This window comes from Streptomyces sp. NPDC043746 (assembly GCF_056436485.1).
Map to the genome: position 1 here is coordinate 128,835 of NZ_JBWKCM010000008.1, position 44,850 is coordinate 173,684.

The following is a 44,850-nucleotide window of genomic DNA, read 5'->3' on the forward strand; positions in this document are numbered from 1 at the left end:
TTCCCCTTCCGGGGTCAGCCACAGCCGGTCCTCGGCGTCCTGGGGCAGCCGGCCGCGTTCGAGAAGCGCCTCCGCTTCCGCGGCCAGGTTGTCCTGGGGACGGACGTGGGCGCGGAGCCCGCAGCCGTGTACGTCACGGCTGCGGGCTCCGGCCTCAGGTACCAGACGTCAGGTGCCTGGCGCCCGGTCTCCGTTCTCGTCCGGCGTCAGCGTCAGCGAGATCGAGTTGATGCAGTAGCGCTGGTCCGTGGGGGTCGGGTAGCCCTCGCCCTCGAAGACATGGCCCAGGTGCGAGCCGCAGCGGGCGCAGCGCACCTCCGTGCGGACCATGCCGTGGCTGCGGTCCTCGATCAGCTCGACCGCGTCGGTGTCCTTCGGGTCGTAGAAGGACGGCCAGCCGCAATGGGACTCGAACTTGGTGTCGGAGCGGAACAGCTCCGCCCCGCAGGCCCGGCAGGAGTAGACGCCCGCCGTCCTGGTGTCGGTGTACTCACCCCGGAAGGCGGGCTCGGTGCCGGCCTGGCGCAGCACCGCGTACTCGGCGGGGGTCAGCTCTTCCCGCCACTGCTCGTCGGGCTTCTCGACGTCGTACGGCACGGCTCGCTCCTCAGGCTCGGCTCGGTCGTCGCCTTCGGTGGCCGGCCGGCTACCGGGCGCTCGACAGATGGTCCAGGATGCGCGGGCCGAGGTCGGTGACATCGCCCGCTCCCATGGTGAGAACGAGATCGCCGGGCTTGGCCATTCCCGCGACGGCGGCCGGGACCGCGTCCTGGTCGTGGACGGCGGTGACCTCGGCGCCCGCCGCCTTCGCGGCGTCGATGATCAGGGCGCTGGTGATGCCCGGGATCGGGTCCTCGCGGGCCGGGTAGATGTCCAGGACCACGGAGGCGTCGGCCAGGGCGAGGGCCTGGCCCATCTCGGTGCCCAGCTCCTGGGTGCGGGAGAACAGGTGCGGCTGGAAGACGACCAGGATGCGGGAGTCGGCGGCAGCGCCGCGCATGGCCTCCAGGTCGGCGGTCATCTCGGTGGGGTGGTGCGCGTACGAGTCGATGACCTGCACGCCCGCCGCCTCGCCCTTGAGCTGGAGGCGGCGCTTGACCCCGGTGTACGAGCCGAGGGCCGAGGCCAGGTTGTGCGCGGGGATGCCGAGGGCGACCCCGGCGGCGAGGGCGGCGACGGCGTTGTGGGCGTAGTGGGCGCCGGGGACGGAGACGGTGAAGGTGAGGAACCTGCCGTTGAGCAGGACGGTGACCTCGCTGGACAGGCCGCGCGGGGTGACCTTGTGGACGCGTACGTCGGCGTCCTCGGCGGAGCCGTAGGTGACGACCTTGAGGTCGGAGAGGTCGCGGACCCGGCGGGTCAGTTCGACCGCACCCGGCTGGTCGGCGGAGATGACCAGGGTGCCGCCGGGGACGACCTTGCCGACGAAGGTCTCGAAGGAGTCGTAGATCTCGTCCATCGAGGCGTAGTTCGCGTGGTGGTCCAGCTCGACGTTGAGGACGATCGCGACCTCGGGGTCGTACTTCTGGAAGCTGCGGTCGCTCTCGTCGGCCTCCGCGACGAAGATGTCCCCCTCGCCGTGCGTGGCGTTGGTGCCCGGGCCCTCCAGGTCCCCGCCGATGGCGTACGAGGGGGCCAGGCTCAGCGAGGAGAGGGCGACGGCCAGCATGGAGGTGGTGGTGGTCTTGCCGTGGGTGCCGGCGACCGCGATGGCCCGGAGGCCGTTCATCAGGGAGGCGAGCGCGTCGGAGCGGTGGACCACCGGGATGGACAGCTCGGCGGCGCGGACCAGCTCCGGGTTGTCGGCGCGGATGGCGCTGGAGACGACCACGCAGGAGGCGTCGTCGGCCAGGTGCCGGGCCGCGTGCCCGATGTGCACGGTCACCCCCAGCGCCCGCAGCGACTCGGCGGTGGCGGACTCCTTGGCATCGCTGCCCGCCACCTTCGCGCCCCGCTGGGCGAGGATCTTCGCGATGCCCGACATCCCGGCGCCGCCGATGCCGATGAAGTGCGGTCGTTCCATGGCGGCGGGAATGCCGGGTGCCATCTGTGCCTCCGTCTAGCTGGTGAGAGAGTCCCGCGCGGTGCCGGGTTGCCCTCCGGCCGGCCGCGCGGCCTTCAGCCTATTCGCTGTGCGCGAAGAGCTTGAGCACCGGGACGCCGACCTTGTGCCGGGCGCGGGAGGCCCAGTCCCGGTGGAAGAACTCCTCCACGTAGTGCGGGGCCGTCAGGACGATGACCTCGTCCGCGCCCGCTTCGTCGACGACGGTCTTCAGCTTGTCCAGGGGGTGGTCCTCGACCACCTGTCCGACCGCTTCCGCGCCCGCCTCGCGCAAGGCGCGTAGGGAGTACTCCAGACCGATCTCGGCGGGCTCGCGGGCCTCCTTGCCCTCCGGCTCCTCACCCTCGCGGACGGCCTCCCTCAGCTCCCCCATCGCCACGTCGTCGATCGCGCGCAGCAGGACATCGGCCTGGTCGCCGCGCGGCTGCAACAGAACGACGAACGAGATCCGCTCCTCGCCGTGGAGGGTGGTGACGAAGTCGACGTCCTCCGGCGTGAGCGGCTTCTCGATCATCAAAACGCTTGTGAACACGACAGGCGCCCTTCCGCTTCTGCGTCTCGTCGACCGTCGGCTCGACCGTCGACGGTCGTTTGCTGAAACCATCCTTCCCCGTGCTTCCACGGGGACTGCAGAGGTAAGTGTGCCCAGCCGAAGCTAACCGGAACGGTAAATTCCGCTAAGTGTCCCCGCACTGGTGACCCCGCACCCCCCAACCGACCGACCTGCCCCTTTACCGTCGGTAGCGACCGAAGAGGAAGCCGTCCTCCTCCAGCAGCGAGGCCAAGGCGAAACGTTCCGGCACGGCGACCCCGGGTCCACCGGCGATCCGCTGCGCGTCCCCGGCCGTGAGCATTGGGGAGAGCGTCAGGCACAGCTCGTCCAGCGCCCCCGCCGCCACGAACTGGCCGAGCAGCCGGGGCCCGCCCTCCGTCAGCTGCCGCCGCAGCCCCCGGTCCGCCAGCGCGCGCACCACGCGGGCCGGGTCCACCCGGGCGCCCTCGCCCGCGATCACCACCTCGGCGCCCGCCTTCCGGGCCGCCGCGAGACGGTCGGCGGGCGCCCCCGCACCGGTCACCACGAGGGTCGGGACCAGGGGCTCGGAGAACAGCGGCAGCGAGAAGTCCAGGTCCAGCGAGCCGGACACCACCGCGATCGCGGGCGCGGGCCCCTGCCCGGCCGCCGCCCGCCGCGCCGCGAAGGCATCCCGGGCACGGGCCGGACGGTACCCCTCCTGACGTACGGTCTCGGCGCCCGCGATCACCACGTCGGCCAGGGCCCGCAGGGTGCCGAAGATCCGCATGTCGGCGGCGCAGGAGATGGGCTGCGAGCGGCCCTCGTGCTGGGCGGCCCCGTCGAGCGTGGAGACCATGTTGGCGCGCAGCCAGGCGCTCCCGGAGCCTTCGGCGGGCAGATCGGCGGGGTACGCGTACGCCTCGGCCAGCTCGTCGAGGCTCCACTCGCGGTCCGCGTGGCGGTCGCGGGCCTCGTGGCCCGTGCGGCCTGCGTGACCTGCGCGGTCCGTGCGGCCTCCGGGGCCGGGTCCGCGGTCCGCGCGGTCGGGGGCGGCGGCCGGGTCCTCGTCGCCGGGGGTGCTCGTTGTCAGGTCCGTCACAGGGAACAGGCTTCGCATGGGTTGCAGTCTGGCACGGGCCTTAGGGTGGAGAGTTGTGTCGTCCTCCACCGCGTTTCCGGGGCAGAGCCCCCTTGCCGAAACGGCCCCGCTGTCCCTGTGCGCCCGCGAGCCGCACGTCCCCGCCGACCGTCTGGTGGCGGAGATGGTGCCGCCGCCGCGCTTCGATTCGGTGCGCTTCGACACCTACGTGCCCGACCCGAACCAGCCCAGCCAGAGCGAGGCCGTGACCGTGCTGTCCGGCTTCGCCGCCGGGCTCGGCGGGTCGCACGCGACGGGTGCCGGGCGCCGGAAGTGGTTCGGGGGCAGGAAGCCCGCCGCGCCGACCGGACCGCGCGGGGTGTATCTGGACGGCGGCTACGGCGTCGGCAAGACCCACCTGCTCGCCTCCCTCTGGCACGCCACGCCCGCCGAGCCCTCGCTGAAGGCGTTCGGAACGTTCGTGGAGCTGACGAACCTGGTCGGCGCCCTGGGCTTCCAGCAGACCGTGCGGACCCTGAGCGGGCACCGGCTGCTCTGCATCGACGAGTTCGAGCTGGACGACCCGGGCGACACCGTGCTGGTCTCCTCGCTGCTCAGTCGGCTGGTGGAGAACGGGGTGGCGCTGGCCGCGACCTCGAACACGCTGCCGGGCAAGCTGGGCGAGGGCCGGTTCGCCGCCGCCGACTTCCTGCGCGAGATCCAGGGCCTGTCCGCGCACTTCCGCCCGCTGCGCATCGACGGCGAGGACTACCGGCACCGGGGGCTGCCCGAGGCCCCGGCCCCGTACACGGACGAGCAGGTCACCCGCGCCGCGTACGCCACGCCGGGCGCCTCGCTGGACGACTTCCCGGGGCTGCTGGCGCATCTGGCCAAGGTGCACCCGAGCCGGTACGGGGCGCTGACCGACGACATCGGGGCCGTCTGCCTGACCGGCGTGAGCGCCGTGCCCGACCAGTCGACGGCGCTGCGGCTGGTGGTGCTGGCCGACCGGCTGTACGACCGGGAGGTGCCGGTGCTGGCGTCCGGGCTGCCGTTCGACCGGCTGTTCAGCGACGAGATGCTGAACGGCGGGTACCGGAAGAAATACTTCCGGGCAATCTCGCGGCTGACGGCACTGGCGCGTGACGCGAAGGGCCTGGTGACCCAGTAGGTTCGGGGGGTGACACCGGGTGCCCCTCCGTGGCGCACCCGTGACACCCGTTCCCGTACAACACGCATACAGCTCCGTTCCGTTCGAAGGGATCCAGCATGGCTACCACGCGTCAGGCGCACACGGTCTGGGAAGGCAACCTGATGGAGGGCAAGGGGGTCGTCACCCTCGACTCCTCCGGCATCGGCGAGTACCCGGTCTCCTGGCCCTCCCGCGCCGAGGAGGCGAACGGGAAGACCAGCCCTGAGGAGCTGATCGCGGCCGCGCACTCCAGCTGCTTCTCGATGGCGCTCTCGCACGGTCTGGCCGGGGCCGGCACCCCGCCCACCAAGCTCACCGCCTCGGCGGACGTCACCTTCCAGCCCGGCGAGGGCATCACCGGCATCCACCTCACCGTCGAGGGCGAGGTTCCCGGGATCGACGAGGCCGCCTTCGTGGAGGCGGCCGAGAACGCCAAGGCGAACTGCCCGGTCAGCCAGGCGCTGACGGGCACGAAGATCACGCTGGCGGCCAAGCTGGCCTGACGGGTCCTGGCGGCCACGTCTGAGGCCAGACCCTCGGCCCTGGCGGCCAGGCCTGAGGCCCATCGGTCCTGTCAGGCCGAGCCTGAGGCGCGGCCTGACAGGCCACGGACGGCCCTTCCGCTTCCGGGCCGCCCCGGCAACAACACGAGGCGCGGGGGCGCGCATGGTTCCCCCGCGCCTTGGTGCGTGCTACACACATGCGGGTCATGTCTACCTGTCCGCCAACAGGGAGCTGCCCATGTCATCCGTTTCCCGGAACACCGGGACCGCCGCGACCGCCGCGGCCACCGCCCGGCACACCACGACACGACGACAGGTCCTGGCAGGCGGCGGCGCGGCGGCCGCGATCGCCTTCACCGGGGCGTTCTCCGAACTCTTCGCCGGTACGGCCGCCGCCCGCGGCCACCGTGGCTACGGCCCCCTCGTCCCCGACCCGGACGGCCTGCTCGACCTGCCGAAAGGTTTCCGCTATCGGGTGCTCTCCCGCGAGGGCGACCCGCTGCGCTCCGGCGAGGGCCGGGTGCCCGGCAACCACGACGGGATGGCCGCCTTCGCGGGGCGCCACGGCCGCGTCCACCTGGTCCGCAACCACGAGAACCGGCACACGGCGAAGCTCGGCGTCCCGACCGTCCAGGGGCTGACGTACGACCCGGCGGCCAAGGGCGGCTGTACGGCCCTGGAGCTGGACGGCCGGAACAACGTACTGGACGAGCGGGTCGCCATCGCCGGTACGGCGGTGAACTGCGCGGGCGGGCCCACCCCCTGGCGCACCTGGCTCACGTGCGAGGAGACCGAGGACCGGGCCGGGACCAACGGCTACACCAAGGACCACGGCTTCGTCTTCGAGGTGGACGGCGCCGACCCGCGCCGCACCGGGGCCGTCCCGCTGACGGCGATGGGCCGCTTCCAGCACGAGGCGATCGCGGTCGACCCGGGGAACGGGATCGTGTACGAGACGGAGGACGCGTTCGACCGGCCGTTCGGCCTCTTCTACCGCTTCCTCCCCGCCAGGCCGCTCGGCGGCACCGGCTCGCTGCGGGCAGGCGGGGAGCTGGAGGCGATGCGGGTGCCGGGGGTGCCGGACCTGTCGGCGATCCAGGAGACGGGGGCGAGCTTCGACCGGGTGGAGTGGGTGCCCGTTCCGGATCCGCTGGCGGCCGGAACCCCCGTCCGGCTCCAGGACTTCGGCCCGAAGGGCATCACGCACGCACAGAAGCTGGAGGGCTGCTACTGGGGCGGCTCGTCCGTCTACTTCGTCTCCAGCTTCGCGCGCAGCGCCGAGGGCTCGGCGGCCGACCACTACGGCCAGGTCTGGCGGTACGAGCCGAAGAAGCGACGGCTCACGCTGGTCGTGGTCTTCGGCCCGGACACCGACGTCCAGCTCCCCGGCGAGTCCCCGGACAACATCTGCCTGGCCGCCGACGGCGGGCTGATGGTCTGCGAGGACGGGGGCGGCGCGCAGCACGTGCTGGGGGTGACGCGACGGGGGGAGGTGTACGCGATGGCACGCGGGCGGCAGAACATCGGGACGCCCGAGGAGCCGGAGTGGGGCGAGTTCGCGGGGGTCGGCTTCTCGCCGGACGGCTCGACGATGTACGTGAACTGCTACACGCCGGGGACGACGTTCGCGGTGAGGGGGCCGTGGCGCTGAGACCACGACACCAGAGCCCCACATAAAGAGGTATAGGCCTACTATCGGATATTTTCCGTGAGTGACCACTACTGCACGGAAGACGACGGCTGCCCGGAACACGGCGGCTGCCCGGAAGACGGCGACGCTGACGGTGGCGGCGGTGCTGGGCGGAGCCCTCCTGGCCGGATGTGGGAGCGCCGCCCCGCCGCCGCCCGCGCCCGTACCCACACCGTCCGCCGCCGCTGCCTCCCCCGCTCCTTCGAAGGCGCCGCCCACGATGGCTCCGGGACCGGCGGGACGCACCCCGGTCTTCGAGCGGCGCCCGGCCGCGGGGGGCCCGGTGGGCGCCTCCCCGGAGAAGGTCGTGGCGCTCTCCTTCGACGCGGACATGACCGCCGATCAGGGCCCGCGCGCGCAGGCGGGCGAGCGCTTCGACAATCCGGAGCTGATCGCGCTCCTGCGCCGGCTGAAGGTGCCCTCCACGGTCTTCATGACCGGGCGGTGGGCCAAGGAGTACCCGGCACAGGCGAAGGACATCGGTGCGGACGAGCTGTTCGAGGTCGCCAACCACTCGTACAGCCACTACGCCTTCACCGCCGACTGCTACGGCCTGCCTGTGGTCGCCGAGGAGGCCATGGCGCGCGATGTGGAACGGGCCTTCGCCGCCTTCCGCGAGGCCGGAGTACGCAACGTGGTGCCGTACTTCCGGTTCCCCGGTGGCTGCTACGACGACGCGGCCCTGCGCGCCCTGGCCCCGGTGAACGTGACGGCGGTGCAGTGGGACGTGGTGAGCGGCGACGCGTTCGCGACGGACGCGGGGGCGGTGGCCCGCCAGGTGCTGGACGGGGTGCGGCCCGGGTCGCTGGTGGTGCTGCACTGCACGCGCAGCGCGGCTCCGGTCACCGGGGAGGCGGTGGGCATGATCGTCCCGGAGCTACGGAAGCGGGGCTACCGGTTCGTGAAGGTGTCGGAGCTGATGGAGGGCTGACAGGGGCCGGTCGAGGTTCCGCCGAGCCCTCAGGACAGTCGGCTCGGACCGGGGCTGGGGCTGGGGCTGGGGCTGGGGCTGCGCGGAGGCGGCACGGCCCGCAGGAGTTCCCAGAGGGGCCGGCCGCCTCCGGCCCAGGCGGAGAGCGTGGCCCGGTCGACGAGATGCAGTCGCTGGGACCGTGCGAAGTCCAGGGCGGGCCTGGAGAACCGCCCGTTGGTGACCAGCACGACGACGTCGCCGTGGTGCACGGGCCGGCCGGTGCCGTTGAGGACATGCAGATCCGGAGTGCCGACCGCAGCCCCCGCCGAACCGGCCTTGCGGTGCTTGCACTGGATGACCCAGCGCCGCCCGTACGGGTCCGTGGCCTTGACGTCGGCCCCGTGGTCCCCGGCCCCGCCGACCTGGACGGCGTCGGTACAGCCGTCCCGGAACATCAGGTCCCGTACGGCATGCTCGAACGCGCGGTGGTTCAGCCGGTCCAGTTGCTCCACGGCGTACCGCAGTGCTCGGGCGTTCTCCTGTTCGCGGCGGAGCCGGTCGGCCCGGCGGCGGTACCAGAAGACACCGCCCGCCACCGCAAGGGCGAGGGCCAGAAGGACGACCCACCGGTTCGCGGCGACCCAGTCGATCAGCCTGCCGACCACCCAGAGCAGAAGGAGGACGACGACGGCGAGGACGGCCCACTGCGGCCTCTGCCGCGTGCCACGGCGGCGGGAGACGGAGCGTCGGGCCGGGGTGCGGCGCCGGGCGCTCATCGGCCGAAGCCCGCGAGGCGAACGGCTCCCGCTCGGCGCACCACTCCGCTGCTGGTCAGCATGGCCGACACCTCTCCCCCGGTCCCCCGATCACCGACGTCCGTTTCTAACGCGCGTGGAACGACGGCACGCCGGGCTTACCGGGAGTTGGCGACAATGCGGCGCTGGGCTGGCCGGATATCGTTGCCAAGGGCCTGCCGATCAAGGCCGTCCGGTCAGTTGGCCGTCCGGTCGGGGCGGGCCTCGCTGGGGCGGATGATGACGAAGCCCTCGCCCTGGAGCATCAGCTGGACGGCCTCGCCCGAGCCGCCGCGGACCATCGAGCCGACGCTCTGGGACCGGTGCAGGGTGGTGGTGAGGTGCTGGCTCCAGCCGACGACCGCGTCCGTGTCGACGTACACCGGCTGGGCGGCCGTCACCGGGATCACGATGGGAGTGCCCTCACACATCAGGCCGATCTTGCCGTAGCCGGAGAAGACGCTGTTGAAGAGGCCGCCGCCGACCATCCCCGCGCCCTTCACCGTCCTGATCTCGTACGAGAGGGTGGCGTCGAAGCACAGGACGTTGCGGCCGTTGATGGTCAGCTGGTCCCCCTGGTCCATCTCCACGATGAAGCAGTTGGCGGCCTCGTGCGCGAACCACGCCTCGCCCTGGCCTCGTACGGCCATGAGCGGAAGTCCCTCGCCCGTGACCGCGCGCTTGAGCAGACCGCCGAGCCCCTGGCCCTTGCGCTCGAACTGGAGATTGCCGCGGAAGGCGATCATCGAACCCTGGCGGGCGTGCATCTCCCCGTTGACGGCGTACTTGATCGACTTGGAGTTCTGCAGGGTCATGCCGGGGGCGGTGGCCGGCTGGGCCAGGTGTTCGCTGGAAAACAGATCGCTCTTCATGCCCAGCATCCTCACCCGGACCGGCCCGACAGGCCAAGGAGGTGACACGGATGGCCTGGCAGACTGGGACGGTGAGCAGCGACGACACCGCCCAGAGCCCCTTGGGCCACACCTCTCCGAGCACCCCCCTGGCCCCCTCCCCGGCCCCGTCCGCCGACGGTCCGGCCGACCGGGACGCGGCTCCGCAGTACGTGCTCCCGCTCGTGCTGCACCTGGAGAAGACGGACCCGCCCGCCCGGACGGACGCCCTGCGCACCGCCGCCCGCGCGGTGCTCACGATCCTGGCCGACGAGCGGTCCACCGGCGGGGGCGAGTGGGCGCGGGCGATGCGGGACTGGGAGGACGCCCGGATCCGCAAGGTGGTGCGCCGGGCGCGCGGCGCGGAGTGGCGCAAGGCGGCCGCGCTGCCCGGGATCACGGTCACGGGCGACAGCGCGGAGGTGCGGGTGTACCCGCCGATCCCGCTCGACGGCTGGCCCAAGGAACTGGCCAAGCTCCAGGTGTCGGGCACCGACCTGGACGACCCCGAGCCGCCCGCCGCCCCCGACCCGACCGGTCCGGTGCTCTGGCTCAACCCGGAGCTGACGATGTCGGCGGGCAAGACGATGGCCCAGGTGGGCCATGCCGCCCAGCTCGCCTGGTGGGAGCTGTCCGACATCGACCGCAAGGCCTGGCGCGAGGCGGACTTCCCGCTCTCCGTGGCCACCGCGCCCCCGGACCGCTGGCGCGAACTGACCACGAGCGGCCTGCCGGTCGTCCGCGACGCGGGGTTCACCGAGATCGCGCCGGGGCCGACGGTCGTGGCTCAGGGCGGGGAGCGTTTCTGCCCCCTGCCGGGCGTACGGACCGCCCGCCGGTGAGCGCACGGCCGACGAGCCGCTTGCCGGCCGTCCGCGCCGACCGGGCCGACCGGGCCACCCGGGCCGTCCGGGCCGTCCGGGCCGTCCGGGCCGGAAATCCGTCCGGTCGCGGCTGAGCGTTCCCGTACCCGACTACGTATCTCCCGATACCGCCCCAGCGGCGCTACCACCAAGTAGCTTGCACGGCACACCGGTTGGCGGCCGGTCGCGATCGGCCGGCGGCCGACCCGCGTGACCGGCGCTGTCACGTTCTCGTCCCGGGAGACACCTTGTTTCGACGCATCAACGGAACGGCCCTCATCGTCGCGGCACTGGTCGCCACGCTCGGCGCGCTCGCCTTCCCCGTCTGGTCCTACGCGGACCGTTCGGGGACCGGCGAGGCGAACCTCAACGCCTCCAGCGTCGCCACCCAGTGGGGCCCGCTCTCCGCGACCGACCGGGACTTCCTGGTCAAGGTGCGGCTCGCCGGGCTGTGGGAACTGCCCGCCGGGCAGCAGGCGATCGAGCGGGCGCCCAGCGAGGCGACGAAGGCCGCGGGGGACCATCTGGTCGTCGGCCACGCGGACCTGGACCGGCGGGCCCGGGACGTGGCCGCCAAGCTCGGGGTGGAGCTGCCCAACCAGCCGACCGAGCAGCAGCAGGCGTGGCTGCGGGAGCTGACGGCGGCGAGCGGGGACGAGTACGAGCGGAAGTTCGCCAACATCCTGCGCGCCGCCCACGGCAAGGTCTTCGGGCTGATCGGCCAGGTCCGGCACACCACCCGCAACACCCTGATCCGGCAGCTCGCCAGCGACGCCAACCAGACCGTGCTGGACCACATCACCATGCTGGAGGCCACCGGCTTCGTCGACTTCGACGCCCTGGCCCGCGAGGCCGCCGGCGGGTCCACCGCCAGCCCCTCGGGCCCGCCCGCGCCGCGTGAGGGGGAGGTTCCGCTGGCGCCGGTGCCGGTGACCCCCTCCGGCGACCAGTCGTTCACCTCGCGGCCCGTGCCGCCGACGATGCCGCCGATGCCGTGACCCGGGCCGCGGGGCGCCGATGCCGTGACGTGATCAGCGGGCCGGAACCTCAAATCCTCCTCTGAACGTCCCCCTCTTCGGGTTCGCCGCCGTTCCACGGGGCCATGACCCCTGGACAGAGCGGAGGAGGGGGAGACGGATGAGGCTGGGCATCGGGATCGGCTGGCGGCCGGAGATCGCCGCCGAGGTGGAGGCTCTCACGGGGATCGACTGGGTCGAGGTGGTGGCGGAGAACCTCTGCGCCGACCACCTCCCCGACTCCCTGGTGCGCCTGCGGGAGCGGGGCGTCACCGTCGTACCGCACGGCGTCTCGCTCGGCCTGGGCGGTGCCGACCGCCCGGACCCCGAGCGGCTCGCGGGGCTGGCGGCCCGCGCCGAGCTGCTCGGTACGCCTCTGGTGACCGAGCACATCGCGTTCGTAAGGGCCGGGGGGCCGCTGACCGCCTCACCGCGCCTTGAGGCGGGGCACCTGCTGCCGGTGCCGCGCACCTGGGACGCGCTGGACGTGCTCTGCGAGAACGTGGCGATCGCCCAGGACGCGCTGCCCGTGCCGCTGGCCCTGGAGAACATCGCGGCGCTGTTCTCCTGGCCCGACGAGGAGCTGACCGAGGGGCAGTTCCTGGCGGAGCTGGTCGAGCGGACCGGGGTGCGGCTGCTGATCGACGTGGCCAACCTGCACACCAACCACGTCAACCGGGGCGAGGACCCGGCGAAGGCCCTGGACGAACTGCCCCTGGAGGCCATCGCGTACGTCCACGTGGCGGGCGGGATCGAGAGGGGCGGCATCTGGCATGACACGCACGCCCACCCGGTGACCGCGCCGGTCCTGGACGTCCTGGCCGAGTTGCGCTCCCGCGTCGACCCGCCGGGCGTCCTGCTGGAGCGCGACGACGCCTTCCCTCCGGGTGCGGAGCTGGCGGCCGAGCTGGAGACGGTCCGGGGCACGTTGCGGGCGGCGGCCCCGGTCGCCCGGGCAGGGGCGGACGCGGGGCCCTGGGCAGGAACGGTAGCCCAGGGGGCCTCGTCGACCCGTTCAGACACTTCCAGCCCTTCCGGCCCTTCCGGCCCTTCCGGCCCTTCCGGCCCTTCCGGCCCTTCCGGCCCTTCCGGCGATGGGCGTACAGGCGGGCCGCGCGACGCCTCACCCCTCGGCGCCGCCCGCCCCGGAGCCCGCGACCGTACCGCCGTCGCTCAGACCGCACTGCTCTCCGCGCTCGTCGCCGGGACCCCGGCCCCCGAGGGGTTCGACCACCGGCGGCTGCGGGTGCAGAGCCGGGCGCTGGCCGCCAAGCGGGCCGATGTCGTCGCCAAGGTGGCCCCCGAGCTGCCGGAGATCCTCGGTGACGGCTACCGCGCCGCGTTCCTCTCTTACGCCAAGTGCCACCCTATGAACGGCGGTTACCGGCGCGACGCCCTGGAGTTCGTCGAGCGGGTCCTCGTCTCCGGCGGTCTTTCCGACCCCGTCGCACAGCGTCGGCTGACGCACTGGTGGGAGGACCGTTCGGGGCCCCGGCCGCCGGGCCGGGCCACCCGTCTCGTCCGGGCGGCCCGTGCCGTCCTCGCAGGGAAGTGACCACCGCCATGAACGCCCTCGCCCTGCTGGTGACGCTCGCGGTCGCCCTCTCCACGGCGCTCCTCGTCGCGAAAGCCGCCGCCTCCCGCTCCGGCCGCCGCACCCCCGTCGGCTCCTCCTACCCCGTCCACGACCTCTACGAGGCGGCCTTCCTCAACGGCGGTCCGGCCAGGGTCGTGGACACCGCGTTCACCGCGCTGTACGGGGACGGACGCGTGCTCATCGGCGGGCCCGGGATCATCTCCGTACAGCGTGAACAGGCGCACGACCCGGTGGAACGCGCCGTGTTCCAGGTGCTGGCGACCGCTCCCAGCGGCGCCCTGAACGCGGTACGGGAAGCGGTCATGCGCCACCCGGCGGTGCAGGAGATCGGGGACGGGCTGGCGGAGCGCGGGCTGCTGGTGCCGCCCGCCGCGAGCCGTCCCGTGCGGCGGTGGGGGCTGATCCAGGGGGTGAGCTGCGTCGTCGGCTTCCCGCTCGCCGTCGCCGCCACGGTCCTCCAGTACGTGACCCACGACTCCCCGTTCGACATGCCGTTCCCGTTCGTCCTGAAGGTGCTGCCCGCGATCCTGCTCGGCGGGATCAGCGGGCTCGTCGTGGCGGCGGCGGCAGCGGGCCGGCTCACCCGCGCGGGCCGCCGCGCCGCCCACGAGTTCCGGACCGCCCACGCCTATCAGGTCACCCCGCCGTATCTCGTCGCCACCCAGGGGCTGCGCGCCCTGCCGGACCCCGTGCTCCAGGCCCAGCTGATCGCGGCGGCCGGGCTCCACGCACCCGCCGGGCGCTCGCGTCACCGGTACCGGACGGCGGGGGTCGTGGGAGGCACGGCAGCGGCGGCGGGCTTCGCGGCCACCACGGTGTGGTGCGCCGACGCGGGCCCCGGGCACGCGAGTTGCGGCGGGGCGAGCGGCGGCGGAACGGGCTCCGGGTGCGGCGCAGGGTCCGGGTGCGGCGGCTCGGGGTCGAGCTGCGGCGGCGGGTCCAGCTGCGGCGGGGGCTCCAGCTGCGGAGGCGGCGGAGGCGGCTGCGGCGGTTCCTGAGCGGCCCCTTTCAGGCACGCCGGCTTTCGAGCGGTCGCCCTCAAGCGGCGCGAACGGGTGGATCCACGCAACACGCCCGCCCGGTGCTGGACTTCACCCGCCCGCGCTCTCACCATCCCTTCTCCGCGTCCGCAGAGAGGCCCCGCCGTGAGAGCAGTACCCCTGTACGCAGCGATCGGCTCGCTGGTCCTGTCGGCCCTGGCCGGCACCGCACCGGCCGCCGCCTCGGACAGGACCGGCGGCTCCCCCGAGGCGCGCGGTACGGCGGTGGCGGCGGCCCGCGCGGCGGCGGCCGGGATCTCCTTCGGGGCCTGCCCGGAGGAGGAGATGTTCCCGGACTCCCTGGAGTGCGGCACCGTACGGGTCCCTCTGGACTACGCCCGTCCGGACGGTCGGACCATCCCCCTGGCCGTCAGCCGCACCCTCGCCACCGGTGAACCCGCCGACCGGCAGGGCTCCCTCGTCTACAACCCGGGCGGTCCCGGCGCCTCCAGCGTCACCTTCCCGCTCCTGGGCGAGATGTCCGAGTGGAAGGAGGTGGCCCGGGCCTACGACCTGGTCGGCTACGCGCCGCGCGGCGTCGGCGCCTCCGCGCCGCTCTCCTGCCAGGACCCCGCCGTCTTCACGCGGAGCCCCACCGACTCCCCCGCCCACCCCACCACCGCGGACAAGGAGCGGCGGATCGCCCAGGCGCGGGCGTACGCGCGGGGGTGCGAGAAGAGCGCGGGCGAGGCGCTGCGCCATTACACCTCGCTCAACAACGCCCGGGACCTGGAGGTGCTGCGGGCCGCCCTCGGCGACGAACAGTTGACCTTCATGGGGGCGTCCTACGGCACCTATCTGGGGTCCGTGTACGCGACCCTCTTCCCCTCACACGTACGCCGTATGGTCTTCGACTCCGCGGTCGACCCGGACCCGGAGAAGATCTGGTACCGCTCCAACCTCGACCAGTCACTCGCCTTCGAGTCCCGCTGGGAGGACTTCCGGCGCTGGGTCGCCCGGCACGACGACGTCTACGGGCTCGGCGCCTCCCCCGAGGCCGTGCAGCGCCATTACGACGACGTGCGCACCGCGCTCGCGGCCGAACCGGCGGACGGGACCGTGGGGCCCGGGCAGCTCCACGCGGGGTTCCTCCAGGCCGCGTACTACGACGACTACTGGGCGATGCGGGCCACCGCCCTCTCCGAGTACGTCCGGGGGAACCCGGAGCCGCTGGTCACGCAGCTGTCGCCGCGCGCGGTCACGGCGAAGGACGACGAGAACGCGCGGGCCGTCTACACCGCGGTCGAGTGCAACGACGCGCCCTGGCCCGAGGAGTGGGAGGTCTGGGACCGCGACCACACGGACCTGGCCCGCGTCGCCCCCTTCCAGACCTGGGACAACGCCTTCACCAACCTGCCGTGCGCGTTCTGGCCCGCGCCCCGGCAGCAGCCCCTGGATGTCTCCACGGAGTGGGGCGAGCTGCCGCCGGTGCTGATCCTGGCGGCGGAGCGGGACGCGGCGACCCCGTACAAGGGCGCGCTGGAGCTTCAACGGCGGCTGCGCGGCGCGGTGCTCGTGACGGAGCGGGGCGCCGGGACGCACGGGGTCGGCGGGTTCGGGAACGCCTGCGTGGACGAGCACCTGCGGCGCTATCTGCTGACGGGCGTAACGCCCTCCGGGGACGCCGAGTGCGCTCCGCGCGCGGAGCCGAACCCCGTCTCGCTGGACTAGGAATCCGGGGCCGGGAAAGGGGAACGGGCCCTGCGGAGTGCGGTGAACGCCCTCCACAGGGCCCGAAGCCGAACCCGGTGTCGCTGGAACGGCGGGCGGCACGGTCGGTGCCCGGTGCCCGTCTTCTGATCTTCCGGGTTGGGGTGGTGCGGGAACTCGCTGGCTATGCGAGCCCGGCCACCAGGTCGGCGATGTCCTTCCTGCGCCCCGTGTAGAACGGGATCTCCTCGCGCACGTGGAGCCGTGCCTCGGAGGCGCGCAGGTGGCGCATCAGGTCGACGATCCGGTACAGCTCGTCCGCCTCGAAGGCGAGGATCCACTCGTAGTCGCCCAGGGAGAAGGAGGCGACGGTGTTGGCGCGGACGTCCGGGTAGCCCCGGGCCATCTTGCCGTGGTCCGCGAGCATGCGGCGGCGGTCCTCGTCGGGCAGCAGGTACCAGTCGTAGGACCGTACGAAGGGGTAGACGCTGATGTAGTCGCGCGGGGTCTCGTCGGCGAGGAACGCCGGGATGTGCGACTTGTTGAACTCGGCGGGCCGGTGCAGGGCCATGTTCGACCAGACCGGCTCCAGCGCGCGACCGAGCGCGGTGCGGCGGAAGAGGTTGTAGGCGTCCTGGAGCTGGTCCGAGGTCTCGGCGTGCCACCAGATCATCAGGTCGGCGTCGGCGCGGAGACCGGAGAGGTCGTAGGTGCCGCGCACGGTGACGTCCTTGGCCGCGAGCTGGTCGAACAGCTCCTGGACCTCGTCCGCGTATCCCGTCCGGTCCAGCGGCAGCACGTCGCGGAGTTTGAAGACCGACCAGAGGGTGTAGCGGATGACCTCGTTGAGGTCCTTGGCCTTCTTTCCGGCGTTCGGACTCTTGCTGGGCGTCGCAGTCTCAGGAGCACTCATACGGCTATTGTCCCGCCTCGCTCCCGGTGCCCCGAACCAGGGTCGACGTGGCGATGATCTCGCTCGTGATCTTCCCCGTCAGGTCCTGGGCGATCTCGTCGGCCGCCCGCTGCGCGCTCGCGACACAGGCGGGGATGCCGACCCCGTCGTAGACCGCGCCGCAGACGCGGAGCGCGGGCAGCTTCGCGACCTCGTCGCGGATGCGGGCGACGCGGGTGTGGTGGCCGACCGGGTACTGCGGGAGGCCGCCGATCCAGCGGGTGACCTCGGTGTCGACGGGGCGGGCGGCGAGTCCGGTGGCTTCGCGCAGGTCACGCAGGGATACGGCGACGAGTTCGCCGTCCTCGCGGTGCAGGTGGTCCTCCTCGCCGTAGCGGCCGACGGAGGTGCGGAGCACGAAGAGGTCGGGGGCGGCGTCCGCGACCCACCGCCACTTGTTGCTGGAGAAGGTGGAGGCCTTGATGGTGCGGCCCTCGACCGGCGGCACGAGGAAGCCCGAGCGGCCGCGCAGGGCCGCCAGCCCCTCGATGTCGGCGCGGCGGAAGGCCATCGTGACCAGGGCCATCGAGGCGTACTCGACTCCGGTCAGCTCGGTGGAGGCGGCCGGGGACTCGGCGGCCAGCAGGGCGGAGGCGGACCAGGCGGGTGTGGCCAGGACGACGCCGTCGGCGGTGATCACCCCGGTGTCGGTGCGGACCGCCCAGCCCGTGGCCGTACGGGTCAGGCCGAGGACCGGGGTCTCGGTCCGGATCTCGCCGCCCCCGGCCCGTACGGCATCGCCCACGGCCCCCGGAAGGGTGCCGACGCCGCCTCGGAGGCCCTGGAAGACGGGGCCGGTCTGCTGCCGGGCCGCCGCCCGCTGCTGGATGCGGCGGACCGCCTCCAGCAGCGGGCCGCCCTCCCTCACCTCTTCGAAGAGCTGCGGCACGGCGGCGCGCAGCGAGATCCGGTAGGCGTCGCCCGCGTAGACCCCGCCGAGGAGGGGTTCCACCAGCCGGTCGACGACCTCGCGGCCGAGCCGGTCCGCCACGTACGCGCCGACGGCCACGTCGTCCCCGACGGGCGTCGGGGTCAGGTCGCGCTCCTGGGCGATCCGGGCCAGCCCTTCGGGGGACAGCACCCCCTCCAGGGCCGCCGGGTCGCCGGGGACCCCCATGACGTGGCCCTTGGGCATCGGGCGCAGCGCGTCGCGGGTCCAGAGGGAGGCGGTGGCTGTGGCGGGCGGCTGGAGGCGGCCGGAGAGGCCGACAGCCTCGGCCAGGGCGACGGCCTCGGGGCGGCGGGCGAGTACCGACTCGGCGCCGAGGTCGACCTGGGCGCCCGCGACCTCGCCGGTCATGAGCTTGCCGCCGAGCCGGTCGGTCGCCTCCAGGAGCGTGACCCGCAGGCCGGCGGCGACCAGGCGGTGGGCGGCGGCCAGTCCGGCGATGCCGCCGCCGATGACGGCGACGTGGCGCGCGGGCGTGTCCGCATCCTGCTGTGAACGCTGCATGGGTCCATGCTCTCAAACTCCTTCCCGGCCCCGACCGTGACCACTTCGAAACCTGCGGCGGGAAACCGGTTCGGGGACGGCCGCGTCGAATCGGCACTGTCAACGACTGTCCTGGGGGGACCTGTTATGACCAGCAAGAACGGCCGCTTCCTCGCCCGCCCGCCCCGTGTGCACCGCCACCGCCGGGCCCGTCTCCGCGCGGCCCTGGGGGCGGGCGCACTCGGTGCGGTGCTGTTCGTCGGCGGCTGCGGGGCGGACGGGAGCATGTCCGACCGGAGCACGGAAAGCGCGAGCGACCTCAAGGCCGGGGCGCCGCAGGGGCTCGTGGACGAGCAGTACGCGCCGGACGGGGCGAAGGAGGACGGGTCCGCGGCGGCGTCCGCCGCTCCTGAGGGTGCGGCGATGAGCGCCGACCAGCAGCGGAAGGCACCGAAGCCGGGGGCTGCGGGCACCCATGTCATCCGGACCACCGAGCTGTCGGTGGAGGTGAGGAGCGTCCCGAAGGCGGCGGCCGCCGCCCGGAGCACGGTGGAGGCGAGCGGGGGTCTGGTGACGACCGAGACCACCGAGCGGATCGACGACCTGCACGAGACCTCGCACCTGGTGCTGCGGGTGCCGCAGGACCGCTACCAGGAGGTGCTGGGCAAGCTCGTCGGCGCCGGGAAGCTGCTCTCCCGGTCCTCGAACGCCAAGGACGTCACCGACCAGGTCGTGGACGTCGAGAGCCGGATCGCCACCCAGCGGGCGAGCGTGGCAAGGGTGCGGGAGCTGATGGACAAGGCGGAGAAGCTCGCCGATGTCGTCACCCTGGAAGGGGAGCTGAGCAGCCGTCAGGCCGATCTGGAGTCGCTGCTGGCCCAGCAGGCGAGCCTGAAGGACCGCACCTCGCTGGCGACGATCACCCTGGACCTGACCGAGCCGGACGCCCCGCGCAAGGGCGGGAAGGGCGACGATCCGGGGTTCCTGGACGCGCTGGGCGGCGGCTGGGACGCGTTCGTGACGATGTTCCGGTGGATCGCGGTGGCGCTCGGCGCCTCGGCCCCGTTCCTGGGGACGGCGGCGCTGGTGCTGGTGGTGTGGCGGACGCTGCGCGCCCGGCGGAAGGCCCGTACGGCAGCGGAGGCACCGGGTCCGGAAGCACGGACGGGAGCACAGCCCGAGGCTGGGAGCACACCGGCCCCCTGAGCGCCGTAGCGTGGGGTCCCTGACGGCGGAACACGGCGCGACACGGCGGACGCGTCCGTCCGGGCCGGCACGGTCGACCGTGTCGGCCCGGACGGCACGGCCGGCACGGCGGAAGGGGCCCGGAGACATGGCAGCGGAGCGACTCGTGGTGATCGGCGGCGGGGGGGGGGGGGGGGCCCTCCCGGTCCCAGCCCCCCGGATCCAGGAGGACGACGGCGTGAAGGGGGTTCCCTTCCCCCCCCCCCTCCCCCCCCCCCCCCCCCCCCCCATCCCCCCCCCTCCCCCCCCCCCCCCCCCCCCCCCCCCCCCCCCCCCCCCCCCCCCCCCCCCCCCCCCCCCCCCCCCCCCCCCCAGGCCCGCAGGCTCAAGGGGCCCGACGAGCTGGAGGTCGTCGCCTTCGAGCGTTCCCGCTACACCTCGTACTCCGCCTGCGGCATCCCGTACTGGGTGAGCGGGGACGTGAAGCACCGGGACGACCTCATCGCCCGTACCCCCCAGGAGCACCGCGATCGGGACATCGACCTGCGGATGCGCACCGAGGTCACGGAGATCGACCTGGCCGGGCAGCGGGTGCGGGCGGTGGACCGGGAGAGCGGCGACGCGTACTGGACGGGGTTCGACAAGCTGGTGGTCGCCACCGGGGCCCGGCCGGTGCGCCCCGCGCTGCCGGGGATCGACGCGCCGGGCGTGCACGGCGTGCAGACCCTGGGCGACGGGCAGGCTCTGCTGGACTCGCTGGATGCCCTGGACCCCGGCCGGAGGCGGCGGGCCGTCGTGGTCGGGGCCGGGTACATCGGCGTCGAGATGGCCGAGGCGATGCTGAAGCACGGCTTCGAGGTGACCGTCCTCAACCGGGGGAAGCAGCCGATGGCGACGCTCGACCCGGACATGGGCGAACTCGTCCACGAGGCGATGGACGGGCTCGGGATCACCACGGTCAACGGCGCGTCGGTGACCGCGATCCTGACGGGCCCGGACGGCCGGGTGAGCGAGGTGGCGACCGAGGAGCGGACCTACCCGGCGGACGTGGTGGTCCTCGGCATCGGCGTCGAGCCGGAGGCGGAGCTGGCGCGGGCGGCGGGGCTCGCGGTGGGGCCGCACGGCGGGATCCTCACGGACCTGGCGATGCGGGCGGTGGGCCACGAGAACGTCTGGGCGGGCGGCGACTGCGTGGAGGTCCTGGACCTGGTGGCGGGCCGCACCCGCCACATCGCACTGGGCACCCATGCCAACAAGCACGGCCAGGTGATCGGGTCCAACGTGGGCGGCGGCTACGGCACGTTCCCGGGTGTCGTCGGTACGGCGGTGAGCAAGGTATGCGACCTGGAGATCGCCCGGACCGGGCTGCGGGAGAAGGACGCCCGCGCGGTGGGGTTGCGCTATGTAACGGCGACCATCGAGTCGACGCAGCGGGCGGGCTACTACCCGGGGGCGAAGCCGATGACGGTGAAGATGATCGCGGAGCGCCGTACGGGCCGGCTGCTCGGGGTGCAGATCGTGGGCCGCGAGGGGTCCGCGAAACGGGTGGACGTGGCGGCGGTGGCGCTGACGGCCGGGATGACGGTGGAGCAGATGACGGCGCTCGACCTCGGCTACGCCCCGCCGTTCTCGCCGGTGTGGGACCCGGTGCTGGTGGCGGCCCGGAAGACGGTGGCGGCGGTGCGGGGCGCGGGGAGCTGAGGCCGGTCCCGGGTGCGGGGAGGCATCCGGGTGTCCGGGGCGCGGGGAGCTGACTGGGCCTCCCGCGCCCGGGCCCGTCCGCCTCAGCGCGCGGTCTGCTCGTGGACGTAGCTCACGAGCCGGGTGAGCGCGTCCGGGTCCATCGACGGCATGACGCCGTGGCCCAGGTTGAAGACGTGGCCCTCCAGACCGGCGGCGGCGTCCAGCACCTCGCGGGTCTTGGCCTCGACCGCCGGGGTGGGCGCGAAGAGGACGGCCGGGTCCAGGTTGCCCTGGAGCGCCTTGCCGGGGCCGACGCGGCGTGCTGCCTCGTCCAGCGGGACCCGCCAGTCGACGCCGACGACGTCCGCCCCGGCCTCGCCCATCAGCCCGAGCAGCTCGCCGGTGCCGACGCCGAAGTGGATGCGGGGGACGTCGTACGGGGCGACGGCGTCGAAGACCTTCGCGGAGGCGGGGAGGACCGAGCGGCGGTAGTCGGCGGGGGCGAGAGCGCCGACCCAGGAGTCGAAGAGCTGGACGGCGGAGGCGCCGGCCTCGATCTGGACCTTGAGGAAGGCGCCGGTGATCTCCGCGAGCCGGTCCACGAGGTCGGCCCAGAGCCGCGGGTCGCCGTACATCATGGCCTTGGTGCGCTCGTGGCTGCGCGAGGGGCCGCCCTCGACCAGGTAGCTGGCGAGGGTGAAGGGGGCTCCGGCGAAGCCGATGAGCGGGGTGGCGCCCAGCTCGGCGGTGAGCATCCCGATGGCCTCGGTGACGTACGGGACGTCCTCGGGGGTGAGGTCGCGCAGCCGGGCCAGGTCGGCGCGGGTGCGGATCGGCTCGGCGACGACGGGGCCGACGCCGGGCTTGATGTCGAGGTCGATGCCGATGGCCTTGAGCGGGACCACGATGTCGCTGAAGTAGATCGCGGCGTCGACCTTGTGGCGGCGGACGGGCTGGAGGGTGATCTCGGTGACCAGCTCCGGCATCATGCAGGAGTCGAGCATCGCGATGCCCTCGCGGACCTTCAGGTACTCGGGGAGCGAGCGCCCCGCCTGCCGCATGAACCAGACCGGCGTGTGCGGGACCGGTTCGCGTCGGCACGCCTTGATGAAGGCCGAGTCCCGGGTGGCGTTCCGGGCGGGGTGGTGGCTGGCGGCGGTCGTCGTCTGCTGGCCCGAAGGGCGGTCGTTGGCGCTCACGCACCAAATCTTCGCACGCACGGGGAAGGAGCCCGGCGCCGCACGGGTGTCTCTCCCTGCGCGAGGGCCGCGTTCCGCCTACTCTTCCCGGCATGGCTCCGGCTCAGGGACAGTTCTCCGATCATTCCGATGGCGCTGACGGCAAGGGCGGTGCGGAGGGTCCTCCGGTCCCGCCCGCGTTCCGGTGCGCGGTCGACGCGTTGCGCTCCGCGCGGCTCCGCCCGGAGCTGGAGGTGGAGACCACACGGCCGCCGCAGCGGCTGGCTCCCCACGCGTACGCCCTGGAGGCGGCGGTGGTGGACGGCGAGGACGACCTCGCGGACGGCCGGCTGGTCCTGCTGCACGATCCGGCGGGGCACGACGCCTGGCAGGGGACGTTCCGGCTGGTGACCCTGGTGCGGGCGGAGCTGGAACCGGAGATGGCCGCCGATCCGCTGCTGCCGGAGGTGTGCTGGTCCTGGCTGACGGGGGCGCTGGACGCGCGCGGATTGTCGTACGGGGAAGCCGGAGGGACGGTGACACGCGCCGGATCGCACTACTTCGGTGCGCTGGGCGCGCGCCGTCCGGCGACGCAGATCGAGATCCGGGCCTCGTGGACGCCGCGCGAGGGGCGCGGCGGGGTGCCGGACGCGGCGTCGCACCTGATGGCCTGGGGTGAGCTGCTCTGCCAGATCGCGGGGCTGCCGCCGTCGGACCCGGCGGACGCGGCGGTGGTGACGCTGCCGCAGCGGCGTGGTCCGCAGGTTTCGTAACCCAGCGTCACCCGTTTCGCACATACACCGGCTCTCTTTTCGTACAATCGATCGCGCGTCCTATTTGCCCGAATTGTTACTCACCAAATAGTGATCTTCCTCTAAAGGAGGACGGGTCTGCTGCCGAAGAGGTCAATGACCCTTCAAGCACGGTTCGCCCCGGCTTCATCCCCCGAGCCGGCCCCGTCCCGCCACTCCCCCAGGAGGCCTGGTGTCCGTTCTCCTTGAGCAGCCCGCAAGCCTGGTCGCCTACCGCCCGAACAAGCCGACGGCCATGGTCGTCGTGGCCGACCCGCGCGTCCGTTCCACCGTCACCCGCCATCTGTGGGCCCTCGGAGTACGTGACGTCATCGAGGCGTCGTCCATCGCGGAGGCACGTCCCCGCGTCGGCAACCCGCGCGACATCTGCATTGCCGACGTCCACCTGCCCGACGGTTCCGGGCTGACCCTGCTGTCCGAGACCCGCGCCGCAGGCTGGCCCAACGGTCTCGCCCTCTCCGCCGCCGACGACATCGGCGCCGTTCGCAACGCCCTCGCGGGCGGCGTGAAGGGGTACGTCGTCACCGGCACCCGAACCAACATCGGCCACCCCACCCGTCCCGGCGTCGCCCCCATCGGCGCCAACGCCGCCCGTATGCACCGCCGTCCCCCCGGTTCCCCGAGCCACCCGGGCGGCTACCGCGAACTGTCCGGCCGCGAGGTGGAGGTGCTCCGCCTGGTCGCCGAGGGCCAGTCCAACAAGGCCATCGGCGTCTCGATGGGCCTCTCCGCCCTGACCGTCAAGTCCCACCTGGCCCGGATCGCCCGCAAGCTCGGCACCGGCGACCGCGCCGGAATGGTCGCCGTCGCCCTGCGGACGGGCATCATCCACTGACCGCCCCCGCCCGGACGTGCACCGATGCGCCTCCGGCTGGAATACGCGCATGGCCACCCGTCGACGTAACGTTACGTCGACGGGTGGCGCGTATACACAGATACCCTTGACGGGTGACCGACGCCCAAGAGACCGCAGCAGACACCTCACTGCGAACCACCGGGGGCGCTCCCCCGGACGACGTCGCCCCGGCGCCGATCCCCTTGCTCGAACCGCGCGAGGGCATCCCCCCGGTGGTGGCCTCCGACGACGCCCTCGCCCGGGTGATCGCGGACTTCGCCCGCGGCACCGGACCGGTGGCCGTCGACGCCGAGCGCGCCTCCGGCTACCGCTACGGCCAGCGCGCCTACCTCGTCCAGCTGCGCCGCGACGGCGCGGGCAGCGCCCTGGTGGACCCGGTCGGCTGCCCCGACCTCTCCGGCCTCTCCACCGCCCTGACCGGCTCGGAGTGGATCCTGCACGCCGCCACCCAGGACCTGCCCTGCCTGCGGGACATAGGCATGGCCCCCACCTCTCTCTTCGACACCGAGCTGGCCGGACGGCTCGCGGGATTCCCGCGCGTCGGGCTCGGCGCCATGGTGGAGAACGTCCTCGGTTACGCCCTGGAGAAGGGCCACTCCGCCGTCGACTGGTCCACCCGCCCGCTGCCCGAGCCCTGGCTGCGGTACGCGGCGCTCGACGTGGAGCTGCTGATCGACCTGCGCGACGCGCTGGAGGAGGAGCTGGAGCGGCAGGGGAAGCTGGAGTGGGCCCGGGAGGAGTTCGAGGCCATCGCCTCGGCGCCGCCGGCCCCGCCCCGCAAGGACCCCTGGCGCCGCACCTCGGGCATGCACAAGGTCCGCCGCCGCCGTCAGATGGCGGTCGTCCGCGAGCTGTGGAACGCCCGGGACCAGGTGGCCCAGCGGCGGGACATCTCCCCCGGCAAGGTGCTCGGCGACGCGGCGATCGTGGAGGCGGCTCTCGCGCTGCCCGCCAACGTCACGGCGCTCGCCGCGCTGCCCGGATTCGGCCACCGGATGGGGCGTCGGCAGCTGGAGCAGTGGCAGGCGGCGGTGGAGCGGGCCAAGGCCCTGCCGGAGTCGGAGCTGCCTCAGCCCGGTCAGCAGCCGGCCGGGCCGCCGCCCCCGCGTTCCTGGGCCGACAAGGACCCGGCGGCCGCGGCCCGGCTCTCGGCTGCCCGCGCGGCCGTCTCGGAGCTGGCCGAGCGGCTCCACATGCCCCAGGAGAACCTGATCACCCCCGACACCGTGCGCCGGGTCTGCTGGGAGCCGCCGAAGAGCCTGACGCCGAGCGCGGTGGAGGACACCCTCGCGGCGTACGGGGCACGACGCTGGCAGATCGAGCAGGTCGGCCCGCTCCTGCTGCGGGCGCTCGCCGCGGGCGGCTGAGCCCCTCACCCCGGACACCCCCGGTCACCGGCCGGGGGTTTTCCGTTACCGGGAGCGGCCCGGCCGCTCCGCGGACCCTGTTCGCGGACCGAACCGATGGTCGAAATCGCGCCAGGTTCGGAGCCGCTGCCTCCGCCTCGCGGGCGCTGCCGAAGGCCCCCGCCCGATGTGACCTTCGACGCTCCGGCCACGGGGGGTGGGCAGTCTGGTTACCCGCAAGTAGCATGAGGGCAGGCGGTGCGCCCCCGGGCGTGCCCCGCAGCAGTGCCATCCCGCACCCTGGAGGAGAGCCATCGTGCCTCGTACCATCCGGGACGTCGTCTTCGTCGACGGCGTCCGCACCCCGTTCGGCAAGGCGGGCCCGAAGGGCATCTACCACGAGACCCGCGCCGATGACCTCGTCGTGAAGGCGATCCGGGAGCTGCTGCGCCGCAACCCGGACCTGGACCCCAAGAAGATCGACGAGGTCGCCATCGCCGCGACCACGCAGATCGGGGACCAGGGCCTCACGCTGGGCCGCACCGCCGGAATCCTGGCCGGTCTGCCGCAGTCCGTCCCCGGCTACTCGATCGACCGCATGTGCGCGGGCGCGCTGACCGCCGTCACCTCGACGGCCGGCTCCATCGCCTTCGGCGCGTACGACGTCGTCGTGGCCGGTGGCGTCGAGCACATGGGCCGCCACCCGATGGGCGAGGGCGTCGACCCGAACCCGCGCTTCGTGTCGGAGAAGCTGGTCGACGAGTCCGCCCTGTTCATGGGCATGACGGCGGAGAACCTGCACGACCGCTACCCCACCATCACCAAGGAGCGCGCCGACGCCTACGCGGTGCGCTCGCAGGAGAAGGCCGCCAAGGCGTACGCCAACGGCAAGATCCAGCAGGACCTGGTACCGGTCTCCGTGCGCCGCACCAACGCCGAGGCGGGCGAGACGGGCTGGGGCCTGGTCACCGCCGACGAGCCGATGCGGCCGGGCACCACCATGGAGTCCCTGGCGGGCCTGAAGACCCCCTTCCGCGCCCACGGCCGGGTCACGGCCGGTAACGCCGCGGGTCTCAACGACGGCGCCACCGCCTCGCTGCTGGCGGCCGAGGACGTCGCCCGCGAGCTGGGCCTCCCGGTCAAGATGCGCCTGGTCTCGTACGCCTTCGCGGGCGTCGAGCCGGAGGTCATGGGCTACGGCCCGATCCCGGCCACCGAGAAGGCACTGGCCCAGGCCGGTCTGACCATCGACGACATCGGCCTCTTCGAGGTCAACGAGGCCTTCGCCGTGCAGGTGCTCGCCTTCCTGGAGCACTACGGCATCGCCGACGACGACGCCCGCGTCAACCAGTACGGCGGCGCCATCGCGTACGGCCACCCGCTGGCCTCCTCCGGCGTCCGGCTCATGACGCAGCTGGCCCGGCAGTTCGAGGAGCAGCCCGAGGTCCGCTACGGCCTGACGACGATGTGCGTCGGCTTCGGCATGGGCGCCACGGTCATCTGGGAGAACCCGCACTTCAACGCTGACGGAGGCGACAAGTGAGCACCACCACTGAGCTTCTGAAGGGTGCGGCCGAGCTGTTCCCCGGTGAGGTCGTCACGCAGGCGCACGTACGCCACCTGGACCTGCCGTACGGCGCCGGGCGGTTCGCGCTGATCACGCTCGACAACGGCCTGGACCACACCAAGCCGACCACCTTCGGACCGCAGTCGCTGGCGAACCTGAACGCCGCGATCGACCAGGTCGAGAAGGAGGCGTCCGAGGGCACCATCACCGGCGTCGGCATCACCGGCAAGCCGTTCATCTTCGCCGTCGGCGCGGACCTCAAGGGCGTCGAGCTGCTCGGCCGCCACGAGGACGCGCTGGCGATCGGCAAGGGCGGCCACGACGTCTTCCGCCGCCTCTCCGGCCTCGCGGTCCCGACGTTCGCGTACTACAACGGCGCGGCGATGGGCGGCGGTGTCGAGGTCGGACTGCACTGCAGCTACCGCACCGTCTCCACCGCCATCCCGGCGTTCTCGCTGCCCGAGGTCTTCCTCGGCCTGGTCCCGGGCTGGGGCGGCTGCGCGATCCTCCCGAACCTGATCGGTGCGGACCGCGCGGTCTCGGTGATCATCGAGAACTCGCTCAACCAGAACCGCCAGCTCAAGGGCAAGCAGGTCTTCGAGCTCGGCATCGCGGACGCGATCTTCGAGGGCGCGGACTTCCTGGAGCAGTCGCTCGTGTGGACCGCGAACGTGCTCAAGGGCTCGGTCACGGTTGAGCGCGCCGAGATCGACCGCGGTGACGCCTGGGACGCGGCTGTCGCCCGCGGCCGGGCCATCGCCGACTCCAAGGTGCACGGCGCGGCCCCGGCGGCGTACCGCGCGCTGGACATCATCGCGGCGGCGAAGGACGGCGACCTGTCCGCCGGCTTCGACGCCGAGGACCAGGCGCTCGCGGACCTGATCATGGGCGGCGAGCTGCGCAGCGGCATCTACGCCTTCAACCTGGTCCAGAAGCGCGCCAAGCGCCCGGCCGGTGCCCCGGACAAGAACCTGGCCCGCCCGGTCACCAAGGTCGGTGTCGTCGGCGCCGGTCTGATGGCCTCGCAGCTGGCGCTGCTGTTCCTGCGCCGCCTGGAGGTCCCGGTCGTCCTCACGGACATCGACCAGGAGCGCGTCGACAAGGGTGTGGGCTACGTCCACGCCGAGATCGAGAAGCTGCTCGGCAAGGGCCGCATCAACCAGGACAAGGCCAACCGCCTCAAGGGCCTGGTCTCCGGTGTCCTCGACAAGGCCGAGGGGTTCGCGGACGCGGACTTCATCATCGAGGCCGTCTTCGAGGAGATCGGCGTCAAGCAGCAGGTGTTCGCGGAGGTCGAGGCGGTCGCCCCGGCGCACGCGATCCTCGCCACCAACACCTCCTCGCTCTCGGTGACCGAGATGGCGTCGAAGCTGAAGAACCCGGAGCGGGTCGTCGGCTTCCACTTCTTCAACCCGGTCGCGATCCTCCCCCTGCTGGAGATCGTCCGCGGCGAGCAGACCGACGACGCCTCGCTGGCGACGGCGTTCGGTGTGGCCCGCAAGCTGAAGAAGACCGCGGTCCTGGTGAAGGACGCCCCGGCGTTCGTCGTCAACCGCATCCTCACCCGCTTCATGGGCGAGATCCAGAACGTCATCGACGAGGGCACCCCGGTCGAGGTCGCGGAGAAGGCCGTCGAGCCGCTCGGCCTGCCGATGTCCCCGCTGGTCCTTCTGGAGCTGGTCGGCCCGGCCATCGGCCTGCACGTCTCCGAGACCCTGAACCGCGCCTTCCCGGAGCGCTTCACGGTCTCCGAGAACCTGGCCGCGGTGGTCAAGGCCGGCAAGCGCGGCTTCTACGTCTACGACTCCGGCGCGCCGGTCCTCGACCCCGAGGTCGCCGCCCTCCTCAAGCAGGGCGACACCGTCCTCACCGAGGAGCAGACCCGCGACCGCGTGCTCGACGCGGTGGCGCAGGAGATCGGCCTGATGCTGGAGGAGGGCGTCGTCGCCGAGGCCCAGGACATCGACCTGTGCCTGATCACCGGCGCGGGCTGGCCCTTCCACCTGGGCGGCATCACGCCGTACCTGGACCGCGAGGGCGTCTCCCAGCGGGTGAACGGCAAGCCGTTCCTGGAGCAGGGCGTGGCGAGCGTGCCCGCCTAGCGCGGACACCGGTCACCGGACGGGCCGTACGGGAGCGATCCCGTACGGCCCGTCGTCGTACCGCCGTCGCTCCGCGAAAGAGCGGGGCACTCACTGGTGTGCGTGCCGCGCCAGTTGTCTATAGTGCTGTTCCCCGCACCACGACCGCCGGACCGGCTCCACCCCCCACCCGAGTCCCCCGCACTCGGCCCCCGCCCGGGCCACGAGATTTGAGGACTCGACCCAGGATGAGCAACGACGCCATACCCGCGGGCCCCCGCGCCTTGCGACGCGCGGCCGGGCTCCGTAGGCGCCGCCGCGGCCTCAAGATCACCCTCATCGTCCTCCTCGTCCTGCTGCTCGCCGCGGGCGGCACCGCCTACTGGCTCTACAGCCGGCTCGACGGCAACATCACGGCCGTCGACATCGACAGGGCGCTCGGGGACGACCGGCCGGAGAAACTCCCCACCAGCGGACAGAACCTGCTGGTTTTGGGGTCGGACTCGCGGGCCGGGGCGGAGAACGAGGAGCTGGGCGGCGGGAAGGCCGGTGGTGCGCGCTCCGACACCGCGCTGGTGGTGCACATCCCCGAGGGACGGTCCAAGGCCGTCGCCGTCTCCATACCCCGCGACACCCTGGTGACCCGGCCCGAGTGCGCCGAGGACGGCGGGGCGACGGTTCCCGCCAAGGAGCGCGTCATGTTCAACTCCGTCTACGCCCAGGTCGGCCCGGCCTGTGTGGTGAAGACGGTGGAGAAGATGTCCGGTGTGCGGATCGACCACTATCTGGAGATCGACTTCTCCGGGTTCAAGGATCTGGTCGACGCGATCGGCGGTGTCACCATGGATGTGGAGCAGGACATCCACGACAAGGCGTCGGGGCTGAACCTGACCGCCGGTCAGCAGCGGCTGGACGGCACCCAGTCCCTCGCGTACGTACGGACCCGGCACGGCATCGGGGACGGCAGCGACCTCGGTCGCATCGGGCTCCAGCAGCAGTTCCTGATCGCCCTGCTCTCCGAGGTCAAGTCGCAGGATCTGCTGGGCAGTCCGGCGAACTCGTACAAGATCGCGAACTCGGCCACCAAGGCGCTCACCACCGACTCGGGGCTCGCCTCGCTCACCTCGCTGGCGGAGTTCGGCCGCTCGATGAACGGTATCGACCCGGCCTCGATGGAGACGATCATGCTGCCGGTGGCGTACGACAAGACCGACCCGAACCGCGTGGTCGCCGCCGAACCGCAGGCCGGTCAGCTCTGGAAGGCGATCCGCGAGGACACCGCGATCCCCGAGGAAGCGAAGAAGTCCCCCGCCACCGGCGGCTGACCGTGCCCGACGGGGGCCTCCGCGTGGCACCCTGCCGGGATGAGCGGTGACACGGTGGTACTGGTGATCGTGGATGGGGCCAACGTGGTCGGCTCCGTGCCCGACGGATGGTGGCGGGACCGGCACGGTGCCGCCGAGCGGCTGCGGGACTCGCTGGTCCCGTACGCGGCGGACGGGGTGCCGGGGGTGCCCGGGCCCGTCACGATCGTGCTCGTCGTCGAGGGGGCCGCGCGGGGCGTCGCCTCCGTGCCGGGCGTCGAGGTCGTCTCCGCCCCGGGCAGCGGTGACGACCTGATCGCCGAGCTGGCGGCGGGCGCCGGACCGGAGCGCGGGTGCGTCGTCGTCACCGCCGACCGGGGGCTGCGGCAGCGGGTCGAGGCGCACGGGGCGCGGTGCGTGGGACCCCGTACGGTACGGCCCTAGGCCCCGGACCTGTCCGGGTCCGACAGGCGCGGTGTCCTCGAATGATCACGGCTGGTGGATGGTGGTGTCGTGATACGCCGTCATGAACGGTCCGATGCCGCGGGCGACGTCGACGACAGAACCTAGCGGCCTCCCCTGCCCAGGCGGCTGTGCGAGCGCCCGTACACGAAGTAGATGATCACGCCGAGCGCCATCCAGCCGGCGAACCGCACCCAGGTCTCCACCGGCAGGTTGAGCATCAGCCAGACCGAGGCGGCCACCGAGGCGATCGGCAGGAACGGCACCCACGGGGTGCGGAAGGCGCGGGGCAGGTCGGGGCGGGTACGGCGCAGGACCAGGACGCCGAGGGCGACGACGACGAACGCGAAGAGTGTGCCGATGTTCACCAGGGTGGCAAGTTCGTCGATGCTCGTGAACCCGGCGATGACCGCGATCACCGCACCGAGCAGGATCGTCGGGCGGTAGGGGGTCCGGAAGCGCGGGTGCGTCCGGGAGAAGAAGCGCGGGAGCAGACCGTCACGGCTCATCGCGAAGAAGACACGGGTCTGGCCGAGCAGCAGGATCATGCAGACCGTGGTCAGGCCGACCGCGGCCCCGAAGCTGATCAGACCGGCGTAGAAGGGGTGTCCGGTGGCTTTGAAGGCGTCGGCGAGCGGGGCGCTGACGGAGAGTTCGCTGTAGTGCTGCATGCCGGTGACGACGATCGAGACCGTCACGTAGAGCACCGTGCAGATGATGAGCGAGCCGAGGATGCCGCGCGGCATGTCGCGCTGGGGCAGCTTGGTCTCCTCGGCTGCGGTGGCCACCACGTCGAAGCCGATGAAGGCGAAGAAGACGATGGAGGCGGCGGTGAAGATGCCCATGACACCGAAGTTGGTGGGCTCGTAGCCGAAGACCGCCTGGACCATCGGGGAGTCCCAGCCCGAGCCGGTGGGCTGCTTCTCGGACGGCGGGATGAAGGGCTTGTAGTTCTCGGCCTTGATGAAGAAGAGCCCCGCGATGATCACCATGAGGACCACGCCGACCTTGATCGCCACGACGACCGACGTGACCCGGGCGGAGAGCTTCATGCCGATGACCAGGATGACGGTCAGGATCAGCACCAGGACGAAGGCCAGCAGGTCGAAGCCGAACCCTTCCGCCGCGTCGGGCCCCGAGAGCACTTCGGGCATCGTCCAGTGGACGTTGTCCATCAGGGAGCGGACGTAGCCGGACCAGCCGACCGCGACCACCGCCGTGCCGAGCGCGAACTCCAGCACCAGGTCCCAGCCGATGATCCAGGCCACCAGCTCACCGAGCGAGGCGTACGAGAAGGTGTACGCGGACCCGGCCACCGGGACGGTGGAGGCGAACTCGGCGTAGCAGAGCGCGGCCAGCGCGCAGACGACGCCCGCGACGACGAAGGCGATGGCGGTCGCCGGGCCCGCCGTCTCCTTGGCGACCTTGCCCGTCAGGACGAAGATGCCGGTACCGATGATGACCCCGACACCGAAGACCGTGAGGTCCACGGCGGAGAGGGACTTCTTGAGCGCGTGCTCGGGCTCCTCGGTGTCAAGGATCGACTGCTCGACCGATTTCGTGCGGAACATACCGCTTCCGCGGGGTGGTGTGACCTGCGCGCTCACCTGCGTACCTCCACGCACTCGTTGTGAACGCCATGGTGAGGACTGGAATGCGCGGGAGCACTCCATCCGGCCCGCTTCATACGGATGGGCCGGGAGAACCACCCGGACAGGGGTCGTCTTCCCGGCCCATCGGCCCGAAACAGGTCAGTCGCGGGCGGGCTGCACCGCGCGGCTCTCGAAGCGGCCGTCGAGCTTGGCGACCAGGCCGGTGACCTGGCGGGCGATGTCCGGCGCGGTCAGCCCGATCTCGGCCATGACCTCACCGCGCGAGGCGTGGTCAAGGAAGACCGGCGGGATACCGAAGTCGCGCAGCGGTACGTCGACACCGGCGTCGCGCAGCGCCTGGGCGACGGCGGAACCGACGCCTCCGGCGCGGCTGTTGTCCTCGACGGTGACGACGACGCGATGACGCTCGGCGAGCGGGGCGAGCGCCTCGTCGACCGGCTTGACCCAGCGCGGGTCGACGACGGTGGAGGAGATGCCCTGGGCGTCCAGCAGATCCGCGATCTCCAGGCACATCGGGGCGAGCGCACCGACGGAGACGATCAGGACGTCCGGGCGGTCCGCCTCGGGCTCGCGCAGGATGTCCATGCCGCCCGCCCGGCCGACCGCCTTGACCGCCGGGCCGACCGCTCCCTTGGAGAAGCGGACCACGGTGGGCGCGTCGTCGACGGCGACGGCCTCGCGGAGCTGGGCGCGGACCTGGTCGGCGTCGCGCGGGGCGGCGATCCGCAGGCCGGGGACGACCTGGAGGATCGACATGTCCCACATGCCGTTGTGCGAGGCGCCGTCGGTGCCGGTGACACCGGCCCGGTCCAGGACGAAGGTGACGCCGCACCTGTGCAGCGCGACGTCCATCAGGACCTGGTCGAAGGCGCGGTTGAGGAAGGTGGCGTAGACCGCGAAGACCGGGTGGAGGCCGCCGGTGGCGAGGCCCGCCGCGGAGACCGCGCCGTGCTGCTCCGCGATGCCGACGTCGTAGATCCGGTCGGGGAAGGCCTCCTCGAACTTGCCGAGGCCGACGGGCTGGAGCATGGCCGCGGTGATCGCGACGATGTCCTCGCGCTCCTGGCCGAGCTTGACCATCTCCTCGCCGAAGACCGAGGTCCAGTCCAGGCCGGAGGTGGAGATCGGCAGGCCGGTGTCCGGGTGGATCTTGCCGACGGCGTGGAAGCGGTCGGCCTCGTCCTGGAGGGCCGGGGTGTAGCCGCGGCCCTTCTCGGTGAGGCAGTGCACGATGACCGGGCCGCCGAAGCGCTTGGCGCGCTGGAGCGCGGACTCCAGGGCCTCGATGTCATGGCCGTCGATCGGGCCGACGTACTTGAGGCCGAGGTCCTCGAACATGCCCTGCGGGGCGATGAAGTCCTTGAGTCCCTTCTTCGCGCCGTGCAGGGTCTCGTAGAGCGGGCGGCCGACGACGGGCGTGCGCTCCAGGATGTCCTTGCCGCGGGCCAGGAAGCGTTCGTACCCGTCGGTCGTACGGAGGGTGGCGAGGTGGTTGGCCAGGCCGCCGATCGTGGGAGCGTACGAGCGCTCGTTGTCGTTGACCACGATGACGAGCGGGCGGTCCTTGGCGGCGGCGATGTTGTTCAGCGCCTCCCAGGCCATGCCGCCGGTGAGCGCCCCGTCCCCGATGACGGCGACGACGTGGTCGTCCTTCTTCAGGACCTCGTTGGCCTTGGCGAGGCCGTCGGCCCAGCCGAGGACCCCGGAGGCGTGGCTGTTCTCGATGACGTCGTGCTCGGACTCGGCACGGGAGGGGTAGCCGGAGAGGCCGCCCTTCATCTTGAGGCGGGAGAAGTCCTGGCGGCCGGTGAGCAGCTTGTGGACGTAAGCCTGGTGGCCGGTGTCCCAGAGCACCTTGTCGCGGGGCGACTCGAAGACCCGGTGCAGGGCGATCGTGAGCTCCACCACGCCCAGGTTGGGGCCGAGGTGTCCGCCGGTCTTGGACACCGCGTCGACGAGGAACGTACGGATCTCCTCCGCGAGCTGCTCCAGCTCGTCGACGGAGAGCCGGTCCAGGTCGCGCGGTCCCTTGATGCGGGTCAGCAGATCCACCCGTGCCTCCTTGCGTTTGAGCTGATCGAGCGTGCCGATCCGATGAGTCTAATGTTCCGCCCACGACCGTGGGCAGCCGGAGCCTGTGTTCGAATACGGCGGCCGGCGACGCAGAGGTGCCCGGTCCCCCCGTGGGGCACCGGGCACCTGCGCGGACGCGCGGTCAGGCGCGGCCCGCGGTCTTCTGGGTCTTCCGGGTGATGGAGTCGATGACGACCGTGGCCAGGAGCACACCACCGGTGATCATGTACTGGATCGGGGTGGCGATGCCTTCCAGCGACAGTCCGTACTGGATGGAGACGATCACCATGACACCGAGCAGTGCGTTCCAGGTGCGGCCACGGCCGCCGAAGAGGCTGGTGCCGCCGATGACGGCCGCCGCGATGACGTTCATCAGCAGGTCGCCGGTGCCCGAGCCCTGGTTGGCAGCCGCGATCTTGGAGGCCCAGAAGAGGCCGCCGATCGCCGCGAAGGTCCCCGCGATGGAGAAGACGGAGATCCGGATGGCGGTGACGTTGATACCGGCGCGCCGGGAGGCCTCGACGCTGCCGCCGAGCGCGAAGATCTTCCGCCCGTAGGCGGTACGGCGCAGCAGGAAGTCCGTGCCGACCAGGACGATCAGGAAGAGGACCAGGGCGAGCGGCAGACCGCGGTACTGGTTGAACATGTACGCCGCGGCGAAGGCGAACACCGCGAGGACGGCGGTGCGCAGCACGATGTCGGGGATCGGGCGGGCCGGGATGCCGGCGGCCTCACGGCGGCGGCTGTCCAGGAAGGCGGCGGCGAAGTAGCCGATCACCGCGACGGCGGCGAGCCCGTAGGCGGCGGCGACATCGGTGAAGTAGTACGTGGTCAGCTGGCCGACCACGCCGTCGCCGTCCAGGTTGATGGTGCCGGAGTCACCGAGCAGCTGGAGCATGAAGCCGAGCCAGAACAGCAGGCCGGCCAGGGTGACGGCGAAGGCGGGTGCGCCGATCCGGGCGAAGAAGAAACCGTGGATCGCGCCGATCACCGCGCCGCTGACGATGGCGACGACGACGGCCAGCCACTCGTTCATGCCCTGGGTGACGCTGAGCACGGCGACGAGGGCGCCGGAGACACCGGACACGGAGCCGACCGAGAGGTCGATCTCGCCCAGCAGCAGGACGAAGATGATGCCGACGGCCATCATGCCGGTGGCGACCATCGTGGTGGCGATGTCGCTGATGTTCTTCGCGGAGAGGAACTCGGAGTTCATGCTCTGGAAGACGATCGCGATGATCGCGAGACCGAGGACCACCGGGATCGAGCCCAGGTCCCCGCCGCTGATCTTGCGCTTGAACTCGGTGACGTAGCCGGCGAAGCCCTGCTCGCGGATGAGGAGGCGGGGGTCGACGACGGTGGCGGCGCCCTCCGCGGCCTCCGGGTTGCCGACCGGCGGGGCGTCCGCCGCGGCGGAGGTCTTGTCCGGCTGGGTCGCGGACTTGTCGATGGTCACGGGGAAACCTCCGCGTTGCGCGCCGCACGTCGGGTCACGGCGTTGTCCGTGGCGCCCGTGATGGCGGAGATGATCTCTTCCTGGGACGTGGTCTTCACATCGAAGACACCGTTGTTCCGGCCCAGCCGCAGCACGGCGACCTTGTCGGCCACCGCCTTCACGTCGGCCATGTTGTGGCTGATGAGGATGACCGCGTGACCGCGCTCGCGCAGCCGCTCGACCAGGTCGAGGACCTGGGCGGTCTGCTCGACGCCGAGGGCGGCGGTCGGCTCGTCGAGGATGACGAGCTTGGGCTCACCGAGCATCGAGCGGGCGATGGCCACGGTCTGGCGCTGGCCGCCGGAGAGCGAGGCGATCGGGATGCGGACGCTCGGGATGCGGATGGAGAGCGTGGAGAGCAGTTCGCGGGAGCGGCGCTCCATCTCCACCTCGTCCAGGATGCCGAAGCGGCGCAGCTCCCGGCCGAGGTAGAGGTTGCCGACGACGTCGATGTTGTCGCAGAGCGCGAGGTCCTGGTAGACGGTCGCGACACCGAGGTTCTGGGAGTCGTGCGGCTTCTCGATCCGTACCGCCCGGCCCTCCCACTCGATGACTCCCTCATCGATGGGGTGCACTCCGGCGATCGTCTTGACCAGCGTTGATTTCCCGGCGCCGTTGTCGCCCACCAGGGCGACCACCTCGCCGGCGTGGACCTCAAGCTCTACATCGGTGAGTACCTGGACGGCACCGAATCGCTTGGAGACCCCTCGCAACGCCAACACGGGCGTAGCGGTCACGTGAACCATCTCCTTCGCCGCCTGACCGGCGGGGATGCCGCGTCCGGGGGAAGGCGCGGCGGTCGAGCAGAAGAACAGAAATTGGGGGGAAGCGTTCCATCCGGCGCCCCGCCCGGCAGCGGGACGGTTGGTGGGCGGGGCACCGGACAGGCTTCGTGGGGCGCGCGGACCGCTGTGCGGCGGGCGCGCGCGGCAGGGGTGCCGTGGCGCCTTCGCGCGGACGCGGCGGGCCTGGCGCGGGGCGGGGGGGGGGCGGGGGGGGGGGGGGGGGGGGGTGGGGGGGGGGGCGGGGGGGGGGGGGGGGGGGGGGGGGGGGGGGGGGGGCCCCCCCCCCCCCCCCCCCCCCCCGGCCGCGCGGCCTTGCCCCGTGCTGGTGCCGGTGTTGACGGTCTGTCTCCGGAACGGTCTGCTGGGTCAGTGGAGTTGGGGACTGTCATCAGCAGGCTGGTCGTACGCGCGTACGGGCACGGCTTCTATCCTGTGCTGTGCGCGGGTGACCGCAGGGTAACGGGCCATCGGGGGATCGGGTCAGGATGAGCGGCGGCAGGGAACAGCACGACGACGAGCGGCACACGGCCATGGAGGGCATACGCCCCCTCGTGGCCGGTGATCCGGACCGGATCGGGCCCTATCCGCTGCTCGGCCGGCTCGGCGCTGGCGGCATGGGCCGCGTCTATCTGGCGCGTTCGGCGGGGGGCCGTACGGTCGCCGTGAAGGTCGTCCACGAGGAGCACGTCTCCAACGGGGAGTTCCGGGCCCGCTTCCGCCGCGAGATCGAGTCCGCCCGCCGCGTCGGCGGACGCTACACCGCCCCGGTCCTGGACGCCGACCCCGACGCCGACCGCCCGTGGGTGGCCACCGGCTATGTGCCCGGACCCTCCCTGGAACAGGCTGTACGGGAGCACGGACCGCTGCCCGCGGAGTCCGTACACGCCCTGGCCGAGGGGCTGTTGCGGGCGTTGCGCGGCATTCACGCCGCCGGAATCGTGCACCGTGACCTGAAGCCGTCCAACGTCCTGCTCACCGTCGACGGCCCCCGCGTCATCGACTTCGGCATCGCCCGCGCGCTCCAGGTCTCCGTCGAGTCGCTGCTGACCAGCACCGGGATGGTCATCGGCTCACCCGGATTCATGGCGCCCGAGCAGATCCTCGGTGAAGAGACCGGCACGGGGGCGGACGTCTTCGCGCTCGGCTGCGTCCTGATGTACGCGGTTACGGGGCAGCTGCCGTTCGGGAACGGGGCCAGCAACCAGCATGCGGTGATGTACCGGATCGTCGAGTCCGCACCCGACCTCACCGGGGTGGGTGACGCTCCGCTGCGCGAGCTGATCGGCCGCTGCCTGACGAAGAAACCCGCAGAACGCCCTGGTGTGGACGCTCTGTTGGCGGGCATCGGGGCGTCGGGGAGCCCGGGGGCGGCCCTGCGCGGCGGTGCGTGGCTGCCGCCGCGGCTCCTCGCCCGGCTGGCCCGGCAGGCAGCGGTGCTGCTGGACGCGGATGTGCCGAAGGCGGAGGGGGAGGAAGCGTCCGCGGTACCGGGGGCGGCGGAGGCGCCGGGGGCGCGACCGGATGTCGCCACCGCTGACCTGCGGCCGGAGCCGGAGCCGGTGGGTGGGGCTGAAGCCGGGGGCGGGGCCGGGCCCGGGGGTGGGGCGGAAGCGGGGTCCGTGCCGGAGGCTGGGGCGGGGCCCGTACCCGTATCCGTACCGGAGGTTGAGCGGGCGCCGGAGCTGGAGGGCGTACGCGAGCCCGCGGCGAAGGCCGGCTCGGAGCCCGTACGCGGCCCCGGCGCGGAAGGCGTACGCGGGAGCGGGGCCGAGCCCGAGCCGAAGGGCGGCGCCGAGGGGTCCGCGGCCCCGTCCCCGCCCGCCCTCGTGGTCTCCGCGGGGGAGGCCGGGGGCAAGGCCCCGCGTCGCCGTCGGCGTACGTGGGTCGTGGCGGCCGCGGTCCTGGCTGTACTGGCGACCGGCTCCACCGTCGCGTTCCTCCAGCATCGGCCCGGCGGCGGCGCGGACGGCCGTGACACCGGCGCGGCCGCGCCCGCCGGAACAGGCGACGGCCCCTCCGTCCGGCCCTCGGCCACCCCCGCCGACAGTGGCGAGGACGAGGACGAGGACGGGGACGGCAAGGGCAAGGAGAAGGCGGAGGAAGAAGGGGGCGGGGACGGGGACGGCAAGGGCCGGGAGAAGGGAGACGGGGGCGGTGACGCGGGCGCCGGGGAAGCTTCCGGTTCCGGGGGTGCCGTCGCTTCCGGGGGCGGCGGTTCCGGGGCGGGCGGATCGGACGGCTCGGCGGCCTCCTCGTCCGGAGGGAGCGGTTCCGGAGCATCCGGCGGCGGCTCGGTCAGTGGCTCCGGCTCCGGCTCGGGCTCCGGCTCGGGGTCCGGCAGCGGCAGCGGCTCCGGCTCCGGCTCGGGGTCGGGCTCGGGCACCGGCTCCGGGTCCAGTACCGCGCCGAAGCCACCCACCTCGGACCCCGACCCGCCGGCCGAGGACAACCGCGTGCCGCAGCACTTCGTCGGGACCTGGACACGGGCATCCCAGTACGACGCCCTCCAGCCCCACACCGTGGTCATCCGGAGGGCGGCCCCGGGTCAGGTCGCTGTGACCCTGATCGCCGACGTACAGGGGACGGGGCACTGCGAGTACACGGCGAAGCTCACCTCCGTGACCAACGGCGGGCAGCGCATCAACGTCGGTACCGCCTTTGTGGACACGGCGCGCTCCACCGGGATGTGCCGCGACGGCGACCCCTCCTTCTACACCGTCGCCGGCTCCGGCATCCTGCACGACGTCGGCCCCGCCCACGGCAGCGGCTACCGCTACAACCGCGCCTGACCGGCCGCGGCAGAAGCCGGGCCGGCCCGGCGCCCGCGGGCCGGAAGCGCCGAGGAGGTAGCGGGAAGGCGCCGGGAAAGCACCGGGGAGGCGGGAGGTCAGTCCTCCGCCGTCCCCGCGTACCCGGCCCCGAACGCCTCGCCCGGATACGCCGCCCCGAACGCCGAGTGGAACAGGGCCGAGACGTCCTGGCCCGAGAGCCCCTCAGCCCTGGCCCGGTCCATCCATGCGGCCAGGGACGCGCGGAGCGGCGAGTCCGGGGCGGCCTGGGGGCGGGCCAGTGAGCGGGTGATGAACGTGCCAGCCCCCTGGCGCACTTCGGCCAGGCCCGCCCGCTCCAGCTCGCGGTAGGCCTTCAGAGTGGTGTTCGGGTTGACCTTGGTGTCCGCGGCGACCTGCGCGGCGGTGGGCAGCCGGTCGCCCTCCTCCAGGGCCCCCATGCGCAGCGCCTGTTCGACCTGGCGGACGATCTGGAGGTACGTCGCCACCCCGCTGCGCCGGTCGATGCGGAACACGACCACGGACTTCACCTTCCGCTCGATGGTCGACACTTTACGTAGGAGATGCGCACCGCCCCTACAGCGGGCGGGCCGAGACCCGCCACAGGACGAACCCCGTGAGGAGCGCCGTACCGGCGAGCAGGACGCCGGCCGCGGTCCACTGCATCGCCGCCATCTGGTCGTAGTCGAGGTACTCGATGACGTTGTCGACGATCCCGTGCTTCGCGATGCACGCGTTCTGGGCCTCGTCGGTGGCCTCGGCGCAGGTGCCCCAGCCGAAGAGGTCGCCCTTCGCGTTGCCGACCCAGCGGTCCACCTCGTACGACTCGCCGAAGCGGGGCGGGAGTTCGGTGCCCAGCGGGTACGTGAACATCCGGGTGGAGCCGAGCGTGACCCGCAGCTCGTCCCAGACGAACTGGGTGACGACGGTGAGGAGGAACGTGACCACCAGGGCGGGCAGCAGGCGGCGCACCACGACGCCGACGGTGACGCCGAGGGCCGTCGTGAAGAGGAGGAGCGCGGGCAGGACCGGGCCGGTGCTGTCGAAGACCGTGCCCTCGACCCACTTGCTGGAGAAGAAGGCGCGGTGCGGCTGCCACCACCAGGTGAACGCGGTCGAGAGCATCACCCCGCAGACCAGGGCGAGGCCGTAGGCGAAGCCCAGTTTGGCGATCAGCCACTGGCGGCGGGGCACGGACTGGGTGGTGACCAGCTGTGCCGTGCCGTTCTCCTGATCGGCCGAGATCAGCGGGGCGCCGACGAAGAAGGCGAGGATCAACGGCATGCCGCCGAGGAGGGCGGTGATGTAGCCGTACCCCCGGGCGTCCTCGACCGTGTAGATGACCTCCTTCCCGGGCCAGCCGGCCGCGCCCAGTGCCCCGGCCATCTCGTGGCGCTGGTAGACGATCGCGAGCGTGCCGAGCACGGAGAGGCCGAGGACGTAGGCCAGAGCCATGCGGTGCTGGCGTACGACGAGCCAGGGGAGTCCGCGCAACAGGCGGCGTCGGAGGGTGGGTTCGGCGGGCGCCCCGGTGCGGGTGGCGGTGCTCATGCGGCCTGGTTCCCTTCGGTTTCGACGCGGGCGCCCTGGGTGTAGAGCGAGGGTGCGTCCGGGGAGCGGAGGTGGGCGAGCAGGACCTCCTCCAGGGAGGGTTCGGCGCACTCCCAGTCGGCGGGCAGCGGGCCCTTCGGGCGGATCATCGCGTGGAACTGCCTTCCCTGGACGCGGGTTTCGACCACGGTGTGCCGGTCGAGCTCGGACGGCAGGCGGCCGTCTCGGACCACGCCCGTCACCAGGGTGTGGGCGGGGACGAGCGCGTCCGCGTCACCGGCCATCCGGATCCGGCCCTCCGCGACCACCAGCAGGTAGTCGCACATGTCCTCCAGCTCGGTGAGCAGATGCGAGGACATCACCACGGTGATGCCGCGCTCGACGGCCTCCGCCATCAGCAGCGTGCTCATCTCGTCGCGGGCCAGCGGGTCGAGGTCCGCCATCGGCTCGTCGAGGAGCAGCAGGTCGGGGCGCTTGCCGAAGGCGAGGGCGAAGGCCACGCGGGTGCGCTGGCCGCCGGAGAGCGCGCCGATCCGCGTGTCCATCCCGATGGTGCCGGAGCGGACGATCCGCTCGGCCGCCACGCCGTCCCAGCCGGGGTTGAGTTCGGCGCCCATCCGCAGGGTGTCGGCGACGGTGAACCGCTTGAACAGCGGTTTCTCCTGGCCCAGGAAGGCGAACCTCGGGAGCACGGAGGGGTCGTCCACGGGCGTCCCGAAGAGTCTCAACGTCCCCGTGGTCGGGTGGATCTGACGGGTCGCCAGTCCGAGCAGGGTGCTCTTCCCCGCCCCGTTCGGGCCGACCAGCCCGCAGATGCGCCCGGCCGGGATCCGGAAGGAGCAGTCGCGCAGCGCCCAGCCGCCGAAGTAGCGCTTGCCCAGGCCCCGGGCCTCCAGCGCCCAGCTGCCCCGGGTCCCGTTCGTCGTGCTCGTGTCCGCCACGCGCCTCGCCTCGATTCCATTAGTCAATTAATGGAATCATGGTGTTCTGGGGGAATGGCTGTCAAGTGTGCGGGGTGGGCGTGCCCGGAGGGGGCGGGCGGGCAGGCGGCGCAGCCGGGGTGCTGGGGCCGGGCAGGGCAAGGGAGCGGGTGGCCGACTTCGCGAGGAGCGCCGCCGGCGGCGTACGAGCCTCGGCGACCCCGGGGACATGCCGCTCCGGAAGGGCCCCATAACGCGGGAGGAGGGGGTGAACGGGATCTCCTGTGCCCGGTCCGCGCGCCGCTACGGTGTCGGCAGTTCCCTGGTCCGGACCAACCCCCACCGGACCGGACACCCCCCTGAAACAAGGAGAGTTACGTGGAGAACACCCAGCTCCGCAGACGCGTGCTCGCCACCGCCACCGCCACGGTGGCCGTGGGTGCGCTCGTCGTCGCGGGACTCACCGGAGTGGCGTCCGCCGGTCCCGCGTCCTCCGCAGCCCCGGCTGTCTCCGCCGACAGCCTCTCACCCGGACTGCTCGCCGCCATGGAACGCGACCTCGGGCTCGACGCGGACGCCGCCAGGACCCGGATAGCCGGCGAGTACCGCGCCGCCGCCATCGCCACCGGCCTGGAGAAGTCCCTCGGCGCCAGCTACGCCGGGGCCCGGGTCAGCGGGGACGAGGCGGACCTCACCGTCTCCACCACCGATGCCTCCGAGGCCGCGCTCATCACGAGGGCCGGCGCCCGGGCCGAGGTCGTCGGCCACAGCCTGGACCGCCTCGAAGCGGCCAAGGGAGCCCTCGACAAGGCGGCCCAGAGCAAGGCCCCGAAGAACGTGCCCGTCTGGTACGTCGACGTCGAGGCCAACCGGGTCGTCGTGAACGCCACGGACGTCCGGGCCGGTGAGGCGTTCGTGAAGGCCGCGGGCGTCAGCGACCAGCTGGTCACCGTGGCCCGCACCACCGAGCAGCCCCGCGCCCTCGCGGACATCCGCGGTGGTGACGCGTACTACATGGGCGGTGGAGGCCGCTGTTCCGTCGGCTTCTCCGTGACGCGCGGCACCCAGAACGGGTTCGTCACCGCCGGCCACTGCGGCCGGGTGGGCACCACCACCACCGGCGTCAACCAGCAGGCCCAGGGCAGCTTCCAGGGCTCGACCTTCCCGGGCCGTGACTACGCCTGGGTCGCCACCAACGCCAACTGGGTGCCGAAGCCCCTGGTCAACGGGTACGGCCGCGGCGATGTGACCGTCGCCGGCTCCACCCCGTCCGTCGTCGGCGCCTCGGTCTGCCGCTCCGGTTCCACCACCGGCTGGCACTGCGGCACGATCCAGCAGCTCAACACCAGCGTGACCTACCCGGAGGGCACCATCTCCGGCGTGACCCGCACCAGCGTCTGCGCCGAGCCCGGCGACTCCGGAGGCGCGTACATCTCCGGCAGCCAGGCGCAGGGCGTCACCTCCGGCGGCTCCGGCAACTGCCGCTCCGGCGGCACGACGTACTTCCAGCCGCTCCTCCCGGCCCTGCAGGCGTACGGGCTGACGCTCGTCACCAGCGGCGGCGGCACCCCGACCACCCCGCCCACCACCCCGCCGCCCACCGACCAGCCGGGCGGCACCTGGGCGGTCGGCACCTCCTACGCGGTCGGCGCCACGGTGACGTACGGCGGCGCCACCTACCGGTGCCTCCAGGCGCACACGGCCCAGCCCGGCTGGACCCCGGACGTCGTCCCCGCCCTCTGGCAGCGCGTCTGACGGCCTGTCCAGGCCCTGAACCCCGAACGCGCATCCCGGCCCCGACTTCCGGCCCGGGCCCGCGTCCCTGACCTCGGGCGGCGGTGGAACCCACCGCCGCCCGAGCCGGGGTGCGCACGGAACACCCGGCGTCTCCCCACCTCCTGAACCTCTCCGCTCCCCGCACCGAGGACTCCGAGGAAACCGTCATGACCCCACAAATGGACAACGCGACCCCCCACGAGCCGACCGCCTCCGGCACCGACGAGGCGTCCACCGACCGGCGGCGCATCAGCCGCAAGGGTCTTCTGAAGGCCGCGATCGTCGCGAGCGCGGCTCCTCTGCTCGCCGGAGGAGGCGTCGCGCTCGCCCGGGATGCCGCATCGGAGGGAGGGGGCGTCCTGCTCGACCCCACCCCGCAGTGCGACGACGGCGACGACCCGACCCCGCCGCAGATGGAGGGCCCGTACTTCAAGCCCAACTCCCCCCGGCGCACCAGCCTGGTGACACCCGGCACCCCCGGCGTACCGCTCACCGTGAGCGGCTACGTCTTCGGCCGGTCCTGCCGGCCGATCTCCGGGGCGCTGCTCGACTTCTGGCAGGCCGACACCAACGGTGCGTACGACATGGCCCAGTACGCCTTCCGGGGGCACCAGTTCACCGGTGCCGACGGCTCGTTCAGCCTCACCACCATCGTGCCGGGCCTCTACCCGGGCCGTACGCGGCACATCCATGTGAAGGCCCAGGCCCCCGGAGGCCGCGTCCTCACCACGCAGCTGTACTTCCCGGGTGAGCCGCGCAACAACACCGACGCCCTGTACGACCCGAGACTGCTGATGAACGTCCGCAACGTCGGCAGCGGGCGCCAGGGCACCTTCGACTTCGTGCTGAACGTCGCCCAGACGCCGGGCCCGACCGATCCGCCCACCGATCCGCCGGGCGGCACCTGGGCGCCCGGCACGTCCTACCGCGCGGGAGACCGCGTCACCTACGGCGGGGTCGCCTACCGCTGCCGGCAGGCACACCAGTCCATGACGGGCTGGGAGCCGCCGAACGTCCCCGCGCTGTGGGAACGCGGGTAGCGACGGAAGCAGCGGACGCGCACCACCGCCCCGGGGGGGGGGGGGGGGGGGCGGGGGGGGGGGGGGGGGGAAGCGGGGGGGGGGGGGGGGGGGGGGGGGGGGGGGGGAGGGGGCTTCGACCGGCACCCCCCTCGTTCCTAGGCTCGGC

Annotated in this window: 36 protein-coding genes and 1 pseudogene; 21 read left to right on the forward strand and 16 right to left on the reverse strand. The window is 72.7% G+C overall.

All coding sequences use genetic code 11. From position 1 onward, the window contains the following. Positions 1–168: 168 nt before the first annotated feature. The 4 genes from msrB to AC0682_RS11710 all read right to left on the reverse strand — a co-directional run bounded on the left by msrB (position 169) and on the right by AC0682_RS11710 (position 3,693). A complete protein-coding gene (msrB, locus tag AC0682_RS11695) occupies positions 169–597 on the reverse strand; it encodes a peptide-methionine (R)-S-oxide reductase MsrB (RefSeq protein ID WP_478532470.1) in 429 nt (142 codons plus the stop codon). Positions 598–646: 49 nt separating this feature from the next. Beyond that, entirely contained in the window at positions 647–2,047 is a 1,401-nt protein-coding gene (gene murC, locus AC0682_RS11700) for a UDP-N-acetylmuramate--L-alanine ligase (RefSeq protein WP_478532471.1), read from the reverse strand. Between the two features lie 76 nt (positions 2,048–2,123). Next, the gene (locus AC0682_RS11705; RefSeq protein ID WP_478532473.1) at positions 2,124–2,576 is read right to left on the reverse strand and encodes an indole-3-glycerol phosphate synthase; all 453 of its coding nucleotides are present in this window, start codon (positions 2,574–2,576) and stop codon (positions 2,124–2,126) included. A gap of 217 nt (positions 2,577–2,793) precedes the next feature. Next, positions 2,794–3,693, reverse strand: coding sequence for a pyrimidine reductase family protein (locus AC0682_RS11710; protein ID WP_478532474.1), 900 nt, complete (start codon positions 3,691–3,693; stop codon positions 2,794–2,796). Between the two features lie 37 nt (positions 3,694–3,730). Between AC0682_RS11710 and zapE the strand changes: the two genes are divergently transcribed. The 4 genes from zapE (at position 3,731) to AC0682_RS11730 (ending at position 7,970) form a co-directional block, all read left to right on the forward strand. Next, positions 3,731–4,825 (forward strand): cell division protein ZapE, encoded by a 1,095-nt coding sequence (zapE, locus tag AC0682_RS11715; protein ID WP_478532476.1) that lies wholly within the window; start codon positions 3,731–3,733, stop codon positions 4,823–4,825. Positions 4,826–4,923: 98 nt separating this feature from the next. Then, positions 4,924–5,349, forward strand: coding sequence for an OsmC family protein (locus tag AC0682_RS11720; protein WP_478532478.1), 426 nt, complete (start codon positions 4,924–4,926; stop codon positions 5,347–5,349). 238 nt (positions 5,350–5,587) lie between these two features. Then, positions 5,588–7,000: an alkaline phosphatase PhoX gene (locus AC0682_RS11725; RefSeq protein ID WP_478532479.1), complete on the forward strand. Its 1,413-nt coding sequence runs from the start codon at positions 5,588–5,590 to the stop codon at positions 6,998–7,000. 259 nt (positions 7,001–7,259) lie between these two features. After that, positions 7,260–7,970: a polysaccharide deacetylase family protein gene (locus AC0682_RS11730; RefSeq protein WP_478532584.1), complete on the forward strand. Its 711-nt coding sequence runs from the start codon at positions 7,260–7,262 to the stop codon at positions 7,968–7,970. Between the two features lie 29 nt (positions 7,971–7,999). Here the strand turns inward: AC0682_RS11730 and AC0682_RS11735 are convergent, their stop codons facing one another. Then, positions 8,000–8,728, reverse strand: coding sequence for a restriction endonuclease (locus AC0682_RS11735; protein ID WP_478532480.1), 729 nt, complete (start codon positions 8,726–8,728; stop codon positions 8,000–8,002). A gap of 215 nt (positions 8,729–8,943) precedes the next feature. Beyond that, entirely contained in the window at positions 8,944–9,618 is a 675-nt protein-coding gene (locus AC0682_RS11740; RefSeq protein ID WP_478532482.1) for an AIM24 family protein, read from the reverse strand. A 50-nt stretch (positions 9,619–9,668) separates the two neighbouring features. Between AC0682_RS11740 and AC0682_RS11745 the strand changes: the two genes are divergently transcribed. From AC0682_RS11745 to AC0682_RS11765, 5 genes are all read left to right on the forward strand, one after another. After that, a complete protein-coding gene (locus tag AC0682_RS11745; RefSeq protein WP_478532483.1) occupies positions 9,669–10,478 on the forward strand; it encodes a peptidyl-tRNA hydrolase in 810 nt (269 codons plus the stop codon). A gap of 269 nt (positions 10,479–10,747) precedes the next feature. Continuing rightward, positions 10,748–11,497 (forward strand): DUF4142 domain-containing protein, encoded by a 750-nt coding sequence (locus AC0682_RS11750; protein ID WP_478532485.1) that lies wholly within the window; start codon positions 10,748–10,750, stop codon positions 11,495–11,497. 139 nt (positions 11,498–11,636) lie between these two features. Next, positions 11,637–13,070: an MbnB/TglH/ChrH family RiPP precursor modification enzyme gene (locus tag AC0682_RS11755; RefSeq protein ID WP_478532487.1), complete on the forward strand. Its 1,434-nt coding sequence runs from the start codon at positions 11,637–11,639 to the stop codon at positions 13,068–13,070. An 8-nt stretch (positions 13,071–13,078) separates the two neighbouring features. Further along, on the forward strand, positions 13,079–14,110 hold the full coding sequence (locus tag AC0682_RS11760; protein WP_478532585.1) for a TIGR04222 domain-containing membrane protein: 1,032 nt from the start codon (positions 13,079–13,081) through the stop codon (positions 14,108–14,110). A 147-nt stretch (positions 14,111–14,257) separates the two neighbouring features. Further along, positions 14,258–15,823 carry an alpha/beta hydrolase gene (locus AC0682_RS11765; RefSeq protein WP_478532488.1) on the forward strand — a complete coding sequence of 522 codons (1,566 nt, stop codon included), beginning with the start codon at positions 14,258–14,260 and terminating at the stop codon, positions 15,821–15,823. 163 nt (positions 15,824–15,986) lie between these two features. Here the strand turns inward: AC0682_RS11765 and hemQ are convergent, their stop codons facing one another. Together hemQ and hemG are read right to left on the reverse strand one after the other, a co-directional pair. After that, entirely contained in the window at positions 15,987–16,715 is a 729-nt protein-coding gene (gene hemQ / locus AC0682_RS11770; RefSeq protein WP_254811449.1) for a hydrogen peroxide-dependent heme synthase, read from the reverse strand. Positions 16,716–16,719: 4 nt separating this feature from the next. Continuing rightward, on the reverse strand, positions 16,720–18,207 hold the full coding sequence (gene hemG, locus AC0682_RS11775; protein ID WP_478532490.1) for a protoporphyrinogen oxidase: 1,488 nt from the start codon (positions 18,205–18,207) through the stop codon (positions 16,720–16,722). 126 nt (positions 18,208–18,333) lie between these two features. On the opposite strand from hemG, the gene AC0682_RS11780 reads away from it, so the two are divergent. Beyond that, positions 18,334–19,392 carry a DUF4349 domain-containing protein gene (locus tag AC0682_RS11780; protein WP_478532491.1) on the forward strand — a complete coding sequence of 353 codons (1,059 nt, stop codon included), beginning with the start codon at positions 18,334–18,336 and terminating at the stop codon, positions 19,390–19,392. A 351-nt stretch (positions 19,393–19,743) separates the two neighbouring features. Continuing rightward, positions 19,744–21,072: pseudogene (locus AC0682_RS11785) on the forward strand (FAD-dependent oxidoreductase); the annotation flags it as partial. An 83-nt stretch (positions 21,073–21,155) separates the two neighbouring features. Here the strand turns inward: AC0682_RS11785 and hemE are convergent. Further along, complete coding sequence (hemE, locus tag AC0682_RS11790) at positions 21,156–22,253, reverse strand: uroporphyrinogen decarboxylase (RefSeq protein WP_478532493.1); 1,098 nt, start codon at positions 22,251–22,253, stop codon at positions 21,156–21,158. Between the two features lie 92 nt (positions 22,254–22,345). Here hemE and AC0682_RS11795 point away from each other — a divergent pair, with 92 nt between their 5' ends. The 7 genes from AC0682_RS11795 (at position 22,346) to AC0682_RS11825 (ending at position 30,642) form a co-directional block, all read left to right on the forward strand. Then, entirely contained in the window at positions 22,346–23,005 is a 660-nt protein-coding gene (locus AC0682_RS11795; protein ID WP_254811452.1) for a DUF3000 domain-containing protein, read from the forward strand. A 211-nt stretch (positions 23,006–23,216) separates the two neighbouring features. Then, positions 23,217–23,879, forward strand: a complete 663-nt coding sequence (locus AC0682_RS11800) for a response regulator transcription factor (RefSeq protein ID WP_003965521.1) — start codon at positions 23,217–23,219, stop codon at positions 23,877–23,879. Positions 23,880–23,992: 113 nt separating this feature from the next. Continuing rightward, complete coding sequence (locus AC0682_RS11805) at positions 23,993–25,267, forward strand: HRDC domain-containing protein (protein WP_254811453.1); 1,275 nt, start codon at positions 23,993–23,995, stop codon at positions 25,265–25,267. A gap of 295 nt (positions 25,268–25,562) precedes the next feature. Continuing rightward, positions 25,563–26,789, forward strand: coding sequence for a thiolase family protein (locus tag AC0682_RS11810; protein WP_254811454.1), 1,227 nt, complete (start codon positions 25,563–25,565; stop codon positions 26,787–26,789). After that, entirely contained in the window at positions 26,786–28,915 is a 2,130-nt protein-coding gene (locus tag AC0682_RS11815; protein WP_254811455.1) for a 3-hydroxyacyl-CoA dehydrogenase NAD-binding domain-containing protein, read from the forward strand. The genes AC0682_RS11810 and AC0682_RS11815 overlap by 4 nt, the downstream gene beginning before the upstream one ends. A gap of 227 nt (positions 28,916–29,142) precedes the next feature. Beyond that, positions 29,143–30,219, forward strand: coding sequence for an LCP family protein (locus tag AC0682_RS11820; protein WP_478532495.1), 1,077 nt, complete (start codon positions 29,143–29,145; stop codon positions 30,217–30,219). A 39-nt stretch (positions 30,220–30,258) separates the two neighbouring features. Next, positions 30,259–30,642 carry a PIN domain-containing protein gene (locus AC0682_RS11825; protein ID WP_478532497.1) on the forward strand — a complete coding sequence of 128 codons (384 nt, stop codon included), beginning with the start codon at positions 30,259–30,261 and terminating at the stop codon, positions 30,640–30,642. Between the two features lie 122 nt (positions 30,643–30,764). Here AC0682_RS11825 and AC0682_RS11830 read toward each other — a convergent pair whose 3' ends face one another. The 4 genes from AC0682_RS11830 to AC0682_RS11845 all read right to left on the reverse strand — a co-directional run bounded on the left by AC0682_RS11830 (position 30,765) and on the right by AC0682_RS11845 (position 36,587). Beyond that, on the reverse strand, positions 30,765–32,231 hold the full coding sequence (locus AC0682_RS11830) for an amino acid permease (protein WP_478532499.1): 1,467 nt from the start codon (positions 32,229–32,231) through the stop codon (positions 30,765–30,767). A gap of 180 nt (positions 32,232–32,411) precedes the next feature. After that, positions 32,412–34,325, reverse strand: coding sequence for a 1-deoxy-D-xylulose-5-phosphate synthase (gene dxs, locus AC0682_RS11835; protein ID WP_478532500.1), 1,914 nt, complete (start codon positions 34,323–34,325; stop codon positions 32,412–32,414). A 163-nt stretch (positions 34,326–34,488) separates the two neighbouring features. Further along, positions 34,489–35,802: a sugar ABC transporter permease gene (locus AC0682_RS11840; protein WP_478532501.1), complete on the reverse strand. Its 1,314-nt coding sequence runs from the start codon at positions 35,800–35,802 to the stop codon at positions 34,489–34,491. Continuing rightward, positions 35,799–36,587 carry an ATP-binding cassette domain-containing protein gene (locus tag AC0682_RS11845; RefSeq protein WP_478532502.1) on the reverse strand — a complete coding sequence of 263 codons (789 nt, stop codon included), beginning with the start codon at positions 36,585–36,587 and terminating at the stop codon, positions 35,799–35,801. Before AC0682_RS11845 ends, AC0682_RS11840 begins: the two co-directional genes overlap by 4 nt. A 524-nt stretch (positions 36,588–37,111) precedes the next feature. Between AC0682_RS11845 and AC0682_RS11850 the strand changes: the two genes are divergently transcribed. Next, on the forward strand, positions 37,112–39,415 hold the full coding sequence (locus tag AC0682_RS11850) for a serine/threonine-protein kinase (RefSeq protein ID WP_478532504.1): 2,304 nt from the start codon (positions 37,112–37,114) through the stop codon (positions 39,413–39,415). 98 nt (positions 39,416–39,513) lie between these two features. On the opposite strand, the gene AC0682_RS11855 is transcribed toward AC0682_RS11850, so the two are convergent. Genes AC0682_RS11855 through AC0682_RS11865 form a run of 3 tightly spaced genes read right to left on the reverse strand, consistent with a single transcriptional unit; the run spans position 39,514 to position 41,907 of the window. Continuing rightward, entirely contained in the window at positions 39,514–39,945 is a 432-nt protein-coding gene (locus tag AC0682_RS11855) for a GntR family transcriptional regulator (RefSeq protein ID WP_478532586.1), read from the reverse strand. A 46-nt stretch (positions 39,946–39,991) separates the two neighbouring features. After that, positions 39,992–40,966, reverse strand: coding sequence for an ABC transporter permease (locus AC0682_RS11860; protein WP_478532505.1), 975 nt, complete (start codon positions 40,964–40,966; stop codon positions 39,992–39,994). After that, on the reverse strand, positions 40,963–41,907 hold the full coding sequence (locus tag AC0682_RS11865) for an ABC transporter ATP-binding protein (RefSeq protein WP_478532507.1): 945 nt from the start codon (positions 41,905–41,907) through the stop codon (positions 40,963–40,965). Before AC0682_RS11865 ends, AC0682_RS11860 begins: the two co-directional genes overlap by 4 nt. Before the next feature lie 357 nt (positions 41,908–42,264). Between AC0682_RS11865 and AC0682_RS11870 the strand changes: the two genes are divergently transcribed. Next, entirely contained in the window at positions 42,265–43,641 is a 1,377-nt protein-coding gene (locus AC0682_RS11870) for a carbohydrate-binding protein (protein ID WP_478532508.1), read from the forward strand. 200 nt (positions 43,642–43,841) lie between these two features. Further along, positions 43,842–44,702 carry a dioxygenase family protein gene (locus AC0682_RS11875; RefSeq protein WP_478532588.1) on the forward strand — a complete coding sequence of 287 codons (861 nt, stop codon included), beginning with the start codon at positions 43,842–43,844 and terminating at the stop codon, positions 44,700–44,702. Positions 44,703–44,850: the final 148 nt, after the last annotated feature.

Coding starts and splice junctions, on each gene's coding strand:
- murC (WP_478532471.1), bottom strand. CDS start 2,047: ATGGCACCCGGCATTCCCGCCGCCATGGAACGACCGCACTTCATCGGC.
- AC0682_RS11705 (WP_478532473.1), bottom strand. CDS start 2,576: ATGATCGAGAAGCCGCTCACGCCGGAGGACGTCGACTTCGTCACCACC.
- AC0682_RS11710 (WP_478532474.1), bottom strand. CDS start 3,693: ATGCGAAGCCTGTTCCCTGTGACGGACCTGACAACGAGCACCCCCGGC.
- AC0682_RS11720 (WP_478532478.1), top strand. CDS start 4,924: ATGGCTACCACGCGTCAGGCGCACACGGTCTGGGAAGGCAACCTGATG.
- AC0682_RS11725 (WP_478532479.1), top strand. CDS start 5,588: ATGTCATCCGTTTCCCGGAACACCGGGACCGCCGCGACCGCCGCGGCC.
- AC0682_RS11730 (WP_478532584.1), top strand. CDS start 7,260: ATGGCTCCGGGACCGGCGGGACGCACCCCGGTCTTCGAGCGGCGCCCG.
- AC0682_RS11735 (WP_478532480.1), bottom strand. CDS start 8,728: ATGAGCGCCCGGCGCCGCACCCCGGCCCGACGCTCCGTCTCCCGCCGC.
- AC0682_RS11740 (WP_478532482.1), bottom strand. CDS start 9,618: ATGAAGAGCGATCTGTTTTCCAGCGAACACCTGGCCCAGCCGGCCACC.
- AC0682_RS11745 (WP_478532483.1), top strand. CDS start 9,669: ATGGCCTGGCAGACTGGGACGGTGAGCAGCGACGACACCGCCCAGAGC.
- AC0682_RS11755 (WP_478532487.1), top strand. CDS start 11,637: ATGAGGCTGGGCATCGGGATCGGCTGGCGGCCGGAGATCGCCGCCGAG.
- AC0682_RS11760 (WP_478532585.1), top strand. CDS start 13,079: ATGAACGCCCTCGCCCTGCTGGTGACGCTCGCGGTCGCCCTCTCCACG.
- hemQ (WP_254811449.1), bottom strand. CDS start 16,715: ATGAGTGCTCCTGAGACTGCGACGCCCAGCAAGAGTCCGAACGCCGGA.
- hemG (WP_478532490.1), bottom strand. CDS start 18,207: ATGCAGCGTTCACAGCAGGATGCGGACACGCCCGCGCGCCACGTCGCC.
- AC0682_RS11780 (WP_478532491.1), top strand. CDS start 18,334: ATGACCAGCAAGAACGGCCGCTTCCTCGCCCGCCCGCCCCGTGTGCAC.
- AC0682_RS11795 (WP_254811452.1), top strand. CDS start 22,346: ATGGCTCCGGCTCAGGGACAGTTCTCCGATCATTCCGATGGCGCTGAC.
- AC0682_RS11820 (WP_478532495.1), top strand. CDS start 29,143: ATGAGCAACGACGCCATACCCGCGGGCCCCCGCGCCTTGCGACGCGCG.
- AC0682_RS11825 (WP_478532497.1), top strand. CDS start 30,259: ATGAGCGGTGACACGGTGGTACTGGTGATCGTGGATGGGGCCAACGTG.
- AC0682_RS11830 (WP_478532499.1), bottom strand. CDS start 32,231: ATGTTCCGCACGAAATCGGTCGAGCAGTCGATCCTTGACACCGAGGAG.
- AC0682_RS11845 (WP_478532502.1), bottom strand. CDS start 36,587: ATGGTTCACGTGACCGCTACGCCCGTGTTGGCGTTGCGAGGGGTCTCC.
- AC0682_RS11850 (WP_478532504.1), top strand. CDS start 37,112: ATGAGCGGCGGCAGGGAACAGCACGACGACGAGCGGCACACGGCCATG.
- AC0682_RS11860 (WP_478532505.1), bottom strand. CDS start 40,966: ATGAGCACCGCCACCCGCACCGGGGCGCCCGCCGAACCCACCCTCCGA.
- AC0682_RS11875 (WP_478532588.1), top strand. CDS start 43,842: ATGGACAACGCGACCCCCCACGAGCCGACCGCCTCCGGCACCGACGAG.